At 66.7% G+C, this 50,454-nt stretch carries 47 protein-coding genes; 25 read left to right on the forward strand and 22 right to left on the reverse strand.

The genetic code is table 11. The features are described from left to right. Positions 1-42: 42 nt before the first annotated feature. Complete coding sequence (locus ACNPP0_RS07305) at positions 43-2,334, reverse strand: NADP-dependent malic enzyme (protein WP_448705462.1); 2,292 nt, start codon at positions 2,332-2,334, stop codon at positions 43-45. Between the two features lie 126 nt (positions 2,335-2,460). On the opposite strand from ACNPP0_RS07305, the gene ACNPP0_RS07310 reads away from it, so the two are divergent. From ACNPP0_RS07310 to ACNPP0_RS07330, 5 genes are all read left to right on the forward strand, one after another. Then, positions 2,461-3,429, forward strand: coding sequence for a LysR substrate-binding domain-containing protein (locus tag ACNPP0_RS07310; RefSeq protein ID WP_448705463.1), 969 nt, complete (start codon positions 2,461-2,463; stop codon positions 3,427-3,429). Positions 3,430-3,472: 43 nt separating this feature from the next. Then, positions 3,473-4,150 (forward strand): hypothetical protein, encoded by a 678-nt coding sequence (locus tag ACNPP0_RS07315; protein ID WP_442880341.1) that lies wholly within the window; start codon positions 3,473-3,475, stop codon positions 4,148-4,150. After that, positions 4,147-4,641, forward strand: a complete 495-nt coding sequence (locus ACNPP0_RS07320) for a hypothetical protein (protein ID WP_332611305.1) — start codon at positions 4,147-4,149, stop codon at positions 4,639-4,641. The genes ACNPP0_RS07315 and ACNPP0_RS07320 overlap by 4 nt, the downstream gene beginning before the upstream one ends. Positions 4,642-4,710: 69 nt before the next feature. After that, on the forward strand, positions 4,711-5,535 hold the full coding sequence (locus ACNPP0_RS07325; RefSeq protein ID WP_448705464.1) for an AraC family transcriptional regulator: 825 nt from the start codon (positions 4,711-4,713) through the stop codon (positions 5,533-5,535). A 117-nt stretch (positions 5,536-5,652) separates the two neighbouring features. After that, positions 5,653-6,546 carry a DMT family transporter gene (locus tag ACNPP0_RS07330; protein ID WP_448705465.1) on the forward strand — a complete coding sequence of 298 codons (894 nt, stop codon included), beginning with the start codon at positions 5,653-5,655 and terminating at the stop codon, positions 6,544-6,546. Here the strand turns inward: ACNPP0_RS07330 and ACNPP0_RS07335 are convergent. Continuing rightward, positions 6,533-7,045, reverse strand: coding sequence for a MarR family winged helix-turn-helix transcriptional regulator (locus ACNPP0_RS07335; protein WP_448705466.1), 513 nt, complete (start codon positions 7,043-7,045; stop codon positions 6,533-6,535). The genes ACNPP0_RS07330 and ACNPP0_RS07335 overlap by 14 nt on opposite strands. A 274-nt stretch (positions 7,046-7,319) precedes the next feature. Between ACNPP0_RS07335 and ACNPP0_RS07340 the strand changes: the two genes are divergently transcribed. Further along, on the forward strand, positions 7,320-8,723 hold the full coding sequence (locus ACNPP0_RS07340) for an MATE family efflux transporter (protein WP_448705467.1): 1,404 nt from the start codon (positions 7,320-7,322) through the stop codon (positions 8,721-8,723). Here the strand turns inward: ACNPP0_RS07340 and ACNPP0_RS07345 are convergent. Then, the gene (locus ACNPP0_RS07345) at positions 8,695-9,606 is read right to left on the reverse strand and encodes a LysR substrate-binding domain-containing protein (protein ID WP_448705468.1); all 912 of its coding nucleotides are present in this window, start codon (positions 9,604-9,606) and stop codon (positions 8,695-8,697) included. The genes ACNPP0_RS07340 and ACNPP0_RS07345 overlap by 29 nt on opposite strands. 484 nt (positions 9,607-10,090) lie before the next feature. Between ACNPP0_RS07345 and ACNPP0_RS07350 the strand changes: the two genes are divergently transcribed. After that, entirely contained in the window at positions 10,091-10,861 is a 771-nt protein-coding gene (locus tag ACNPP0_RS07350; protein ID WP_448705469.1) for a sulfite exporter TauE/SafE family protein, read from the forward strand. 55 nt (positions 10,862-10,916) lie between these two features. Here the strand turns inward: ACNPP0_RS07350 and ACNPP0_RS07355 are convergent, their stop codons facing one another. Continuing rightward, on the reverse strand, positions 10,917-11,738 hold the full coding sequence (locus tag ACNPP0_RS07355; RefSeq protein WP_448705470.1) for an SDR family NAD(P)-dependent oxidoreductase: 822 nt from the start codon (positions 11,736-11,738) through the stop codon (positions 10,917-10,919). Between the two features lie 395 nt (positions 11,739-12,133). Between ACNPP0_RS07355 and ACNPP0_RS07360 the strand changes: the two genes are divergently transcribed. Next, entirely contained in the window at positions 12,134-12,466 is a 333-nt protein-coding gene (locus tag ACNPP0_RS07360) for a hypothetical protein (RefSeq protein WP_006221349.1), read from the forward strand. Between the two features lie 306 nt (positions 12,467-12,772). Here the strand turns inward: ACNPP0_RS07360 and ACNPP0_RS07365 are convergent, their stop codons facing one another. Next, complete coding sequence (locus ACNPP0_RS07365; RefSeq protein ID WP_448705530.1) at positions 12,773-13,315, reverse strand: GNAT family N-acetyltransferase; 543 nt, start codon at positions 13,313-13,315, stop codon at positions 12,773-12,775. 52 nt (positions 13,316-13,367) lie between these two features. Then, positions 13,368-13,937, reverse strand: a complete 570-nt coding sequence (locus tag ACNPP0_RS07370; RefSeq protein ID WP_448705471.1) for a helix-turn-helix domain-containing protein — start codon at positions 13,935-13,937, stop codon at positions 13,368-13,370. A 97-nt stretch (positions 13,938-14,034) separates the two neighbouring features. On the opposite strand from ACNPP0_RS07370, the gene ACNPP0_RS07375 reads away from it, so the two are divergent. The 8 genes from ACNPP0_RS07375 (at position 14,035) to ACNPP0_RS07410 (ending at position 21,240) form a co-directional block, all read left to right on the forward strand. Continuing rightward, complete coding sequence (locus tag ACNPP0_RS07375) at positions 14,035-15,555, forward strand: phospholipase D family protein (RefSeq protein WP_442880339.1); 1,521 nt, start codon at positions 14,035-14,037, stop codon at positions 15,553-15,555. Between the two features lie 275 nt (positions 15,556-15,830). Next, the gene (locus ACNPP0_RS07380) at positions 15,831-16,541 is read left to right on the forward strand and encodes a 2OG-Fe(II) oxygenase (protein ID WP_448705472.1); all 711 of its coding nucleotides are present in this window, start codon (positions 15,831-15,833) and stop codon (positions 16,539-16,541) included. Between the two features lie 116 nt (positions 16,542-16,657). After that, positions 16,658-17,311: a DNA oxidative demethylase AlkB gene (gene alkB, locus ACNPP0_RS07385; protein WP_332611292.1), complete on the forward strand. Its 654-nt coding sequence runs from the start codon at positions 16,658-16,660 to the stop codon at positions 17,309-17,311. 243 nt (positions 17,312-17,554) lie between these two features. Beyond that, a complete protein-coding gene (locus ACNPP0_RS07390) occupies positions 17,555-18,607 on the forward strand; it encodes a formylglycine-generating enzyme family protein (RefSeq protein WP_448705473.1) in 1,053 nt (350 codons plus the stop codon). Between the two features lie 62 nt (positions 18,608-18,669). Continuing rightward, positions 18,670-19,056: a VOC family protein gene (locus ACNPP0_RS07395; protein ID WP_104142264.1), complete on the forward strand. Its 387-nt coding sequence runs from the start codon at positions 18,670-18,672 to the stop codon at positions 19,054-19,056. Between the two features lie 54 nt (positions 19,057-19,110). Next, positions 19,111-19,920 carry an AraC family transcriptional regulator gene (locus ACNPP0_RS07400; protein WP_448705474.1) on the forward strand — a complete coding sequence of 270 codons (810 nt, stop codon included), beginning with the start codon at positions 19,111-19,113 and terminating at the stop codon, positions 19,918-19,920. Positions 19,921-20,066: 146 nt separating this feature from the next. After that, positions 20,067-20,450: a cupin domain-containing protein gene (locus tag ACNPP0_RS07405; protein ID WP_332611286.1), complete on the forward strand. Its 384-nt coding sequence runs from the start codon at positions 20,067-20,069 to the stop codon at positions 20,448-20,450. Positions 20,451-20,493: 43 nt separating this feature from the next. Beyond that, entirely contained in the window at positions 20,494-21,240 is a 747-nt protein-coding gene (locus ACNPP0_RS07410) for an SDR family oxidoreductase (protein WP_332611284.1), read from the forward strand. Positions 21,241-21,250: 10 nt separating this feature from the next. Here ACNPP0_RS07410 and ACNPP0_RS07415 read toward each other — a convergent pair whose 3' ends face one another. After that, complete coding sequence (locus tag ACNPP0_RS07415; RefSeq protein WP_332611283.1) at positions 21,251-21,787, reverse strand: MgtC/SapB family protein; 537 nt, start codon at positions 21,785-21,787, stop codon at positions 21,251-21,253. 151 nt (positions 21,788-21,938) lie between these two features. Here ACNPP0_RS07415 and ACNPP0_RS07420 point away from each other — a divergent pair, with 151 nt between their 5' ends. Beyond that, positions 21,939-22,721 (forward strand): SDR family oxidoreductase, encoded by a 783-nt coding sequence (locus ACNPP0_RS07420; RefSeq protein WP_332611281.1) that lies wholly within the window; start codon positions 21,939-21,941, stop codon positions 22,719-22,721. 30 nt (positions 22,722-22,751) lie between these two features. Here ACNPP0_RS07420 and ACNPP0_RS07425 read toward each other — a convergent pair whose 3' ends face one another. Continuing rightward, positions 22,752-23,444, reverse strand: coding sequence for an HAD family hydrolase (locus ACNPP0_RS07425; protein ID WP_332611280.1), 693 nt, complete (start codon positions 23,442-23,444; stop codon positions 22,752-22,754). 120 nt (positions 23,445-23,564) lie between these two features. Between ACNPP0_RS07425 and ACNPP0_RS07430 the strand changes: the two genes are divergently transcribed. Beyond that, entirely contained in the window at positions 23,565-24,314 is a 750-nt protein-coding gene (locus ACNPP0_RS07430; protein WP_332611278.1) for a 2OG-Fe(II) oxygenase, read from the forward strand. Here ACNPP0_RS07430 and ACNPP0_RS07435 read toward each other — a convergent pair. Beyond that, entirely contained in the window at positions 24,311-25,342 is a 1,032-nt protein-coding gene (locus ACNPP0_RS07435) for a Bug family tripartite tricarboxylate transporter substrate binding protein (RefSeq protein ID WP_332611277.1), read from the reverse strand. The two genes, ACNPP0_RS07430 and ACNPP0_RS07435, sit on opposite strands and share 4 nt — an antisense overlap. Positions 25,343-25,461: 119 nt before the next feature. Here ACNPP0_RS07435 and ACNPP0_RS07440 point away from each other — a divergent pair, with 119 nt between their 5' ends. Genes ACNPP0_RS07440 through ACNPP0_RS07450 form a run of 3 tightly spaced genes read left to right on the forward strand, consistent with a single transcriptional unit; the run spans position 25,462 to position 30,103 of the window. Next, entirely contained in the window at positions 25,462-28,089 is a 2,628-nt protein-coding gene (locus ACNPP0_RS07440) for an aconitate hydratase AcnA (protein ID WP_448705476.1), read from the forward strand. Then, on the forward strand, positions 28,086-28,997 hold the full coding sequence (locus ACNPP0_RS07445; RefSeq protein WP_448705478.1) for a GntR family transcriptional regulator: 912 nt from the start codon (positions 28,086-28,088) through the stop codon (positions 28,995-28,997). Before ACNPP0_RS07440 ends, ACNPP0_RS07445 begins: the two co-directional genes overlap by 4 nt. 50 nt (positions 28,998-29,047) lie before the next feature. Then, a complete protein-coding gene (locus ACNPP0_RS07450; RefSeq protein ID WP_448705479.1) occupies positions 29,048-30,103 on the forward strand; it encodes a lactonase family protein in 1,056 nt (351 codons plus the stop codon). Between the two features lie 73 nt (positions 30,104-30,176). On the opposite strand, the gene ACNPP0_RS07455 is transcribed toward ACNPP0_RS07450, so the two are convergent. The 3 genes from ACNPP0_RS07455 to ACNPP0_RS07465 all read right to left on the reverse strand — a co-directional run bounded on the left by ACNPP0_RS07455 (position 30,177) and on the right by ACNPP0_RS07465 (position 34,380). Next, positions 30,177-32,732, reverse strand: coding sequence for a TonB-dependent siderophore receptor (locus ACNPP0_RS07455; RefSeq protein ID WP_448705480.1), 2,556 nt, complete (start codon positions 32,730-32,732; stop codon positions 30,177-30,179). A gap of 98 nt (positions 32,733-32,830) precedes the next feature. Further along, the gene (locus ACNPP0_RS07460; RefSeq protein WP_448705482.1) at positions 32,831-33,862 is read right to left on the reverse strand and encodes a FecR domain-containing protein; all 1,032 of its coding nucleotides are present in this window, start codon (positions 33,860-33,862) and stop codon (positions 32,831-32,833) included. Further along, positions 33,859-34,380: a sigma-70 family RNA polymerase sigma factor gene (locus ACNPP0_RS07465; protein ID WP_448705483.1), complete on the reverse strand. Its 522-nt coding sequence runs from the start codon at positions 34,378-34,380 to the stop codon at positions 33,859-33,861. Before ACNPP0_RS07465 ends, ACNPP0_RS07460 begins: the two co-directional genes overlap by 4 nt. A gap of 181 nt (positions 34,381-34,561) precedes the next feature. Here ACNPP0_RS07465 and ACNPP0_RS07470 point away from each other — a divergent pair, with 181 nt between their 5' ends. Beyond that, positions 34,562-36,211: an ATP-binding protein gene (locus ACNPP0_RS07470; RefSeq protein WP_332611267.1), complete on the forward strand. Its 1,650-nt coding sequence runs from the start codon at positions 34,562-34,564 to the stop codon at positions 36,209-36,211. Between the two features lie 7 nt (positions 36,212-36,218). Here ACNPP0_RS07470 and ACNPP0_RS07475 read toward each other — a convergent pair whose 3' ends face one another. The 9 genes from ACNPP0_RS07475 to ACNPP0_RS07515 form a co-directional block, all read right to left on the reverse strand. After that, entirely contained in the window at positions 36,219-38,702 is a 2,484-nt protein-coding gene (locus ACNPP0_RS07475) for a TonB-dependent siderophore receptor (RefSeq protein ID WP_332611266.1), read from the reverse strand. Between the two features lie 118 nt (positions 38,703-38,820). Next, positions 38,821-39,840 (reverse strand): FecR domain-containing protein, encoded by a 1,020-nt coding sequence (locus ACNPP0_RS07480; protein WP_332611265.1) that lies wholly within the window; start codon positions 39,838-39,840, stop codon positions 38,821-38,823. Further along, a complete protein-coding gene (locus ACNPP0_RS07485) occupies positions 39,837-40,346 on the reverse strand; it encodes a sigma-70 family RNA polymerase sigma factor (RefSeq protein WP_314361872.1) in 510 nt (169 codons plus the stop codon). The genes ACNPP0_RS07480 and ACNPP0_RS07485 overlap by 4 nt, the downstream gene beginning before the upstream one ends. A gap of 108 nt (positions 40,347-40,454) precedes the next feature. Further along, positions 40,455-42,824 (reverse strand): ferric-rhodotorulic acid/ferric-coprogen receptor FhuE, encoded by a 2,370-nt coding sequence (gene fhuE, locus ACNPP0_RS07490; protein WP_448705531.1) that lies wholly within the window; start codon positions 42,822-42,824, stop codon positions 40,455-40,457. A gap of 184 nt (positions 42,825-43,008) precedes the next feature. Continuing rightward, positions 43,009-44,040: a FecR family protein gene (locus ACNPP0_RS07495; protein ID WP_448705485.1), complete on the reverse strand. Its 1,032-nt coding sequence runs from the start codon at positions 44,038-44,040 to the stop codon at positions 43,009-43,011. After that, positions 44,037-44,540, reverse strand: coding sequence for a sigma-70 family RNA polymerase sigma factor (locus ACNPP0_RS07500; RefSeq protein ID WP_332611259.1), 504 nt, complete (start codon positions 44,538-44,540; stop codon positions 44,037-44,039). The genes ACNPP0_RS07495 and ACNPP0_RS07500 overlap by 4 nt, the downstream gene beginning before the upstream one ends. A gap of 106 nt (positions 44,541-44,646) precedes the next feature. After that, positions 44,647-44,889 (reverse strand): hypothetical protein, encoded by a 243-nt coding sequence (locus tag ACNPP0_RS07505; protein WP_332611257.1) that lies wholly within the window; start codon positions 44,887-44,889, stop codon positions 44,647-44,649. A gap of 169 nt (positions 44,890-45,058) precedes the next feature. Beyond that, entirely contained in the window at positions 45,059-45,940 is an 882-nt protein-coding gene (locus ACNPP0_RS07510) for a prohibitin family protein (RefSeq protein WP_332611255.1), read from the reverse strand. Between the two features lie 259 nt (positions 45,941-46,199). Then, complete coding sequence (locus ACNPP0_RS07515; protein ID WP_332611254.1) at positions 46,200-46,850, reverse strand: DMP19 family protein; 651 nt, start codon at positions 46,848-46,850, stop codon at positions 46,200-46,202. 178 nt (positions 46,851-47,028) lie between these two features. Here ACNPP0_RS07515 and ACNPP0_RS07520 point away from each other — a divergent pair, with 178 nt between their 5' ends. Both ACNPP0_RS07520 and ACNPP0_RS07525 read left to right on the forward strand, forming a co-directional pair. Further along, complete coding sequence (locus tag ACNPP0_RS07520; RefSeq protein WP_332611252.1) at positions 47,029-48,093, forward strand: M4 family metallopeptidase; 1,065 nt, start codon at positions 47,029-47,031, stop codon at positions 48,091-48,093. Then, a complete protein-coding gene (locus ACNPP0_RS07525; protein ID WP_332611250.1) occupies positions 48,090-48,422 on the forward strand; it encodes a protealysin inhibitor emfourin in 333 nt (110 codons plus the stop codon). Before ACNPP0_RS07520 ends, ACNPP0_RS07525 begins: the two co-directional genes overlap by 4 nt. A 19-nt stretch (positions 48,423-48,441) precedes the next feature. Here the strand turns inward: ACNPP0_RS07525 and ACNPP0_RS07530 are convergent, their stop codons facing one another. Then, a complete protein-coding gene (locus ACNPP0_RS07530) occupies positions 48,442-49,674 on the reverse strand; it encodes an MFS transporter (RefSeq protein ID WP_448705487.1) in 1,233 nt (410 codons plus the stop codon). A 108-nt stretch (positions 49,675-49,782) separates the two neighbouring features. Between ACNPP0_RS07530 and ACNPP0_RS07535 the strand changes: the two genes are divergently transcribed. After that, a partial coding sequence (locus tag ACNPP0_RS07535) for an AraC family transcriptional regulator (protein WP_448705489.1) occupies positions 49,783-50,454 on the forward strand: 672 nt, incomplete at its 3' end.

Consider the following 50,454-nt stretch of genomic DNA (forward strand, 5'->3'; position numbering starts at 1 on the left):
CCGGGCGGCGTGCGCGGGCACGCCGGACCGGCGGGACTCACTTCAACGTGGCGTGTTGACATCGACCACAGTCATCGCGGTCATGTTCACAATGCGGCGCACGGTCGAGCTTGAGGTCAGGATGTGCACCGGCGCGTTGCAGCCCAGCAGGAACGGGCCAACCGCCACGTTGCCGCCCGCCGCCGTCTTGAGCAGGTTGTAGGCAATGTTGCCGGAATCCACGTTCGGGCACACCAGCAGGTTGGCTTCGCCCTTGAGCGTGGACGACGGCAGGATGCGCATGCGCAGCGCTTCGTCCAAGGCGCAATCGCCGTGCATTTCGCCGTCGATTTCCAGCTCGGGTTCTTTTTCGCGCACGATTTCAAGCGCGCGACGCATCTTGGCGCCCGACGCGGAACTACCCGATCCGAAATTCGACCGCGACAGCAGCGCCACCTTGGGCGCCAGGTACATGCGGCGCATTTCGTTGGCGGCCGCGATGGTGAATTCGGCGATCTGCTCGGCCGTGGGCTCGTCGTTGACGTGCGTGTCCACCAGCACCACCGTACGCTCGTTAAGCAGCAGGATGTTCATGGCCGCGTACACGTTGTGGCCCGGACGGCGGCCGATCACTTCGTCCACAAATCGCAGGTGGTCATGGTACGCGCCCACAGAACCGCAGACCATGCCGTCGGCATCGCCCAGGTGCACCATCATCGCGCCGATCAAGGTCATGCGGCGGCGCATTTCCACGCGCGCCATTTCCTTGGTGATGCCGCGTCGGCACATGCGTTCCCAGTACGTCGTCCAGTACTGATGGAAGCGTTCGTCGTATTCGGGGTTGGTGACTTCAACGTCTTCACCCAGGCGCAGGCGCAGACCCAGCTTTTCGATGCGGGTCAGCAGCACGGACGGGCGTCCCACCAGAATGGGACGCGCCAGGCCTTCGTCCACCACGACCTGCACCGCGCGCAGCACGCGTTCGTCTTCACCTTCAGCGAACACGATGCGCGCCGGGCCGCCTTCGCGCACGATGCGCTTGGCGGCCGAGAACAGCGGCTTCATGAATGCGCCCGAGTGGTACACGAACTGCTGCAACTGTTCTTCGTAGGCTTCCAGGTCGGCCAGCGGACGCGTGGCCACGCCGCCTTCCATGGCCGCCTGGGCCACCGCCGGCGCGATGCGCACGATCAAACGCGGGTCGAACGGCTTGGGGATCAGGTATTCCGGGCCGAAAGAGATATCGAACGTGCCGTAGGCCGCGGCCACGACTTCGTTCTGTTCTTCCTGAGCCAGTTGGGCAATGGCGTAGACCGCCGCCTTTTCCATTTCACGCGTGATGGTGGTGGCGCCCACGTCCAGCGCGCCCCGGAAAATGTACGGGAAGCACAGAACGTTGTTGACCTGGTTCGGGTAGTCGGAACGGCCGGTGGCCATGACGACGTCATCGCGAACGGAATGCGCCAGTTCCGGCAAGATTTCCGGGGTGGGGTTGGCCAGCGCCAGAATCAGCGGGCGCGTGCCCATGGCCGCGACCATCTCGGGCTTGAGCACGCCGCCGGCGGACAGGCCCAGGAACACATCGGCGTCCTGAATCACTTCGGCCAGCTTGCGGGCATCGGTCTTTTGCGCGAAACGCGCCTTGTCCGGGTCCATGAGTTCGACACGGCCTTCGTAGACCACGCCTTCGATGTCGGTGACCCAGATGTTTTCCAGCGGCAGGCCCAGGTCCACCATCAAATCCAGGCACGCCAGGGCGGCGGCGCCCGCGCCCGAGGTCACGACCTTGACCTTCTTGATGTCCTTGCCCACGACCTTCAAGCCGTTGATGAACGCCGCCGATACCGTAATGGCGGTGCCGTGCTGGTCGTCGTGGAAAACGGGGATCTTCATGCGTTCGCGCAGCTTGCGCTCGACGGTGAAGCACTCCGGCGCCTTGATGTCTTCCAGATTGATGCCGCCGAAAGTAGCTTCCAGCCCGGCAATGATCTCGACCAGCTTGTCCGGATCGGTTTCGTTGATTTCGATGTCGAACACATCCAGGCCGGCAAACTTCTTGAACAGCACCGCCTTGCCTTCCATGACGGGCTTGGACGCCAGCGCGCCAATGTTGCCCAGGCCCAGCACGGCCGTGCCGTTGGTGATCACGCCCACCAGGTTACCGCGCGCGGTGTAGCGGTAGACGTTGGCAGGATCGGCCACGATTTCTTCACAGGCCGCCGCCACGCCCGGCGAATACGCCAACGCCAGGTCGCGTTGGTTGACGAGCGGCTTGGACGCCACCACTGAAATCTTTCCCGGGGTGGGAAACTCGTGATAGTCCAGTGCTGCCTGGCGGTCGGAGGGCGAATTCATGCGGCGGTAGCCTCGTGTGGCGAAATAAAGGGGTGACGTGAATATGGGAAAAATTCTAGGCGCGCAGACATAAGGTGTTGATTCGGATTTAATATCGTCCCATTACCTTTACCTTATGACGTGTCTATGACGGCCTTTGACCCGGATGCGGTAATCCGGAAACTGACCTCGCGGCTGAAGATGCGGCACCTGATGCTGCTGTTACAGATCGAGCAGCACGGATCGCTGACGCGCGTGGCCGAACACATGGCCACCAGCCAGCCCGCCGTGACGAACGCGCTGGCTGAACTGGAAAGCATGTTCGACGTGCCGCTGTTCGACCGTTCGGTACGCGGCATGACACCCACGCCGCTGGGCGCCGTGGTGCTGGCGCGGGCGCGCGGGCTGGTTCACGACCTGGGCCATCTGGTGCAGGAAATGGAGGCGGTGGCGGCGGGCCATGCCGCCCATCTGCACATCGGCGTCATTCCGTTTGTGTCCGGCCAGATGCTGTCGGCGGCCATTGGCCGCACCTTGCCGCAAGGCCGGCGCATCACCGCAACCATCCACGAAGGCCAGGGCCCCGCCCTGCTACGACAACTGCGCGACCACACGCTGGATGTGGTGGTGGGCTGGGCCACGCCATCGGTCGACCTGAGCAATATCGATTTTGAAGTGCTGTACCACCAGCAGCCCCGCCTGATCGCCAGCCGGCGCCTGGCGGCGCGGCTGGGGCGGTCGCGGCTGGAATGGGACCGGCTGGCCGACCTGGACTGGATTTTGGGCACGCCAGGCAGCCCCATCCGGGAACAGGTGGCGCAGATTTTCCTGCGTGCCGGGGTGGCGCCGCCGCCGCCGTCGGTGCAAAGCGATTCGTCCAAGCTGATCGGCGAAATGATTGTGGCCAGCGACCGCGCCGTGTCGATCCTGCCGGCCGATATCGCCGACGAACTGGTACGGATCGCGGGCGCGGCCATCGTGCCGTATTCGTTTGACTGGACGCTGCCGCCGATCTCGCTGTTCACACGGGCCGACGGTCTGCGGCGCAACGTGGACGCACTGTTCGCCTCGAAGCTGCGCGAGGTCTATACCAAGGGCGCGCGGCCGGGGAATTGAGCCGGGCGTTGACACGGGCGCTTGTCGACAAAATTGTCAACCAATGCAAACGTTGGGCCGTGCGCGGCCACCCCGATCCTATACTTGCGGCGCCAAGAATCATGCAGGAGGCCGCCGCTTGTTCCCCACCCCGCACTCAGACGCGCCGCGCCGCGCATTCGCCCTTGCCTTGATCGGCCTTGCCGCAACCGCCGCGCTGTCCGGCTGCAATTCGATGCTTAACGAAGGCACCGGCGCGGCAGCCGGTATCGCGGGCACGGCCATCGCCAACAAAGTCACCGACAACGCCACCGTGGCCACCGGCATCGGCCTGGGCGTACAGGCCGGCGCGAAAGCGGCCCTGGCCTACGCGCAGCGCAAGACGCGCGGCGAAGAGCAGGACGCCATCGCCACGGCCGCCGGCGCGCTGGACGTGGGCGCCGTGGGCCCGTGGCGCGTCAAACACCAGATTCCCATCGAAAGCGACGCGCAGGGGCAGGTAGCCGTCAGCCGCTTGATCGGCGGCGTGGGGCTGCAATGCAAGGAAGTCGTGTTTTCCATCGACACGCCTGCCGACAAGTCCGCCAACAAATCCGCCGACAAAACCGCCACCAAGGCCAACAACAAGGCCGAAGACGTACCCACGCGCGAGTTCTACGTCACCACCATTTGCCGCGACGGCGCGCAGTGGCGCTGGGCCAGCGCCGAGCCGGCCACGGCGCGTTGGGGGTCGTTGCAGTGATCCCGCGTGTTTGTGTATTGGCGCTGGCTGCCGGCGCCCTCTTGTCGGGCTGCCAAAGCTCGTCGATCGGCGGGGCCACGGGTGCCGTGGTCGGCACCGTCAGCGGCGCGGCCACGGCCAACCCGGTCGCGGGCTACGCCATCGGCGTGACCGTGCAGGCCGCCGTGGACGCCACGGTGAAATACGTGCTGCGCGAATGGAAGAACGACCAACAGAACGTGATGGCCAACGCGGCGGGCGACCTGCCGATCGGCCAGATCCGCCACTGGCAGATCCGGCATGCGCTGCCCGTGGGTAACGAAAACGGCGGGATCCAGGTCGTGCGCGATATCGACACGCCACTGACCCGCTGCCGCGAGGTGCTGTTCACGGTAGAACAGGAAGACGCGCCTGCCCCCGCCTACACCAGCCTGATCTGCCGCCAGCAAAACGGCCAGTGGAAATGGGCGGCGGCCGAGCCGTCGGTGGCGCGCTGGAACGGCTTGCAATAGGCTTGATCGCGCCGGGATCGGCAAGCGATACTGGGCCACCGCCACGCGCCCAACCCACCCTATCCGACCATGCCTTCCGGCCAATTCCAGATGCAGCGCAGCGTGCTTGCCGGCGTGCAGGCCGTTGCCGCGCGCAGCCTCCATGCGTTCGCGCGGCATACGCATGATCAGTTCGGTATCGGCGTGATGCGCCAGGGCGCGCAGGTGTCCCACAGCGGCCGGGGCCAGGTCACGGCCGGGCCGGGCCACGTCATTACGGTCAACCCCGGCGAAGTGCACGACGGCGCGCCCATCGGAGGCGCGCCGCGCGCCTGGCAGATGGTGTACCTGGATCCGCACGTGGTGATGGACGCCGCCGGCCACCTTGCCGAAGGCGGCAGCACGGCCGCCGCATACGAATTCGTACACCCGGCGCTCGACCAGCCCACGCTGGCCCATGACGTGTTGCGCCTGTACGCGCACGCAATCGGCAACCCCGCCCCGCTGGCTAGCGACGCGTTGCTGCTGCGCATCCTGGTGCAGGCGCAAGGGGACGGCGCGCCCGTTTTATCGGCCGACGCGCGCGTGGGCGTTCCCGCTTCCATCCGCCATGCGCAAGCCTTGATCGATGACGCGCCGGCCGCCGTGCTGTCCCTGGCCGACCTTGCCGCCACCAGCGGCCTCAGCCGTTATCAAGCGCTGCGCGCCTTTACGCGCGCCACCGGCATGACGCCGCACGCCTATCAGATGCAACGTCGGCTGCTGTTGGCGCGGCAGCTGATCCGGCGCGGCATGGCGCTGGCCGACGCCGCCGCCGCCAGCGGCTTTGCGGATCAAAGCCACATGACGCGGCTGTTTGCGCGCGCCTACGGCGTGTCGCCCGGCCATTACGCATCAGCGGCCCGCGCCGCCTGAGGCGGCGGGGAAGTTTCTTCAAGGGCGGCCGCTGCCCGATACCGCCCTGCAATTTCATTCAAGACCTCGCCCTTGCTTCCGCCCCATGCTGCGGTTTTCTTCAGCAAGGACTGCGCAATGAATGCAAGGGGCAAGTTCCAAGGCTATGGGTTTCTGGCGGCGGCGATGGTGCTGGTGGGCAGCACGGTCGTGGCCAGCAAGATCATCGGCGCCGGCATGCCGCCTTTTACCGCCACCGCCTTGCGCTTTGCCCTGGCGTTGCCGTGCTTTGCGGTGTTGATGGCAGCCACCGGCGCCCGCGTGCCGCGCCTTGGCGGGCGCGACTGGTTGCTGCTGGCCGCGCAAGCCATCGCGGGCAGCGTGGGCTACACGACACTGCTGATCGCCGGTCTGCAACACGCGTCGGCGGTGGACGGCGGCATCATCCTGGGCACGCTGCCGCTGGTGTCCGCCGGTATCGCGATGCTGCTGCTGGGCGAACGGCCCGGTAAGGCAACGTTGGGCGCAATCGCCGTGGCCGCCGCGGGCGTTGCGCTGATGGCGCGTGGCGGTGGTGACGCCGACACGCCCACGTCATGGACCGGCAACGCCTTGATTCTGGGCGCGGTGGTGTGCGAAGGGCTGTTCATCCTGCTGAACAAACGCTTGCGCGCGCCCGTGCCACCGCTGGCGCTGTCGACGGTGATGACCGGGTTTGGACTGGCGTTTTCGGCGCTGGCCAGCGTGGCCGAAGCCCCGTGGTCGCTCCCCTTTTCAAGCAGCGCGCTGATGGCGGTGGGCTACTACGCGCTAGTGCCCACGGTGGGCGGCTTTCTGCTTTGGTATGCGGGCGCGGCGCGCGTACGGGGCGCGGAAGCGGCGCTGTTCACCGCGTTGGCGCCGACAAGCGCCGTGTTGCTGGCGGCCATGGTGTTGGGCGAAACGGTGACGGCGGCGCAAGCGTTGGGCATGGGCTGCGTGCTGGCCGGCGTGCTGTGGCAGGCGGCGGCCGCGCGTCCTAGCCCCGGCTGAAGGCCAGGGCAAAATCCTCGGAAAAAATATCGGCCAGGGCATGCCGCAATGCCGCCGCGCGTTCGGTGCCGTAGGCCGCTTCAAAACGGCGCTGCGCGTCCTTCCACAAGCGTTTGGATTCGGCCAGTTTGGCGCGGCCCGCATCGGTCAGCGCGACCCGGCGGCTGCGGCCGTCGCGCTCGTCGCGCGATGTTTCCACATAGCCGTCGCGCTCCAGCGGTTTCAGGTTGTGCGCCAGCGCGGACCGGTCCAGCACCAGCGCGCGGGCCAGGTCCGTCATGGACGGCGCGCCGGCACGGGCGATATGCACCAGGATGGAATGCTGCGACACCTTCAAGCCGCACGGCGCCAGCACCGTGTCATACAACTGCGAGACGCGCCGGGTCGCCTTGCGCAAGGCGGCGCCGTTGCAGACGAGCGGGTCGGGAATCGGGCCGGGGGTTAAGCCGGAGGTCGGGCCGGGAATCGGACCGGACGTGGCGGGTTCAGCGTCGGACATGTGCGTGGCAAACGGTCGGGCAAAGTGAATCGGGCAAGCTCAATACGCTACTGCCGGGAACGGCTGGCGTCCAGCGCATTGTTGACAGATATTGGCATATGCACGTAAATTTTATCCCACCCTTTGACCCGCCGAGGTAGCGCCTTCGCAGTGTCCGTCGTGGTGTCTTTGCCGCGCCTTCCGTAGTGTCTTTGCAGCGCCGCCTTTCGCCCCGCCTTTGCCCCCTTTTGCCCCTACTCCGCCCTAGCCACCGCCCCCTTTCCGGCCGCCAACCATGTCAGCGACTCCCCCACCACGCCCTGCCAACGCGCGCTTGCAAGCGATGCTTCATGCGCCCATTGCCCCCACGCTGGCCCGCCTGGCCTGGCCCAATATCCTGATGATGTCGGCCCAGTCCGCCACCGGCTTGATCGAAACCTGGTTCCTGGCGCGGCTGGGCACATCGGTGCTGGCGGGCGTGGCGCTGGTCGTGCCGGTGCTGTTCCTGATGGGCAATATGTCGCAAGGCGCGATGGGCGGCGGCATCTCGGCCGCCGTGGCGCGAGCGTTGGGCGCAGGGCGCCAGGAAGAGGCCAACCAGTTGGTGCTGCACGCCGTTGTGCTCAATGCGCTGCTGGGCCTGCTGTTCTGTGTACTGCTGTTGGCCTTCGGCCCGCAACTGTATCGCGCACTGGGCGCGCAGGGCGACGCGCTGGACGCGGCGCTGGCGTATTCCAACGTCATCTTCGGCGGCATCATCCTGATGTGGTTGATGAACGCCTTCGCCAGCGTCATACGCGGCACCGGCAACATGCTGGTGCCCGGCGCGGTGATCTGCGGCGGGGCGCTGTTGCTGGTGCCCTTGTCGCCCTGCCTGATCTTCGGTTGGGGGCCGTTTCCCGCGCTGGGCGTGGCCGGCGGCGGCTGGGCGCTGGTCATCTACTACGGCGTGGGCGCGCTGATCCTGGGCCTCTACTGCGCCAGCGGCCGCAACCCGGCGCGGCTGGTCCTCAGCCGACTGCACCTGTCCCTGATGCGCAGCATTCTTAACGTGGGCGCGCTGGCCACGCTGAACCCGTTGCTGACAAACGCCCAGGTAGCGCTGATTGCCGCGTTGGTTGGCGCCTATGCCGGCACGGCGGCGGTGGCCGGCTACGGCATTGCCGTGCGGCTGGAATACCTGTTGATGCCCATCGCGTTCGGGCTGGGCGCGCCCATGGTGGCGATGGTGGCGTCCAACATCGGCGCGGGCCAGCCCGAGCGCGCCGTGCGCATCGCCTTGACCGGCGGCGCGATGGCCTTCGTGCTGGCCGAATCCATCGGCCTGGCAGCAGCGTTTTTTCCGGAAGCCTGGCTGCGATTGTTCGGCGCCGAGGACCACATGCTGCAAGCCGGCGCCCTTTACCTGCAAACGGTCGGGCCGGTGTATGGATTCTTTGCCTTGGGGTTTTCGATGTACTTCGCCTCGCAGGGCGCGGGCCGTTTGAAGTGGCCGCTATTGGCCGGCTGCCTGCGCCTGGTCACCGCCGTGGGCGCGGGCGGCATCGCCCTGCACCTGACCGGATCACTGATGGTTTTCTTTCTGGTGGCGGCCGTGGCAATGTGCCTGTACGGGCTGATCATCCTGGTCGCAATCGCGTCCGGCTCGTGGTTTCAGCGCTGCCATCTGTCTAAGGCCAGGCCGCTGCCGGGGTCTTGACGGGCGCGTCGCGCAACGCGCAGGCCACCAGCGCATCCGCGTATGCGGGCAGCGCGTCGCGCACGCACAGCACCAGATCGCGCGTGGCCCAATCGTCAGTCAGCGCTACGCGCTGCACGCCGGCCGCCCTGCCCAGGCGCACGGCCGCGGCACGCGGCACAATCGCAACGCCCACGCCCTGCCCCACCATTTTGCACACGTCATCAAAGCCGCGCAGGCGCACGCGGTATGACAGCATCTTGCCGCCACGGCGCGCATGATGCGCCAGGTGTTCTTGCAGTGCGCTGCCCTCAATCAGCCCCACGAAATCCTCGTCAGCCGCCTCGGCCAGCGCGACCGATCGCCGACCCGCCAGTGCATGCCCGCGCGGCACCACCAGGGTCAGCGGATCATGGCGAAAGACGCGCGTGTGCAGGCCGTGCAAGTCAGCCGAATCGGCCAGCACGCCCATGTCGCAGGCGCCCGCGCGCAGCGCATCGGCAATTTCCACGCTGGTGCGTTCTTGCAGGTCTACCGACACACGCGGATGGTCGCGCAGAAAATCGCCCAGCACTGGCGGCAGGTGTTCCGTAAGCGCCGTGGTGTTGCACAGCATGCGCACGTGCCCTTTCAGGCCCTGGCCGTAGTGGTCCAGTTCACCGCGCATGCAATCGATTTGCCCCAGCACGAGACGGGCGTGATGCGCCAGCGTGCGCCCGGCGGGCGTGGACTCGACCCCGCGATGCACGCGCAGCAACAGGGCGACGCCCAGCGTATTTTCCATGCCACGAATGCGTTCGCTGGCCGATGCCAGCGTCATATGCGTACGCTGCGCGCCGGCGGTAATGGAGCCGGTTTCGTACACGTTGAGGAATAGACGAAGGTCGGTCAGGTCAAATCGCATCCGGGCAGCGTAGCACGCGCTGGCTATGGCGTGACCATAGGCAAGCTACGCGATTTCCCGATCGCGTAGCGGTGCGTCGCGGCGCAGAATCAAAGTCCTTATATCCCCATTACGCTGCCCTTAAGCTGGCCCTTTCGAGCTCGCCCTTTCAAGCTCGCCCTTTCAAGCTCGCCCTTTCAAGCTGCCCCTTTCAAGCTGCCCCTTTCAAGCTGCCCCTTTCAAGCTGCCCCTTTCAAGCTGCCCCTTTCAAGCCGCCCCTTTCAAGCCGCCCCACTCACGCTGCCCTGACCCCGCCCCGACACTGCTCCGACGTTTCCTTTATGCCACCTTTACTCGGCCCTTATCCCCATGCTGACCGTCGCACCATGACTTTTGCGCCTATCAACCGCCTCGATCAAGCGCCCCTGCGCGCGCGTTTCTTTCTGGCCGATCCGACCCCGCGCGTCAGGGCCAGCCATAGGCTGGACGGCAATGGAGCAACGCCATGACCCCCGCCGACCTGGTGCCCGGAGGCACCCCGGCGATGCTGGCCGCCGTCATCGCGGTGTTCGTGCTGGCGGGCGTGGTGAAGGGCGTGGTGGGCCTGGGCTTGCCCACGATTTCGATGGCGATGCTGGCGTTGGTGATGGCGCCGGCGCAGGCGGCCGCCTTGTTGATCGTGCCCTCGCTGGTCACCAATCTCTGGCAAGCGCGCCCCTGGTCCACACTGCCGCACACCTTGCGCCGCGTTGGCGCCATGCAGGCCGGCATCTGCGTGGGCACGGTGGCCGGCGCGCTGTGGCTGGGCGTGCCCAGCGGGCAGTGGGCCGGCGTCGCCCTGGGACTGGCGCTGATCGCCTATGCGGCGTGGGGCCTGTTCGGCTTGCCCCCCAGCGTGCCACGCCGCCACGAGCACGCGCTGGGCGCGCTGGTCGGCGCGGTTACCGGCGTCATCACCGCCGCCACCGGTGTGTTCGTCATCCCCGCCGTGCCGTTCCTGCAAGCATTGAACCCGGGCAAGGACGGGCTGATCCAGGCCATGGGAATCTCGTTCACGGTGTCCACCGTGGCGCTGGCGCTGGGCCTGTGGATCAACGGCGGCTACAGCCCCCAGGCGGCCGGGTCGTCAGTGATGATGCTGTTGCCCGCGCTGGCGGGCATGGCGCTGGGGCAATGGCTGCGCAACAAGCTGTCGGCTCGGATGTTCAAGCTGTGCTTCATGATCAGCCTTGCCCTGCTGGGCGCCTGGCAGGTTGCGCGCGGCTGGGCGGGATGACGGGTACGCGAACGGGCAGGCACGGGCAATCAAGCCCGCTTTTCAGCCGCGGCCCTCATGCGGCCAGACGCCGTTCGTCGACAAAGCCGATGGACACCGACATTTCGCGCCATCGCGCCAATTCCTGCTGCACTGACTGGATCTTGCCGCGCGCCTGATCGAAGGCGTCGCGGCCCAGAAACAGGTGTAGCGGCGCGTATTGCGCGTGGGCCGCCTGGATCAGCGCCTGCGCGGCCTTGGCCACGTCGCCGCCATCTTGCGCGTGCGCCCCGCGCGCGGCGCGTTCCGGCGAACCGCCGCCGTCTTGCGGCGAACCCGCCCGCATCGCGCCCGGGTACACCAGCGACACGCGCACGCCCCACCCAGCCGCCTCGGCGGCCAGCGCTTCGGTCAGGCCACATACGGCGAACTTCGCCGCGCTGTATGCCCCCCATTCGGCATGCCCACCATCAAAGCCCAGGATCGACGACACGTTGATGATGTGGCCACCCGCCTGCGCCCGCATGCGCGGCAACACGGCGCGTATCACGTTCAGCGTGCCGAAGACGTTGATGTCGAACGCGGCTCGCACCTGCGCGTCGGACAGCTCGGCAAGCGATCCCGGGCAGGCAGCCCGCGCGTTGTTCACCACCACATCAACGCGGCCAAACGCGGCCACCGTCGCGTCCACCGCGCGGCGCACATTGCGATCGTTGGCCAGGTCCACCGTCAACGGCAGGAACTGGCCCTCAAGCTTGGCCCCGACCGCATCCAACAACGCATCGCCATCGCGCGACGTCGCCGCCACCTTGTGACCTTGGGCCAGCAGCATCTTCACCAACACCAGGCCCAAGCCCGTGGATGCGCCCGTCACCAGCCAGATTTTTTCGGAGTTCATGCGATTTTCTTCCCTTGCTTGCGTGCTTGCTTGCGTGCTTGCGGCGCCCGGCAAGATGCCTGGCGGCCGGCTCTGTTCGCCGCGCTTTCCGTAAAAAGCACCGCCGCTGAGCCTGGAAAGAATGTTAGAAATCGAGCGCCTCTGCGTACAGGCTTGTTCTTGCGTGAAACCTGCCTATTTCTACGTTGATGGTCCGTGCGGCTGCGCCGGACGGGGTTGCGCCCTGCGGTGTCGCCCTTCCCCCGCCGCGCCCGACTTGCCGCGCCCGCGATGGCCCTGGGATGGCCCCGTCTGGGCACCCCGACGCGGAATGTCGGATAATTCGGGTGTTTCCCGCCGCTGCATGCGGCGGATTTTTGTGGGCGCGCGTCGCCCGCCAGCATTCGGAGTCAACTATGCATCGCGGTATTCAGGCGATTGAACAATTCATGGAATCCATCGGCCTGACCTGGCGCCCCGGCTCGACCGAAAGCGCCGAGCTGCGCGTCAGCTACCGCATCGGCAACACGCGCCCCCTGGGCATCGACCGCACGCTGGTTGAATTCCATTGCGACGCCAAGCGCCCCAAGGTCTGGGTGCCCGAGTTCTCGCGCACCAGCTTTCACCAGTGGTTTGAAGTGCCGTTTCAGGAATTCGAGTTCACCCCCGGCGGCTCGATGCTGAAGATCAAGGCCCCCGCCCGCGGCAACGCGCCCCCGTACAGCGTGGGTATCAAGCCGCTGGCTTGATGGCATAACGTCCCTGCCTGCGGTAAGCGGCCAGGCTAGCGGGCCAGATTTGACTCGACCGGGTCAAATCTGGCCCGTTTTTATTGTGGACCTTCTTGCGTGTCTACCGCGATTGGGCTGTCAGGTACCGCAGCGACCTTGCCAGCCCAAAAGGGAAGCGGTGGGCGCCATTGTGGGCGCCCGCAAAAATCCTCTGGTTGGTCTTGATAGGGTTCCCAGACAGCCTCGCCGAGTTCATCGAATACAACGTGCCGTACACCTCGTTTCCCAAAGAGATCGACGAGCTCTGCGGCTTTGTCGACCCTGTCAAACCCGCTTGTACATGATCGTTGTCGCGTCCAGCTTGCCCGGATCGTGTGGGTCGCGGCTGAAGCCGGGGATCTGGCCTACCGTGACGTAGCCCAACGATGCGTATAGCGGTTCGGCGCTGTCGCCGCTGCGGGTGTCCAGGGTGAGCAAGGTGCGGCCCAGGTGGATGGCATGGGCTTCGGCGGTACGCATCAGGTCGCGGGCGATACCGCGGCGGCGGAAGTCGGGGTGGACCAGCAGTTTTCGGATCTCGGCGCGATGGGGTTGGTTGGGCGGGGTGTCGGTGTCCAGTTGCACCGACCCGGCGATACGGCCGTTCTGGCGTGCCACCCACAGCGACAGACGGCCGGCTTCTACCGCCGGCAGCACCTTGCTGCGCCAGAATGCCTGTGCGTCGTCGGGGGAATACGGCAGGACGAAGCTGACGCTGGCGCCGCCGTGCACACAGGCATGCAGCACGCTGCCCAGCTCGTTCAGGCAGGCGCGGGCGGCGTCAGCCGTCAACAAGGTTACGTCGGTATTGGCGCGGTGTAGTGTCATGGGTGTCATGGATGTCATGGGTGTCATGGGTGTCATGGACTTCATGGCGGGCTCAGACGATGAACAACAGGTAGCGGGCGCCACATTGCGGCGGGGTCACGAACAGGCTGGCGCCGAACAGCTGGTAGCGCAGGCAGTCGCCCGGCGCCAACGCGTACGTTTGCCCGTCCACGGTGATGGCCAGTTCGCCCTCAAGCATCAACAGGTGATGCTCCAGGCCAGGCCGGGGCGATTGGTCGTAGGCAATGCGGGCGCCGGGCGCCAGTTCGCAGGCCAGCACTTCGCCGGCCAGTTGCTGCGCGGGCGGGGACACCGAGCGCCGGCGAAAGCCCGCGCTGTCGTCTACCCACACGGCTTGAGCGCTTTCTGGGACGAGCGGCGCGAAGTCGTCTTCCACCATCATCATCAGGCGCGACATGGTCATGCCGTGCGCGGCGCACAGCTTGCCCAACACCGAGGCCGTGGGGCTGACCTCGGCGTTTTCCAGGCGGGACAATGTGGCGCGGCTGACGCCCGCCAGACCGGCAAGCTCGTCCAGCGACCAGCCGCGTTCCTGCCTTAGCGCGCGCAGCCGGTGGGCGATGCGGCGGTCCAGATCCAAGTCGTTGATCGCGTTTTCCATATCTGGGAATTTATCTCAGATGCGGAAATCGCACAAGAATCTGGCGGGAAAAGAATTTTCGGCACAATACGGCATGCTTTTGGCCAGAACCCTACTCATGTCCCTCCTTTGCCTTTCGTTTCTGGGTGGTTGCAGCCTGCCCCCGCTGGACAAGCGCCACGAATCACAGGCGCTGACGCCCGACGACGCGGCGGCAACCGCGCTGGGCCGTGGCATCACGCCGCTGGCCGCCGCGCACCCTGGCAAGTCGGGCATCCACCCCTTGGGCGATGCGCATGACGCTTTTGCCGCCCGGATGATGCTGGCCCGCGCCGCCGAGCGCAGCCTGGATGTGCAGTACTACATCTGGCACAACGACATGACGGGCACCATGTTGCTGGAAGCGCTGCACGCCGCCGCCGACCGGGGCGTGCGCGTGCGCCTGCTGCTGGACGACAACGGCACGGCAGGGCTGGACAAAGTGCTGGCCGCGCTGGATGCCCACCCCATGATCGAGGTGCGGCTGTACAACCCGTTTGTGTTGCGGTGGCCCAAGCCACTGGGCTACGTCACGGATTTCAGCCGCCTGAACCGGCGCATGCACAACAAGTCTTTCACCGCCGACAACCAGGCCACCATCATCGGCGGGCGCAACATCGGCGACGAGTACTTTGCCGCCACCAGCGGCGTGCTGTTCACAGACCTGGACGTGTTGGCGATCGGCGCGGCCGTGAACGATGTGTCCACGGATTTTGACCGCTACTGGAGCAGCGATTCGGCTTACCCGGTTGACCGGATACTGAAACCGGCCGGCCCGGGCGAACTGGACGCGCTGGAAGAGCAGGCAGCCAAAGTCGAGGGCTCGCCCGAGGCGGCGGCATACGCGCGCGCCATGAAGCGGCTGCCTTTCATCCGGCAGCTGCTGGCCGGCGAGCTGACGCTGGAATGGGCCGATACGCGCATGGTCAGCGACGACCCGCGCAAGACGCTGGGCACCGCGCCACCCGAGGCCATGCTGCCGCATCAGCTGCACGAAATCATCGGCGCGCCCACGCAGGATCTGTATTTGGTGTCGCCCTATTTTGTGCCCACCGCCCGTGGCACCGAGGCATTTGGAAAGCTGGCGCAAAGCGGGGTCAAGGTCCAGGTGCTGACCAACGCGCTGGAAGCCACCGACGTGGCGGTGGTGCATTCCGGCTATGCCAGGCGCCGCAAGGACTTGCTGGCCAGTGGTGTGGAACTGTTCGAGATGAAGCGGCAGGCGCGCGGCGCGGATCGCAACAAAAGCATGGGACCCTTTGGCAGTTCGGGTTCCAGCTTGCATGCCAAGACCTTTGCCGTGGATGGCCGGCGCGTGTTCGTCGGATCGTTCAACTTCGATCCGCGATCCGCCACCTTGAACACCGAGCTGGGCTTTGTCATCGACAGCCCCACGCTCGCGACCGGCATCGCCAACGCCTTCCAGCAAGAGGTTCCCAAGCTGGCCTACCGTGTATGCCTGGACGAGCAGGGCAACCTGATCTGGGAAGAACAGCGCGATGGCAAGACGGTGCGCCACGATACCGAGCCCGGCACGTCGGCGTGGAAGCGGTTCTCGGTATGGTTCGTTTCCCTGCTGCCGCTGGAATCGCTACTGTGACGGGTGACTTGCGGCGGCGATCCGTGGCTGTAGCCCCCGGCCTTTGCCCGCTGCCTCTGCCCGCTGCCTTAGCCCGCTGCCTTAGCCCGCTGCCTTTGCCCGCCGCCGCCGGCCCGCTGCCGTGGCACGCGGCAGTGGTACGTCTTGAGACGCGCTGCTATAACGTTCGTAATGTTCCATTTGCCGAGCTTATCGCCATCGCAACAAGCGGAGTTCGGCGCGACCCCTGCCGGACGTAGATTCACCGTTTTGTTTCATCGCACTTGCCGATCGCCATGGATGCCCCGCCCCGCCCCGCGTTGCCCGATTTTGACTGGACCGCCATCACGCAATCATTGGACGCGCACGGCAACGCCATCGTCCCCCGCCTGTTGACGCCCGCGCAATGCGACGAATTCGCAGGCGGGTACGACGAGCCCGATCGTTACCGCAGCCGCATTGTGATGGCGCGGCATGGCTTCGGGCGCGGCGAATACAAGTATTTTTCCTACCCATTGCCGCCCTTGCTGCATGACCTGCGCACGGCGCTGTATCCGCGCCTGGCCCCCATTGCCAACCGCTGGAACCGGCAGCTGGGCATTTCAGTGCAATACCCGAACGAGCACGCCGCCTTCCTGCAACGTTGCCACGACGCCGGCCAGTGCCGCCCCACGCCGTTGATCCTGCGATACGGCCCGGGCGACTACAACTGTCTGCATCAGGACTTGTATGGCGAACACGTGTTCCCCCTGCAAGTGGCCATCTTGCTGTCGCGTCCCGGCCATGACTTCACCGGCGGAGAGTTTGTCATGCAGGAAACCAGCAGCCGCGAACAACGCGTCGACGTGCTGCCGTTGCAACAGGGCGATGCGCTGATCTTCACCGTTAACCTGCGCCCCGTGCCAGGCGCGCGCGGCTGGCGCAAGACGGCGATGCGGCACGGCGTCAGTGCGCTGCACACAGGCCTGCGCCACACGCTGGGCGTGATCTTTCATGACGCGCAATAGGCTGCCCGCCGAACGGCCCCCCGCAAAATAGGCTCCCTGCAAAATAGGCTCCCCGCACAATAGGCCGCCGCACGATGGGCCGCCACACAATGGGCCGCCACACATTAGTCCCCGCCATGACCCTGAACCTGTTCGACGACGAAGACATTGCGCAGCACGGCCGTGACCAGATCGGCCCACAGTCCTTTGTGCTGCGCGGCTTTGCGCTGGCGGACACCGACGCGCTGCTGCAAGGCGTGGACACCGTGACCGCGCAATCGCCCTTTCGTCACATGCGCACGCCGGGCGGCTACACCATGTCGGTGGCGCTGACCAATTGCGGCGAATGGGGGTGGACGACGGATGCGCACGGGTACCGCTACACGCGCATCGATCCGCTGTCCGGCCAGCCCTGGCCGGCGCTGCCCGCCGCCTTTCTGCGACTGGCACAAGCCGCCGCCCGGGAAGCCGGCTTTCCCGGTTTCACGCCGGACGCCTGCCTGGTTAACCGCTACGAACCGGGGTCTCGCTTGTCCTTGCACCAGGACAAGAACGAACGCGATTTCGACGCGCCGATCGTGTCGGTGTCGCTGGGCATGCCCGCGCTGTTCCTGTTCGGTGGCGACGACCGCGCCGACAAAGCGGCGCGCGTGCCCTTGTTTCATGGCGACGTGGTGGTCTGGGGCGGCGTGGACCGCCTGCGCCATCACGGCGTGATGCCGATGAAGGAAGCGCCGCATCCCCGGCTGGGCAGCCAACGCATCAACTTCACGCTGCGCAAGGCAGGCTGACATAGGAGCCTGCAATACGAGGCTGCAATAGGAGGCTGCAATAGGAGGCTGAAATCGGGAGCTGAAATCGGGGTCTGACATCAAGCCTGACATCGAGACTGACATCGGGGCCGACACTAGGGTTGACCGCGTCTGGCCGTGCACGAATGGCCGCCCTACACTTTCGCACCCCTGCCCGCGCCCGCGTCGGGCGCACTTCGCCCCCGCCCTATTGCGCCCCTTGCGCTTATGCCGCCGACAATCATGCGTACCCGCCTTCGCCCGCTACTTGCCCGCCTGCTATCACCCCGCCTGCTATCGCCCCGCCTGCCCTTTGCCGGCCTGTGCCTGGCCGGCGCGGCGCTGTCCCTGCCCGCGCCGGCCGCCGAGCCGCCCGCGCTGCTGGTCAATTCGCTGGACATGAGCTTCGTGGCCATACCCGCCGGCACGTTCCAGATGGGCAGCGACGAATCGGCCGAGACGCTGTCCCGCGACTACCCCCAATATCCTGAAGACCGTTTCACTCAACTGTTTGACGAGGCGCCGGTGCACACGGTGCGCATCACCCGGCCCTTCTATCTGGAACGCACCGAGGTCACGGTCGGCCAGTTCAAGCGCTTTATCGAGGCGTCCGGCTACGTGCCCGAGTCCGAGGCGGACGGCACGGGAGGCTATGGCTACAACGCCGCGTATGACCCTGACAAATCCGAACGCGGCGACGCCTTCGAAGGGCGCGACCGCCGCTATTCCTGGCGCAACCCCGGCTTTGCGCAGACCGACGACCACCCGGTTGTGAACATCAGCTGGAACGACGCCACCGCCCTGGCGCGCTGGCTGACCCAGCAGGAAGGCCACGTCTACCGCCTGCCCACCGAAGCCGAATGGGAATATGCCTGCCGCGCCGGCACCCGCACGCGCTATCAGAATGGCGACGACCCGGCTGGCATGGCCGACGCGGGCAACGGTTTTGATGCCGACACCGCGCCCCTGTGGCCAAAATGGCACGCATTTGCCACCCCGCGCCACGACGGCAACACCTTTACCGCGCCGGTGGCCAGCTACGCGCCCAACGCCTTCGGCCTGTACGACATGCACGGCAACGCCTGGGAATGGGTGTCGGACTGGTATGGCGAAGACTATTACGCGCAGTCGCCCACCGACGACCCCACCGGCCCGGCCAGCGGCAACGTACGGGTGCGCCGGGGGGGGTCCTGGCATACCTGGGCGCTGTACACGCGTTCGTCCTATCGCAACTGGAATACGCAGGAAACGCGCTACCCGCTGGTCGGCCTGCGCTTGGTGCGCGAGGCCGATTAAAGGAAAAAGGGGCCTGGGCGGGTTAGCATAGCCGCACGCTTAACCTCAAAGAGAGTCCTGACATGCATTCGCTGGGCCGTCTCGTCCTTCTCGTGAACGACTACGACACCGCCATTTCCTTCTATCAAGACAAGCTGGGCATGGAGGTATTCGCAGATATGCCCGTGGGCCAGCAGCGCTATGTGCACCTGCGCCTGCCCGCCCAACCGGCGGTGGGTGTCTGGCTGCTGCAAGCGCTGACGCAGGCGCAACGCGACCGCGTCGGCGACCAGACCGGGGGCCAGCCGGTGGGCGTGTTCTACACCGACGACGTCATGCGCGACCACGGCAGCTTTGTCGCGCGCGGCGTGCGCTTCACCAAAGAGCCCGTCCATGACGACACCACCGTCTACGCCCACTTCATCGACCTGTACGGCAACGAGTTCGTACTGGTCCAGGTGAAGGCGTAACCCCCCTGACCTAGCCATTACGCTAGCCCAGCCTTAACCCCAAGGCAGGCCGCCATGACCCGCGCCACACCGACTCAGGACTGGATCCTTCGCGCCGCCGACACCGGCCACGTGGAGCGCATCGAAGCCTACTTCGGGGGTCATGGTTACGACATGCACCGCCACGACACCTACGCCATCGGCCGTACGCTGGCGGGCGTGCAGAGCTTTAACTACCGCCGCGCCGTTCGGCACAGCCTGCCCGGCGGCACCATCGTGCTGCACCCCGACGAAGCGCATGACGGCCAGGCGGGCACCGAGGCCGGCTTTCATTACCGCATGCTTTATGTCGAGCCCGCGCTGATCCAGCAGATTCTGGGCGGGCGGCCCTTGCCGTTCATCCCGGGCGGCATCTCGGCCGACGCCCGGCTGTACGGCGCCAGCGGCGCGCTGCTGCAAGACACGCACGCGGCGCTTGACCCCTTGCAGGAAGACGACGCGTTATACGACCTGGCGCATGCACTGTGCGCCGCCGCGGGCAGGCCGCGCGGCCGCCGCTGCGCCGACTACGTCGCCACCGAGCGCGCGCGCCAGTACATCCACGCGTCGCTGGACACCACGATCACGCTGGACGCGCTGGCCCAGGCCGCGGGCAAAGACCGCTGGAGCCTGTCGCGCGATTTTCGGGCCCTGTTCGGCACCAGCCCCTACCGCTATGTCATGCTGCGCCGGCTGGATTTGGCGCGCCGCCTGATCGCGGCCGGTGCGTCGTTGGCCGACGCCTCGGCCGGCGCCGGCTTTACCGACCAAAGCCACCTGACACGCCGCCATGCGCAGACCTACGGCATGACGCCCGACCGTTGGCGCCGCATGCTGCACCGCTAGTGCGCGCGGCGGCCAAAGAAAATTACAACAGCCGGCAACGGCCCCGGAACCCTCCCACCCACCTGCAAAACCTGCAAGAACGTACAAGACGCCAAGCCGGCCCACGCCCTAAGCTTGCGGGGTCATCATTTATCCAGGCTTTCAAAATGCCCCCCATTTCCGCCATCAACATTGCCGGCAAGCTGGCCCTGTTCAACGAACACTGGCGCCCCAAGGTCATCGCGCAGATGAACGACTACCAGTTCAAGGTGGTCAAGGTGCAAGGCGAATTCGTCTGGCACAGCCATGCCGACACCGACGAAACCTTTATCGTGATCAGCGGCCGCCTGCGCATCGACCTGCGCGACGGGCAGACCGACCTGGGCCACATCGACCTGGGGCCGGGCGACATGACCGTCATCCCCAAAGGCGTGGAGCACAAACCCCGCGCCATCCAGGAAACGCACCTGATGCTGGTGGAACCCTGTGGCGTACCCAATACCGGCGACCAGGGCGGCGCGCGCAGCGCGCCCAACGACGTCTGGATCTGACGGCTCCGGTTCTGCTACCGTGAATCGCATCCAGGAGAACACCATGCCTAAAGTCATACTCGTTACCGGCGGCAGCCGGGGTATCGGCGCCGCCATCGCCAAGCTGGCCGCGCGCCGGGGTTACGCGGTGGGCATCAATTACCGCACCCATTCCGACGCCGCCGACGCCGTGGTGGCCGACATCCAGCAAGACGGCGGCACCGCGCTGGCCATCCAGGCCGACGTGTCGCAAGAGGACGATGTGCTGCATATGTTCCGCACGCTGGACGAGCGCCTGGGCCGCATCGATGCGCTGGTCAACAATGCGGGCATTCTGGAAACGCAGATGCGGCTGGACGAAATGGAAGCCGACCGCCTGCTGCGCGTGCTGTCCACCAACGTCATCGGCGCTTTTCTGTGTGCGCGCGAAGCCGTGCGCCGGATGTCGACGCGGCATGGCGGCCAGGGCGGCGCCATCGTCAACGTGTCGTCGGCCGCCGCGCGCCTGGGCTCGCCCAATGAATACGTGGACTACGCGGCATCCAAGGGCGCGCTGGACACGATGACCATCGGCCTGTCCAAGGAAGTGGCGCCCGAAGGCATCCGCGTCAATGGCGTGCGCCCGGGCACCATCTACACCGACATGCACGCCAGCGGCGGCGAACCCGGCCGAGTCGACCGCCTGAAAAGCGTCATCCCGCTACGGCGCGGCGGCTCGGTGGAAGAAGTGGCCGGCGCGGTCATGTGGCTGTGTTCCGAAGAAGCCGGCTACACCAGCGGCTCGTTCATCGACGTGTCCGGCGGCAACTGAACGCCGTTGTTCAGCCGTTGCGCGCCGGCTTGTCGTCGGTGGCGATCAGGCCGTTTTTTTCCTTGCGCTCTGAGATACGGGCCTCGACGCGGCGCAGCACGGCCAGGACGAATAGCGCCAGCAAGGTGCTGACCAGCGCCGTGGCCTCGCGCCCCATGCCCGCCGCCACGCCAATGGCCGCCGTCATCCAGATGCTGGCCGATGTGGTCAGCCCATGGATCTCGCGTTCATCGCTGAGCTTGATGATGGCGCCCGCGCCCAGAAAGCCGATGCCGGCGATCACGCCTTGCAGCACCCGGCTGATGTCGCCCACTTCCATGCCGCCTTGCAAGGGCACCAGCACGAAGATTGCCGCGCCCAGCGCCACCAGCATGTGCGTGCGCAGGCCGGCCGCCTTGCCGCTGCGTTCGCGCTCATAGCCCAGCAGCCCGCCCAGGAACACCGCCATCCCCAGGCGCAGCACAATGCGCGTGGCTTCACCGACGTCGGGAATATCCGCGAATTCGCTGCGTACCGTAGACCAGATTTCCAGCCAGACCTGCGCCATCTTTCGCTTCCTGCAAGACAAGGGTGAAGCAGCATAGCAGGCACGCCGGTGCCCGCGCCATGCTGCGTTTCCTTACTGGTTTGGACCGCGCAACTGGTTTACAACGATGGCGTGCGCCGCATGTGCGGGCGCGAATTCACAGGAGGCAGACATGGACTTGCAGCTGGCCGGAAAACGCGTGCTGATCACGGGCGCATCGAAGGGTATCGGGCTGGCGTGCGCCGTGGCGTTCGCGCGCGAAGGCGCGGACCCGATCCTGGTGGCGCGCGACGATGCCGCGCTGCATGCGGCCACCGCGTCCATCCGCGAACACACGGGCTGCGCGGCCCAGGCCGTGACGCTGGACCTGGCACAGCCCGGCGCGGCGGAACGGCTGGCGCAAGACACCGGCCCCATCGACATCCTGGTGAACAACGCCGGCGCCGTGCCCGGCGGCGCGCTGGATCAGGTGCAGGACGAACGCTGGCGCGCGGGCTGGGAATTGAAGGTGCATGGCTACATCAGCCTGGCGCGCTGCTATTACCCGCACATGCGCGAAGCGGGCGCGGGCGTCATCGCCAACATCATCGGCATGGCGGGCGCCGCGCCGCGCGCCGACTACATCTGCGGCGCGGCGGCCAATGCGTCGCTGATCGCCTTTACCCGCGCGTTGGGCGGTGAAGCGCCACGCCACGGGGTGCGGGTCTTTGGCGTGAACCCGTCGCGCACGCGGACCGACCGCGTGCTGACCCTGGCGCGGCAACGCGCGCAAGCCCGTTGGGGCGACCAGGAACGGTGGCAGGAAACGCTGTCGGATCTGCCGTTCAACCGGCTGATGGAGCCCGCCGAAGTGGCCGACATGATCGTTTTCGGCGCATCACCGCGCGCGGGCTACCTGAGCGGGACCGTCATCGACCTGGACGGCGGCGAGCAATACGCGAATTACGGGAAATAGCCGGCGCGGGCAAGATCGCGGCAAGCCCGATCAGCGCGCCCCGGCCTGCCAGCCGGCCAGCAGCGCGGGCAGCTGGTTCATGTCGGTGAACACGTGGGCCACGCCCACATTGCGTAGCGCCTCGGCGCCGCTGTGGCCGTTGGCGTCGGGGCTGTAGCCGAACACCGTGGCGCCCGCGGCCACGCCGGCGGTGGCGCCGGTGACCGTGTCTTCCACAATGGCGCAGCGCTTGGGGTCTACGCCCAGCGCCTGGGCGGCGGCCAGGTAGACGTCGGGAAACGGCTTGCTGCGCGGCATTTCGTGGCCGCTGAAAACGCGTCCGTCAAAGCAGTCAGCAATGCCCACCTTGACCAGTTGCAGCTCAACCTTGCGGCGGTCGGCGCCGGACGCCACGGCGATGCGGCCGTCCAGCGTGCGGTGCAAGGCGCGCACGGCGTCGGGCGCGCCGGGAATTTCAAGCAGGTCGCGGTCCAGCGCGGCGTTGCGGCGCTGGCGGAAATCGTCGAACCATTCCGGCCCCAGCTTGGCGCCGGTGCGCGCTTCAATCAGCGGCAGCTCGTCCTTGACGGCCTTCCCGGTGAAGATCTGCATGGCTTCTTCGTGGGTGATGTCCCAGCCCAGCTCGTTCAACATCTGGGTCAGCACATGGCTGGTGATGGGTTCGGAATCGACCAGCACGCCGTCACAGTCGAACAACACGGCGTCAAAGGGAAAATCAGTCATTGCGGGCGGGATTGGGGCGGTTCATGAAGCGGGTAAGCATACTGCATGGTCTGCAAAGCAAACTTCGGCAGCAAACGTCGATAGCAAAGTTCGGAGTGACGCCGGCCGGCGCGCAAGCCTATGCTGAGCCACGCACAAAACGCCCGCCACGCCACGATGCCCGACCCGACACCACCAGAACGCTCCACCGACGCCCGGCCCGACATCCGACCTGATAGCCGGCAAGCCTTGCACCGCCCCCTGGACCACACGGACTGGGGCCAGGTATTCCGGGACCTGGACGCGCAAGGCTGGGCGCTGTTGCCTGGCTTGTTTGCGCCGGACGCCGCGCGTCGGCTGGGCGGCGCCACAGTGCCCCCCGCGCTGGCTGCCATGCGGCCGGTGCTGTACCGGCATCTGCTGCCGATTGCGCGCGCGTGGGAAGCCGCCTTGCAGCTGCCCGATGTCGAGCCCAACGTCCCCCCCGACGCTTACCCCGACGACTTCGCGGCCTGGGCGCAGCGCAATCGCGACGCCGGCCAGACCCGCCCGCTGTCCGCCATCCGCACGCTGAGGGAAGGCGACTATCAAGCCTTGATGCATCACGACAACGGGCAAGCCGTGTTCGGGCTGCAACTGGTGGCGCTATTGTCCGAGCCCGATGTGGATTTCACAGGCGGGGAATTCGTCATGACCGAGCAGCGCCCGCGCATGCAGTCGCGCCCCATGGTGCTGCCCCTGGCGTTGGGCGACGCGGCGGTAATCGCGGTGTCGCACCGGCCGGTGCAAGGCGCGCAGGGCATCTACCGCGTAACCGCCCGGCACGCCATCGGCCGGGTGCGGTCGGGGCGACGCGTGGGCTTGGAGCTGCTGCTGCACGACGGGTGCTAGTTGTCCGCCGTGATATTGCCGTCGGCCACCACCTTGGCGAACACCGTCGTCTGCGCCTTGATGAAGGCGCGGAATTCGTCCTGGCTCATGGGCTGGACCTCGCCGCCCAGGTCGCGGATGCTGGCCACGAATTTCTCGTCGCGCAGGCTGCGATCAATGGCGGCGGCCAGCTTCTGCTGCACGTCCGGCGGGGTGCCCGCCGCCACGAAAACGCCGAACCAGTTTTCCAGCGCATAGTCCTTCAACGACGGCGTTTCAGCCACGGCCGGGATGTCCGGCGCGAACGAGGCGCGCTTGGCCGACGTGACGGCCAACGGCTTTACCTTGCCGCTTTTGATGAAAGGCAAGGCGCCCGCCAGGCTGACAAACGTCAGGTCAACGCTGCCCGCCGCCACATCCACCAATTGCGCCGACGCGCCCTTGTACGGCACGTGCACCATCTTGATCCCGGCCAGCTGTTGCAGCAGCTCACCGTTCAAATGCTGCGGGTTGCCCACCCCGCTCGTGGCGTACGTGAGTTTGTCGGGATGCGCGCGGCCATACGCCACCAGCTCTTTTACATTGCCGACCGGCAGCTTGGGGTTAGCCACCAGCACATTGGGCACGCGCGCGATCAGCGCGATCGGCACCAGATCCTTTTCCGGCTGATATTGCATCTTGCTTTTGAACACCAGCGGATTGATGGCGGTTTCGCCCGCCGACCCCAGTAGCAAGGTGGTGCCGTCCGGCGCCGAACGCACCACCGTTTGCGCGCCCAGCATGCCGCTGGCGCCGGGCTTGTTTTCCACCACCACGCCCTGCGGCATTTCGCTGCGCAGGCGCTCGGCCAGCAAGCGGCCCATGCCGTCCACACCGCCCCCCGCGGCAAACGGCACGATCAGGCTGATGGGCCGGCCGGTATCGGCCGCCACGGCCGAGGCGGCGGGGATGAGGGCGGCGCCCAGCCCGAAGGCCAGGGGCAGCATGAGCGTCAGACGCAAAGGCAGAGCGCGCGCTGTCGCGGCGGCAAGCTGTCGGATGGGGGGCATGGCAAGTCTCCTGTTTGGCGTTCAGCCTGCTGGGCATTCGGCCGGTTCGGCCTGTTCGAATGACGGCCGGGTTTTTACTTAATTGCATTTTATATGTGTAATATGCAAAACTTGCAGCTATGGAAAACACTAATGCCTTGCCGCCGCGCCATGTCCGCTTCACGCTGAACGGCGTGGCGCACGCCTGCCTGGACCTGCCCGCAATGGTTGGCGCGGACTACTGGCGCTTGCCCGTGGTGCTACGCCTGCTGCTGGAAAACGCGCTGCGCAATATGCAGGGCGACGAGCGCGACGCCGCCGTGTCTGCCCTGCTGCGTTGGCTGGACCGGGGCACCAGCGACGCCGAGATCGCCTTTCAGCCCGGCCGCGTGCTGATGCACGACACCACCAGCACGCCCGCGCTGGTCGACATCGCCGCCATGCGCGACGCCCTGGCCGAAGCCGGTACCGACCCGGCCGTGCTCAACCCCGTGTTGCCCGTGGACGTGTCGGTGGACCATTCGCTGGCCGTCGAGGCCTATGCGCAGGCGGACGCCGCCGCGCTGAACCTGGATCTGGAACTGCGCCGCAACGGCGAGCGCTACCGCTTTCTGCGTTGGGCGTCCAAGGCCTTGTCCAACGTGCGCATCCACCCGCCGGGCACCGGCATCATGCACACCATCAACCTGGAACAGCTGGCCACCGTTGTCTGCCAGGGCGAAGACGGGCTGCTGTTTCCGGACATGATGATCGGCACCGACAGCCACACGCCCATGATCAACGGCATCGGCGTGCTGGGCTGGGGCGTGGGCGGGCTGGAAGCGCAGACGGTGATGTTCGGCATGCCGACATTGCTGCGCATTCCCGACGTGATCGGGGTGCGCCTGACCGGCGCGCTGGCCCCGGGCGTCACCGCCACCGATCTGGCCCTGACCGTTACGCAGCGGCTGCGCGCCATCGAGGTGTCGGGAGAATTCGTGGAATTCTTCGGCCCGGGCGTCAGCAGCCTGTCGGCGGGCAGCCGCTGCGTGGTCGCCAACATGGCGCCGGAATACGGCGCCACCACCGGCTACTTTCCCATCGACGCCGCCACGCTGGATTACCTGCGCCAAACCGGCCGAACCGAGGCGCACATCGCGCGCGTGGCGGCCTACGCCGAACACGCCGGCATCGCGCTGGACCCGCAAGCCAGCCCACGATACACGCGCGTGATCGAGGTCGCGCTGGGCCAGGTCGGCATGCATGTGGCCGGCCCCAAGCGGCCGCAGGACCTGCACCCCTACGGTCACACCAAGCCCATTCTGGCCGCGTTGAATTTCCAACCGGCGGCGCCCGCGGCGGGCGGCTTGCCGCGCTATCCCGTGGCCATCGCTGCCATCACCAGCTGCACCAACACGTCCGACCCGCGCCTGTTGATGGCGGCCGGTTTGCTGGCCCGCAAGGCGCGCCGGGCCGGCCTGCGCGTGCCCGCCTGGGTGAAGACGTCGTTGGGCCCGGGCTCGCCCGCCGCCGCCGACTATCTGGCGCGCGCCGGCCTGCTGGACGATCTGGCGGCGGTGGGCTTTGACATCGTGGGGTATGGCTGCACCACCTGCATCGGCAATTCCGGTTCGCTGCCCGGCCCCGTGCGCCACGCCATGGCCGCCGGCGCGGTCCACCCCGTGGCCGTGCTGTCGGGCAATCGCAACTTCACCGGCCGCATCCACCCGGATCTGGATCTGGGTTTTCTGATGTCGCCGCCGCTGGTCATTGCCTTTGCGCTGGCCGGCGATGCCGAGCGCGACCTGTCGCAAGAAGCCGTACAGACGGCGCCGGACGGCCGCGCCATCCATCTGCACGATCTGTGGCCTAGCGACGCCGATATCGACGCCGCGCTGGCACAGGGATTGCGGCCGGACGACTACCGCGCCGCCTTCAAGATCGCCAGCGCCAACCCGGCGTGGCAGGCGCTGCAATCGCCGGACACGCCGCGTTTTCCGTGGGACCCCGCGTCCACCGCGCTGCGCCGCCCGCCCTTCGCCTCCACCGAACAGGCCGGGCAGTTGGGCCACTACGTCGCCCACCCGCTGCTGGTGCTGGGCGACGACGTCACCACCGATCACCTGTCGCCCGCCAGCGCCATCCCGCCCGACAGCCTGATTGCCGACTACCTGGTCCAGCGCGGCGACAACCGCAACGATCTGAACGTGTTCGCCTCGCGCCGTGGCAATTGGGAAGTCATGATGCGCGCGGCGTTCTACAGCAAAAGCCTGGTCAACCGGCTGTGCCCGGACGCGCCGGTCGGCCACACGCGCCATGCGCCCACCGGACGCGTGGAACCCATCTGGGTAGCGGCGGAACACTATCGCCAGGACGGGCAAGCCGTGGTGCTATTGGCCGGCGCACGCTTTGGCACGGGCTCATCGCGCGACTGGGCCGCCAAGGGTCAGCGGCTGCTGGGCATCCGCGCTGTGCTGGCCGTGAGTTTTGAACGCATCCACCGGTCCAACCTGATCGGCATGGGCATCCTGCCGCTACGCTTGCCCGACGGCGTTACGCCGGACACGCTGGCCGTACAGTCGGGCGACCAGATCGAAATCGATGCGCCGGCCGCGAAGCTGGCCCCGCGCCTCTCGGTGCCGGTGCGCATCCTGCGGGCCAATGGCGCGGTGGATGCGTTGCACGCGACGGCCGCCGTCGAGACCCAATTGGACGTGCGTTTGTTGCGGATGGGCGGCGTCATTCCCGCTATCCTAGCGGACACCCTCCGACCCGCCACGGCCCCATGAGCGCGCAAACCAATACCGTCACAAAAATTCTTGAACTGATCCGGCAAGACCGCCTGCCGGGCGGCGCGCACCTGACCGCGCAAAAGCTGGCTGACCGGCTGCGCCTGTCGCGTTCGCCCGTCAACGACGCGCTGGGCGTGCTGGAACAACACGGCATCGTGGCGCGCAAACCCAACCGCGGCTACTTCCTGCAGCAGGACTTTGACGCCCTGCCCGACGACCCGGACCACCTGGCCGAACTGGCGCCCCCCTCGGCGGACGACATCGTCACGCAAAGCTATTTCAAGCTGGCCGATGACCTGTTGCGTGGCCAGTTGCCCATGCAATGCAGCGAGGCGCAGCTGCGGATGCGCTATGCGCTGACCAATGCGCAAACGCAGGCGTTGCTGGCGCGCGTGTCGCAAGAAGGGTGGGCACAGCGCCGGCCCGGCTATGGCTGGGAATTCTCGTCCATGATGACCACGCCCGACAGCTTGTTGCAGTCGTACCGCTTGCGGCTTGCGCTGGAACCGGCCGCGTTGCTGGAGCCCACGTTCCGCATCGAAAAAAGTGTCATCGAACGCTGCCGCGCCGCCGAGAAACACCTGCTGGACGGCGGTATCGCCACCGATACGGCCGACCAGCTGCACGAGCGCGGCGTGCGCTTTCATGAATCGCTGGTCGAGGCGTCGGGCAACCCGTTCTTCATCGACACCATCAAGCGCGTGAACCGCGTGCGCCGCTTGCTGTCGTACCGGTCCATGCAGGACCGCAGCCGCTATCAACAACACTGCGATCAGCACCTGGCCATTCTTGATTTGCTGGAACGCGAGCGCAACGACGAAGCCGCCGCCGCGCTGTCCAGCCATCTGCGCAGCACCCTGGACAACCTGTCGCGCATCAGCGGCATCCTGACTTCCCCGGCCTGACGCGCGATGACGTGCGCGGCCGGCTGGTTTTTTGTAAAGAAGGCAAGCCCATGCACGTCTATATCGGCTCGCGCACCACGCGCGAACGCAATGCCCGCGGCGACGGCATCAGCGTCTTTGACTACGCTGCCGGCACCGGCACCCTGACGCCGACGCAAGTCGTCGGGAATTTGCTGAACCCCTCGTACCTGCTGCCGCACCCCACGCTGCCCGTGCTGTACACCGTGCACGGCGACAGCCAGGAAGTCAGCGCGTTGCATCGCGACCCGCATCACGGCGGGCTGACGCCCTGGCACCAGCAGGACTGCCACGGCCGCAACCCGGTGCACCTGGCGCTGGCGCCGTCGGGCCGCTTTCTGATGGTGTCCAACCACCTGAGCGGCACGCTGGCCGTGCTGCCCGTGGCGGATGACGGCGCCCTGGGACCGGTGGCGCAGTGCATCGCCATGCCCGGCCAGCCCGGCCCGCACCGCAAAGAGCAGCCCTTTGCCAAGCCGCATTACAACGTGGTCGATCCGTCGGGACACTTCGTGGCCGTGCCCGACAAGGGGCTGGACCGCGTGTTTGTCTACACGCTGGACCCGCACGGCGTGGGCACAAAACCGCATAGTGTGGCCGACACGCGCGAAGGCGCCGGCCCCCGCCATGCGGCGTTCCACCCCACCGGCCGCTGGCTGTACGTGGTGAACGAGCTGGACAACACCGTGGCGGCCTACACGGTTACGGCCGGCGCCCCGCGGCCCTTCCAAGTGCTGCCGTCCTTGCCGGACACCTATACCGGCAACAGCCGCGCCGCCGGCATCGCCATGGACGCTCACGGCCGCCACCTGTACGTGTCCAACCGGGGCGACGACAGCATTGCGGTGTTTCGGGTGAACGGCGTCAATGGCCGCCTGACGCCCGTGCAGCACGTGCCCTCCGGTGGCAAGACGCCCCGCTTCTTCACGCTGTCGCCGGACGGCCGCTTTCTATTCGTGCTTAACGAAGACAGCGACACGTTGGTGCGCATGCGCGTCAACGCGCAGGACGGCACGCTGGCGCACGACGGCTACGACGTGCGCGTGGGCAGCCCGGTCTGCATGGTGTTCGCAAGCAGCCGGGCTTGAGGTCGGTGCGAAGCGGCACACACGGGCGGGAACGCGCCTGCTCGACACACGGAGCTTCCTGTGTACACGCCGATCAAAAATCCATCGACGCCGACAGCATCAGCGTGCGCGGCACGCCTTGCGAAATCGTGCCGTAGGACGCCACGCCGGACCAGTACGCGCGGTTGGTCACGTTGACCACATTGGCGCGCAACGTCACGTCCTTGCCCTGCACGCGCATCGCGTAGCGCGCGCCCACGTCGAACGTGGTCCACGACGGCACCGACTGCGTGTTGGCCTGGTTGATATATTCGCGCCCGGTATAGACCATGCCGCCCGTCAGCGTCAGCCCGGCGACCCACGGCATGTCCCATTCCGCGCCCAGGTTGGCCGAGAATGTCGGCACGCCCACCGGCCGGTTGCCAACCGTGGCGGCGCTGTTGGTGCGCGTCAGCTCGGCGTCCAGCCAGGTCACGCCGCCCAACAGGCGCAAGCCGCGCAGCGGTTCGCCGGACAACCCCAATTCAAGCCCGCGGTTGCGCTGCTCGCTGTCCGCGCCGTACACGCCGTTGGTCAACTGGCCGCTGGGCTTGGTGATTTCAAACGCGCTCAAGGTCAGCATCGCGTTGCCCAGCTCCACCTTCACGCCCACTTCCTTCTGCTTGGCCTTGTAGGGTTTGAACACCTGGCCGGCGTTGGACGCGGTGGCCGGCGCCACGTCGCCCTTGCTCAAGCCTTCGATGTAGTTGGCATACAGCGACACGTTGCTCCACGGCTTGACGACCAGGCCCGCCAGCGGCGTAGTGGCGCTTTCGTCATAGCTGACGGTGCGCACGCCCGTCGTGGCGTTGAAGTTGCGCGATTCGATGCGCTGCTGCCGCACGCCCACCGTCAACTGCGCGCGCTCGTCCAGAATGCTCATCGTGTCGGCCAGGGCCAGGCCGGTCAGGTCGGACGACGACACCTTGGGCACGTTGCGCGGCGCGGGGATGTTCTGCTCGGGGCGCGTGATGGGGTGATAGATGTTGGACGTCAGCGGTGTCCCGGACACGCTGGCCTGAAGGTTGCGGTCGCTGTACAGGCTGCCCATGAAACTGATGGCGTGGCGCACCGGCCCGGTGTCCAGCTTGGCGCGCAGGCCCGCGTTATAGGTGCTGCGTTCAACCTTGAAACGGAAGTTGTTGGGCGTGACCAGCGTGTCGCCGGCGCTGTTGACGATGGTGGGCGTCTGGTCAGACAGGCGCGACACGTCGGTGTCCGATCCGCCCGCATCGGCGAACACGGTCAGGCGGTCGCTGACGTCGTATTCCACGCGCAGCAGCGCCGATTGGCCGTCGGACTTCCACCAGCCCCAGGGCTGCGTGGCGTTGCGGCGGCCATCGGCCGCATGTGGCACGTCGATGCCGGAAGCCACCAGGAAGGGGCGCGTGGGCGCGTCGACTTTTTCATGTTGGGTCAACAGGTCCAGCGATGCGCGCAGGCGCTCGCCCTGATAGTCCAGCGACAGCGCGCCGATGTCGGTGCGCGACGTCAGGTTGTCCAACGGCGTATCGCCCTGGCGATGCATGCCGTTGACGCGCACGCCCCATTCGCCGTCGTTGCCGAAGCGGCGGCTAAGGTCCACGCGCCCGCCAAACTGCGAATCGCCAACATAGTCGGCCGACAGGCGCGTCAGGTCTTGCGGCAACGAGCGCTTGGGCACCATGTTGATCACGCCGCCCACGCCGCTGTTGGGCGACATGCCGTACAGCAGCGCGGCCGGGCCTTTCAACACTTCGACGCGTTCGATGTAGTCGGTGAAGACGTGATAGTTCGGGGCCACGCCGTACACGCCGTCGAACGCGATTTCGCCCAAGTTGCCTTCGCCGATGGGAAAGCCCCGGATATAAAAGGAATCGGTCACGCCGCCGATCTGGCCGGTAAATCGCACCGAGGGCTCGGCGTTCAACGCATCGGCCAGCGTGACCGATTGGCGGTTGGTCAGCATGTCGGAGGTGTAGCTGGTGACGTTGAAAGGCGTGTCCATGACGTCGCGATTGCCCAGCAGGCCCATGCGCGCGCCGCGTGCCACCTGGCCGCCCGCGAACTCGGGCGGCAGGGCCGACGGTGTCACGCCCGATCCGGCCACGGTGATGCTGGGCAGCAGCGTGGCCGCGCCGCCGTCGCCCGCCGGCAGCTTGCGCAGCGAATAGGCGCCCGCGCCCTGCTCCGCCACGGTATAGCCGGACCCGTCCAGCAAGCGCGCAAAGCCTTCGCGCACGGTGTAGGCGCCCACGATGCCGCTGCTGTGCTGTCCTGCCAGCAAGGTGGAGTCAAACGACAGCGGCACACCCGCCGCCGCCGCGAACTGCGCCAGCACATCGCCCAGCGGACCGGCGCCTATGGCGTAAGACCGGCGCACGGCCGGGGCGGATGCCAACGACGCGCCCGACGCAGCGGCGCCCGACGCAGCGGCGCCCGACGCAACGGCGCCCGACGCAGCGGCGCCCGACGCAACGGTGTTCGTCTCTGCCGCCGTGGCGGCCACCGGCGCGCCCGCGACGGCCAGCAGCATCAAGCCCGAGCCGGTGGTTTGCCTTATCGTCGCCCACGGCGACAGGGTGGCGATGCCACGGGGCAGGCGCGGCGAACGGGTATCTCGGAAAACCATGAAACGATCCTTCGTAAGGGACGGGGTGGCGCTCGCGTGTCGCGACGATTCACCCGGTACACCGGACGAAGCGAAAAAAAGGCTCAGCCAAAAAGCAATTAATTTGTAACGCCGGGGCGGCCGGCCACCGTTATCCAGAAGGGCGTGACGCGGCTGATGCGCACCGGCAGGGTCTTTTCCAACAGGCGCAGGCTGCCGTCGATATCAGCCAGGGGAAAGGCGCCCGATACCCGCAGCCCCGCCACGGCCGGATCGCAACGCAGCACGCCGCGCCGGTATCGGGCCAGTTGGTCCACCAGATCGGCCAGGCGCCAGTCGCGCACGGTCAACATGCCCTGCTCCCAGGACGTAGACGCGGTGTCGGCGGGCGCCACGGGCGCGATGTCGTCGGCGGTGAAGACGGTTTGCTGCCCCGCATGCAGAAGCATCGAAGCCGGCTCCGGATTCGCGCCGCGACCCTGCGGCTGTATCCGGACCGTGCCGTCAAACACCGCCACGCGTATGCCGGCGCCGTCATCGCGCACCATGAAGCGCGTGCCCAGCGCCCGTATCGTTCCTTGCGTCGTGCGCACGATAAAGGGGCGGTACACGGGTGAGGGGTCGCGCCCGGTGGTCAGCAGGATTTCGCCTGCGCGCAACCACAGGACGCGCTCATCGGCCGTGTACTGGATGTCGACGGCCGTGGCGGTGTTCAACACCAGCTGTGTCCCGTCGGCCAGGTCCAGCCGGCGCCGTTCGCCCGTGGCCGTGCGCGCATCCGCCGCCCATTCGCGCCAGGGCAAACCGCGCCAACCTGCCACGGCGGCCGGACCCAGTATCAGCAGCGCGCCCAGCGCGCGTATCGCCTGGCGGCGGCCGGGCCGGTCCAGTCCGCGCAGGGTGTGGCTGCCAATAGCGGAAGGCACCTGGCCGAAGCCGCGCAACATGTCTTCCACCCGCGCCCATGCCGCGCGATGTGAGTCGCTGCGGTCACGCCACCGGTCAAAGGCGGCGCGGTCGGCGGCGGACAGCGTTTCGGACTGAAAGCGCACCAGCCAGCCGGCGGCCTCTTGCAGGATGGCGGAATCGATGACGCCGCCCATGTTGCCGCCCGTGTTGCCGCCCGTGTTGCCCCCCACGGCGCCGCTCATGGCGCGTGCCCGGCAAAGGCGATCAGGCAGGCGGTCAGCGCGCGCTGCATGTGGCGCTTGACGGTGGCCAGCGACACCCGTTCACGCGTGGCGATGTCGGCATACGTCATGCCGTCGAATTGCGACAGCAGAAAGATCTCGCGCGTCTTGGGCGGCAAGGTACGTAGCGTGGTGTCGATGGCGTGCAACGTTTCAAGAATCTGCGCGCGCTGTTCGGGCGATGGCGCCTCGCGCGGGGGCAGTTGCGCCACCACGGCCAGGTAGGCGTCCTCGACCGCGCGGCGGCGCCAGTGGTCCACGATCAGGCCCTTGGCGATGTGCGTCAACAGCGCGCGCGGCTCGCCGCCCGCGCCGTCATGGCGGCGCCCCGACATCAAGCGCACAAAGGTGTCGTGCGCCAGATCGGCCGCGTCAAAGGAGTTGCCCAGCTTTTTGCGCAGCCAAATCGACAGCCAGCCGTGATGATCACGATAGAGCTTCGTGACGTTGTCAGAGGCGGATAAGTGGGAAGCAGGCAAGGCGCACCTGATGCGATATCGCAAATGGGAACGATTTTTATTTTATATCAATCGCCCTTTCATCGCGCGCGCGGGTATGGCAAACGGGGTGCAAGTCCTTTGATATTCCGCAAGCCGCATAGCTTAACTTCGCCAAGGGCGTCAGATAGAATCAAGCACCCGTTCTCTCGCAGATACCACCATGCAGAACCTTCCGACGTTCCCCTCTTTTCTTGCCGGCGGCGGCGAGATGGGCAGGAAGGTGGCTGACTTCGATTGGGGTGCCACGCCGCTGGGCCCCGTCAGCGAATGGCCCACGGCGCTGCGTGTGGCGGCGGGCATGGTGCTGTCGTCCCGCTTTCCGTCTTGCCTGGTCTGGGGCCGGGAACTCATCACGATCTACAACGACGCGTTCCGGCCCATCCTGGGCGCCAAGCCCGAAGCGCTGGGCCGCCCGTTCAGCGATGTCTGGAGCGAAGCCTGGGCCATGATCGGCCCCATCGCCGACCGCGCCTTCGCCGGCGAAGCCACCTTCATCGAAGATTACCCGCTGGTCATCGAACGATTTGGCGAGGCCGAGGAAGCCGCTTTCACCTTCTGCTACAGCCCCGTTCGCGACGAAACCGGCGCGGTGGTCGGCATGATCGACACCGTGATCGAAACCACGTCGCGGGTGCAGGCGGAACGCGCGCAGGCCGAAGCCCTGCGGCAGGCGGAAGACACCTTGCGCCAAAGCCAGAAGATGGAAGCCGTGGGCCAGTTGGCCGGCGGATTGGCGCACGATTTCAATAATTTGCTGATGGGCATCGCGGGCAGCCTGGAGCTGATCAGCCTGCGTCTGGCGCAGCAACGGCTGGGCGAGCTTGAACGCCACATTGAAGTGGCGCAGCGTGGCACCGAACGGGCCGCCGCGCTGACGCACCGGCTGCTGGTGTTTTCGCGCAACCAGCCCCTGTCGCCACAAGCGGTGGATGTGAACCACCTGGTGCGCGGCATGGAAGACCTGATCCGCCGCAGCGTGGGCCCCGGCATCGCGCTGGACCTGGCGTGCGAACCCAGGCTGTGGGCCGCCTGGGTTGACCCGCACCAGTTTGAAAACGCGCTGCTGAACCTGTGCCTGAACGCGCGCGACGCCATGGAAGGGCAAGGCCGGCTGGGCATCGAAACGGCCAAGGTCACGCTGACCGAGCAGACCTCGCGCGAACGCGGCCTGCCCATGGGCGATTACCTGCGCCTGACGGTCACGGACACCGGCTGCGGCATGACGCCACAAACCATGCAGCGCATTTTTGAACCGTTCTACACCACCAAGTCGCCCGGCCAGGGCACGGGGCTGGGCCTGTCGATGCTGTATGGCTTTGTGCGGCAGTCCGGCGGGCAGGTGCAGGTCAATTCGCGGCCCGGCCAGGGCACGGCCATGAGCCTGTACTTCCCGCGTTTTGACGGGGCGCTGGCGCCCGTCGAAATGTCCGCGCGCCTGGAACCGCCGCGCGCCTCCACCGGCGCGACGGTGCTGGTCGCCGAGGACGACGTCTCGGTGCGCGCCGTGGTTGTCGAAACGTTGTCCGAACTGGGCTACGCCGTGATTCAGGCCACCGACGGTTCCAGTGCATTGCGCGCGCTGTCGGCGCCGGGCCAGATCGATCTGCTGATTTGCGACCTGGGCCTGCCCGGCCGCATGGACGGGCGCCAGGTGGTGGACGCCGGGCGCATGTTGCGGCCCGGCCTGAAGGTGCTTTTCATCACCGGTTCGGGTTCACAGACCCTGGCCGAATCGGGCGCCCCCACCCTGCCGAAACCTTTTGCGCTGGATGAGCTGGCGCGCAAGGTGCACGCGCTGATGGGGGCCTAGCCGGGCCTTACAGCTTCGGCGCGTAGCGGAACGTCAGCATGAAGTTGCGTGGCTGGCCGTAGTAGTTGTTGCTGTTCAACGTGTTGTAGGACGGCACGTAGTACTTCTTGTCGAACACGTTGTTGACGTTCAGGCCGATGCTCAGTTCCGGCGTGGCCTGATAACCCACGCGCGCATTCCAGATGGTGAAGCCCGCCAGCTTGAAGGCGCGGTCCGAACTGACCGTGTCGGTCTGCGTGTTGACGCCCGCGCCCACGCTCAGGCGGTTCATCATGCCCGGCAGCTTGTAGTTGGCCCACAGGCGCAACATGTGCTTGGGCGTCCAGGTGTTGAAGACCTGGCCCTTGTTGTCGGGGTCTTCCAGATACTTGGTGGTGTTGTAGGTGTAGCCTGCGTACAGCTCCAGCCCGCGCAGCACTTCACCCGACACTTCCGCTTCCACCCCTTGGCTGCGCACCTTGCCCGACGCGCGCGAGCAATACCAGCCGTCGCACGCGAAGCCGGCAGCGTAATCGTTGACGGCACGGTTCTTGTGGTCGTAGCGGAACAGCGCCAGCAGCGTGTTGATGCGCCCGTCCGCCAGTTCGCCCTTGATGCCCACTTCGTAGTTGTTGCCTTCGATGGGCTTGAGCAGGCTGCCTTCCTGCGTGCGCTGCGTCTGCGGTTCGAACACCGTGGTGTAGCTGGTGTAGGCGGACCAGTTTTCGGTCAGCGAATAGACGATGCCGGCGTACGGAATGAATTTGCCGGATGTGCTGGACGTGGTGGTGCCGCCGCCGCCGCTGTAGGAATAGTCGAACCAGCCGACGCGGCCGCCGCCGATCAGCGCCAGCGACTCGGTGGGCTTGACGCGCCACGTGCCGTAGATGCCCTTTTGGCGGATGTCGTAGCTGCTGCGCGAGTCATAGCCGCTGGCCGCCGCGATGGATTCGATGTCCTGCCACGGGCGATGGTGGTCCAGGTCGAAGATATTGCCGTTTTCTTCCCACACCCGCGTAAAGCGGTCGTTCGTGGTCAGCTTGGAATAGTTGGCGCCCAGCACCACTTCCTGGTCCATGCCCAGCGCATTGAAGCTGCCGCTGACGGACATGTCCGCCCCGCGCTGCTTGCTGTTGAAGTCCACGCCGAAATCGCCATACGACAAGCCGCTGCCGTCGCGCTGCACGGCGTCGGCCACGCGTTGATGCACCGTGGTGTTCTTCTCGTTCATGGCGACGCCGGCAAGCTTGAAACGCCAGGCGTCGTTGAAGCGATGCGTGAGGTCGGCGTTGAAGATCGTCTGGTCGTTCTTGGCGCGGTTCCAGGTGGACCCGGTAAACGTCGAGCGCGGCAGATCGATGGCGCCGCCGTCCTGGTAGCGCGGGTAGCCCACGATCATCGGGCGCGATCGGCTGTAGCGGTTGCTGATGCCGATGCCCACCGTGGTGTCCTCGGTCACGTCGAAGTCCAGCGCGGCGTACAGGTTGCGCGTCTTGTCCCACACGTAGTCGATATACGAATGGCTTTGGTCTTCGTCCACCACCACGCGCCCACGCAGCGTGCCGGCGGCGTTCAGTGGTCCGCCCGCATCCAGCGTCAGGCCGTAGTGGTCCCAAGAGCCGGCCTTGCCGGACAGCACCACCGACGGTTCGGCGCCGCCGCGCTTGCGCACCAGGTTGATCGCCCCGCCCGGGCTGCCCGCGCCTTGCAGCAGGCCGGCCGCGCCACGCAGAATTTCCACGCGGTCGTAGAACACCAGCGAGTCCTGCTCCCAGTTGCCCAGGCTGTAGCTGTTGCGCAGCAGGGACACGCCGTCGTATTGCAGCAGGTCTACGGGAAAGCCCCGCGAATTGATCGCCACGCCCGACCCCACGCCTTGCACGCCGACCATGCCGGCCGTGTTGTTGATGGCGTCCGGCAGGCTGGTCATCACCTGGTCATCCATGCGCTGGCGCGTCAGCACGGTGATGGACTGCGGAATGTCCTTGAGCGCCTGCGTAGTTTTGCCGATGGTGACGGCGGGAGTGGTGTAGGACCCCGTGCCGTCTGTCGTGGGGTTGTAGCTGCCCGTCACCGTCACGGGGGCCAGCGTTGCCGCCTGCCCGGCCGCCGGCGCGGCTTGCAAACGGTACCCGCCACCGGCGCGGCCCACGGCCTGCAAACCGGTGCCCGCCAGCAGTTCGGACAACGCCGTGTCCACCGACTGCGTGCCCGATACGCCACGGGTGCGGGCGTTGGCTGTCAGTGCCGGGTCCGAGGCCACCATCACGCCCGCCTGCACGCCAAACGCGCCCAACGCCGTGCTGAGCGGCCCGGCCGGAATGTCGAACGTCACCGCGCGCGGGTCCGCGGAGGCCGCTTGCGCATGCACGGCGGACGGCCACGGGGCCGCCAGGGCGATGGCGGGCAAGGCCAGATGCAGGGCAACGCTGAGACGGGTGCGTGGCAAGAGTTGGCGGCGCGGCGAGGATAGGCGGGCGGCGGGCGCCACGCGGGCAGGACGAGAAGACATGAAGGGCGATTCCTGGCTCATGAAGGATGGGCGCAGCGCCGCGCGGGTGGATGCGATCGGGCTGCTTTCCTTACATGACGCGCAAGCGGGCGCGTTACGCCGTTCCGGTTACAACTTTCTAGGCAAGCCCCACCGACACCCAGTAACGGGTGTAGCGGCGCACGCGCACGGGCAGCACGTCTTGCAGCATGTCCAGCACGCGCTCGGTATCGGCCAGCGGAAACGCGCCGACCACGCGCAGCGCGGCCGCCTCGCCGGAACAGGCCAGCCGGCCCGGTCGATAGCGGCCCAACTCTTGCAGGAACTGCGCCAGCGGCATTTCGTCGGCGATCAGCATGCCGTTGGTCCAGGCCGACGCCGCCGCCTCAAGCGGGCGCTGCGCATAGCCGCCCGCCTTGGAAAATTCTGCCTGCTTGCCCGCGTGCACACGGCGCGGCGCATCGGCCGGGTCCAGCCCGCGCACGTCCACCGCGCCTTCCAGCACGGCCACGCGCAGCGCCCGGCCATCGTCCAGATCGCGCACCACAAAGCGCGTGCCCACCGGCGTGAGGATGCCGCTGCGCGTGCGGACGTGGAACGGCCGGCCCGTGGCGTCTTGCGCCGTCGTCACCAGGATTTCACCTTCGCGCAGCACCACCTCGCGCAAGGTGGCGGTGTAGCGCAGGTCCACCGCGCTGGCCGTGTTCAGTTCCAGCCGCGTGCCGTCGGGCAAGGTCAGCGCCCGGCGTACGCCGGTGCCGGTGGAAAGGTCGGCCGCCAAGCGGCGCACGCCGCCGGCTTCGCCCACCGCCCACGCGCCGAAGCCCAGGCCCGCCGCCGTCACCATCCACCGGATGGCGTTGCGGCGCGATTGGATCAAGGGCGCCTGGCGCAACGTGTGGGCAGCCACGTCAAAGCCGGCCTGCGCCACACCCGTCGCCACATCGCGCGTTAACGCGGTCAAGCGTTGCCAGGCCAGTTCATGAGCGGGCTGCGCGCGCCGCCATTGTTCGAATCGCGCGCGGTCGGCATCGCTGGCGTCTTCGCGCAAGCGCGTCCACCAGTCAGCCGCCTGTCGCAACACCTTGGGATCGACGCGCCCGGCCTCGGGCGCGTGCGGGCGCAGCAGCTTGGCGCCGTCCATCAAGCCCCGGCTCATCCGTAGACCGCCGTGTAGCAATGCACCAATGCGCGGGCCAGGGACTTTTGCACCGCGTTGGGCGTCAGGCCCAGCTGTTGCGCGATCTCGGCATACGACATGCCATCCACCTGCGCCATCAGGAAGATGCGGCGGCTGTTCATGGGCAGCGTGTCCAGCAGTTCGCAGATCTGTTCCAGCGCTTCCAGGATCAGCGCACGATGCTCCACCGACGGTTCGACCGCCACGGGTTGCAGCGCCAGGGACTCGGCATAGGCGGCTTCCAGTGCGGCGCGGCGGGCCCGGCCAATGACCAGGCGCGTGGCGATGGTACGCAGATAGGCGCGCGGCTCGGCCAAGGGTTCGCGCACGTTGGCGCGGATCAGCCGTTCGAACGTATCGTGCGCCACGTCGGCCGCATCGCAGGCATTGCCCAGCTTGCGCTGGAGCACATTGCGCAGCCACTGGTGGTGAGCCTGGTAAACCGATTGCACCTCGGCATGGGCCGCGAAGGAAGAGGATGGCATGGCGGAGCGCCCCGGCGTCGCCGCCAGATCCCTAAACAAAATGAAAATGATTCGCAATTATAAATATCTTTGAATCGTTTTCAAGACGGGATTTGCCGGGGTGCCCGATCAGAACTTGGCGGTCAGGTTGACGAACACGCTGCGGGGTTCGCCGTAATACACCTGGCTGGCGACGCCGCCCATATAGTATTTTTTGTCGAACAGGTTGTTCACGTTCAGCTGGGCCGACAAGGCCGAGCTGAAGTCGTAGCGCGCCATCAGGTTGTAGATGGCGTAGGCCTTCTGCTTGGCCGTCACGGTAGCGTCGCCCGCGCTGACCTGGCTATAGGTAGAGATCTGCCAATTGACGCCGCCGCCCACGGTCAGCCGGCTCCAGTCGCCCGGCAAGCGGTAGGTGGTGAACAGCTTGGCCATGGCGCGCGGCCGTTCGGTGTTGACGGACACGCCTTCGGCGTCGCGGCTGGTGTAGTACGTGCCGCCCGCGTAGGCGTTCCAGCCCGGCGCCAACTGGCCGCTGACTTCCAGTTCGATCCCCTTGGTCGTCACGCCGTCGGCCGTGGTGTAGGCCTGGTCCATCGAGCCGGGCACCAAGGCGTCGCCATCCAGCACCGCCAACTTGCTTTGCTTGACCTTGAACAGCGCAATCGACGTGTTCAGGCGCCCGTCCAGGTATTCGCCCTTGACGCCCACTTCGTAGTTCTTGCCTTGCACCGGGTCCAGGTAATTGCCGTTGCGGTCGCGGTTATCCTGCGGCTGGAAAATGTCGGTGTAGCTGACGTAGGTGGAATACGTGTCGTTGATGTCGTAGACCACGCCCGCGTAGGGAATGAACTGCGAGTCCTTCTGATCACGCGTGTTCGACTTGGATTCCCACGTGGCGTAGCGGCCGCCGGTGATGGCCGTCAGGCGGTCGGTCAGCGACCAGCGGGCCGCGGCGTACGCGCCCTGCTGATGCGTGACGGTGTCGCGCAAGGTGGCGTCCGTCCAGGTCGGCTGCGCGAAGGAACCATCCCATTGATAGAAGTTGCCGGTGCCGGCCAGCGACGCGCTTTCAAATCCATAGCGATAGAAGTCTTCGCCATAGCGGCTGCGCATGGCGCCCACCACCACTTCGTGCTTGCGGCCCAGCAAGGTGAACGGCCCCTTGGCCTGCACATCCAGCGAGGTCTGGTCGGCGTACGAATTCCAGTAGCCCGGCAACGCCCGCAGGCCCGTGCCGGTTTGGCGGTCCAGGTCGCCATACAGGTACAGCAGCTTGGCGTCGTACTTGCTCTTGCGATGCGACCAGTCGGCGCGCACTTCCCAGTCGCTTTCGAAGCGGTGCGACAACGTGGCGAATACGGTTTCGTTGGTGGTGTGCCAATACGTCCAGTCGGCCGCCGTGGTCTTGGAGCGCCGCCAGTTCGTGTCCGTGCCGTCGCTGAACACCACGGGCAAGCTGCCCCAGGTGGATGCGCGCGGGCGCTTGTCCTGATAGTCGGCGCCGATGCTCAAGGTGGTGTTGGGCGTGAGGTCGGCGTCGATCACGCCGTAGAACACCTTCTTGTTGGCTTGGTACAGGTCGATATAGGAATCGCGGCCCTGGTACACGGCGACCATGCGGGCGCGCACCGTGCCGGCTTCGTTCAAGGGCGTGGACATGTCCAGCGTGCCGCGATACTGGTTCCACGAGCCGAAGCCCGCGCTGACCGAACCGGTGAAGGTCTTGCTGTTGGCGTGCTTGCGCACCAGGTTGATCGATGCGCCGGGGTTGCCCGCGCCCGTCATCAAGCCGGTGGCGCCGCGCACGACTTCGATGCGGTCATAGATGAAGGAATCGTTGTCGGATTCGCCATACATGGACAAGCCGATGGTGGTGGGCACGCCGTCGTATTGCAGGCTGTCGATGTAGAAGCCGCGCGACCAGAAATCGGTGCGGTCGGAATCCTCGCTGACCACCTGCACGCCCACCACGTTGCCCATCACTTCATCCAGCGACCGCAGGTTCTGGTCGTCGATGCGCTGGCGCGTCACCACGCTGACGGACTGCGGCGTTTCGCGCAGCGACAGCGTCAGCCCGGTAGCGGCCGCGGATGCGGGGGTGGTGTAGGAACCCGTGCCTTCGGTCACGGCCGGGTCTGAATTACCCAGCACGGTCACGGGCGCCAGGCTGGCCACGCCGCCATCGCGCGTAAGGATGATGCTGTCGCCCTGCCAGCGGTACACCACGCCCGTGCCTTGCAACAAACCGCGCAGCGCGTCTTCAGGCGTCATGCTGCCGGACAAACCCCGGCTGGACAGGCCCGCCACCACGTCGGGCGCATAAAACACGCGCACCTTGGTCTGCGCCGCCCATTGCAGCAGGGCATCGCCCAGCGGCTGCGCGCCGATGTTGATCGACACGCCGGCGTTCTGGGCGCGCACCGCGCCGGGCGCGACGGCCAGACTTAAGGCCACACACAGTCCCAGGCCCGTGGCCAGCGTCAGGGAAGAAAGCATGAAGCGCGGGGTGGCGCGGGCACGGCGCGATGCCGGCAATGAATTTCGGTGTGCGAAGAAGGTCACGACTACCTGCTGTTTCGGTTCGACGAGGGGGGTGGCAAGGGTCGGGCCAAGCGGCCCGGCCCGATGCCTTCCTTCGTAGAACGATTCAAACGCAGATAAACCTGAATCTCATTCCCATTTATTTTGTAACGGCCCCGGGGTCGTCCGAACGCGTGTGGATGTCGACGGGGCCACCCGGGCGCGGCGCAAGGCGCACGGGCGCAATGGCGGGCAAGGCGTCGATCAAGGCTTCCGGGCGGTCCAGCGGGAACGAGGCCGACACGCGCAAGCGCCCCGCCTTGTCGTCAGCCAGCCGCAGCGGCGTGGCCAGATAGCGGTTCATGTCGCGCACGACATCTGTCAGCGGCGCGTTCTTGAACACCACGCGCCCTTCACGCCAGGCGGTGGCGGCCGACACGTCGGCGGGCGCGGGCACGCCGATGGCGCCGCTGCCCGGCACGCGGATCCCCTGGCCCGCGCGCAGCACGGCGTGGCCCAGGTTCCACCAATGCCCGCCCGACACCTGCACCGTGCCAGACTCCACCAGCACCGTCACCTGATCGGCATCGCGGCGTACGTCGAACACCGTGCCCGTTACGCGCACCACGCCGCCGCCGGCGTCCACGGTGAACGGGCGCGTGGCATCCGCCGCCACGGTAAAGGTGATTTCGCCGCTGCCCAACGCCACGTCGCGGCGGTCAGGGTATAGCTTGACCGTGGCGCGCGTGCCGCCGTTGATCTCAAGCACCGAACCGTCCGGCAGGCTTAGCTGGCGGCGTTCACCGCGTTCGGTGCTGACCGTGGTGGTGAAGGACGGCGCGGGCACCGGCAGGTTCGTCCACACGCCCAGCGCGACGACAAGCACGGCCGCACAGGCCAGCGCCACGCGCAGGATCAAGAAACGGGCAGGCCGCTGGACATTTTGGGGCCGCGCCGGCACCGGGCCGCCCAGCAGGGCATGCACGTGGTCGCGCGGCAAGCCCGCCGCCGCCGCGCCCAACTGCTGCATGCGGTCGAATTCCCGGGCGCGCTCGGGGTGCTCGCGCCGCCACCGCGCAAACGCGCGCCGATCACGCCGCGTCAGTTCACCCGAATGCCAGCGCGCGAACCACCACGCAGCGGTGGCGGCGTCGCGCGGATCATCGTGATCGTGGGTAGAAGGCATCGTCATGGAGTGTATTCGCGCAGGCGGTCGCGGGCATGCTCGATGGCGCGCATGACATAGCGTTCGATCATATTCTTGGACAGGCCCATGTGCTGGGCGACTTCCGCCTGGGTCCAGCCTTCGATGCGGTTCAGCACGAATGCCTGGCGGCACTTGGGCGGCAATTCCGCCAGCACTTTGGCCAGGTCGTCGGCCAGGCGCGCGGCCCGCAACGGCGCATCGGGATCTTGCACGATCAACTGATCGGCGTCGTTCAATTCGTCCAGCGGCACATGTTCGGCGCGATCCTGCCGACGCCAACGGTCGATCAAGCGATGGCCCGCCGCCTGGAACAGATACCCGCGCGCTTTCAGCGCCACGCTGGCGTCCGCCTTCAGCAAGCGTTCGACGGCGTCATGCGCCGCGTCCTCGGCGTCGTGCCGGTTGCCGGTGCGGCGGCTCCATACGCCCACCAGCTCGTCGTAATACGCGAGCCAGCCGGTGCGGGTCGGAGGTGAGCGGGACATGGGCCGAACGGATTACGCAGGAAAACAGGGTGGCGAATTTTACAAATAATTCTCATTATCGCAACTGCTGTTTTTGGCGCCCGGCCAGATGCGGCGCTTGTTGCCGCTAGTAATCCATGGGGATGTGCGCCTGCGCCGCGCGCAGTTCCTGGATGTGGCGTTCGGCCTCTTGCCGTTCAGCCGCCGGCGGCAATGGCCGCCAGCCCACCATGTTGCCCGGTGTTTTCAGGGGCATCCAACCCAGCACGCTGTATAGCGAAATGGCGGTATCGCCCGTGTCCAGGCGCGTTTCGTAATAGCCCTGTCGGTCCGGCGCGGTGTCGCCGGACGTCCAATCCAACTGCGACATCCATGTCTCCTGGTGCAAGCGTCTTGGGCAAGCGCCCCGCCCCGCGCGGGCCGGCACTTGCCTGATCGTGAAGCGGGCGTTGTACGCCGATGCGCCGGTGCGCCTACCTTGCGCCCGCTTTGCAATTCTTGACAGAGGGGAATCCCTAGGATGCCGGCCGCGTTCCGAGTTACTTGATGCCGATGAACGGCAACGCGGCGCCCGGCACCTGCGTGGCCGGCAGCACGCCGTCCCATTTCTCAACGGCGTTCAGGCTGACCAGGTTGGTGTTGGCGGCCAGCGCTTCCGCCTTGGCGCGGATGGACGCGGCTTCGGCGTCGCCGCGCATGCGGATGCCGTCGGCCTCAGCGGTGAATTGCTGGCGGCGCGCATCGGCTTCGGCCTTGGCCTTCACCACCTGGATTTCGGCGTTGATCATCGCCGTTTCCTTTTGCTGGCGCGTCGTCTCGATCTGCACCTGCGCCAACATGCGCTGTTCAATCGAATGCTCATAGGCTTGCGAGAAACCCACCTCTTCGATCTGCACGCCCACCACTTGCACCGGCGCGCCTTCCATCGTCTTGAGCACCGCGTTGTTCACATCCAGGCCCAGCTTCTGGCGTTCCTGAATGGCGCGCACGGCGGTGTACTGGCCGAACACGTTCTTCACGGCGTCGGGCGTCTTGCGTTCCAGCACGCGCATCTGCAAATTGTTGATGGTGCCGTATTCCGAATACAGCTCGGCCACGTGCTCGGGCGGCACGCGGTACGTGACCGACACGCGCAGGTGCGCGGGCTGTTGGTCGTACGAATAGGCTTCCAGCTTTTCAAACACGAACGTGTGGTCGCGCACCGACACGGTCATCACGTTGTCGATGAAAGGCGTCTTGAAATCCAGGCCCGGTTCCGACACGCGCACCAGCTTGCCGTTGCGCAGCACCACGCCGCGCTCGCCCTGGTCCACCTGAAACCACGAACCGAACGCCAGGAACAGGATCAGGAAAAACAGAATCACGGCCCCTGCGGCGACCTTCACATTGCGCGGCTTGACCGCGCCGATCGTCTTGACCATCTGGATATCCGTCGGCTTCACTTTGAGTCCCTGTCTGATTTTGTACGTTTACGGTCCGAGAACACGGCCGCGATGCCACGAGCGAGCAAATAGGCGACCACGGCCGCCCCCACCAAGATCAGGAAATAACGCATCGCGAGCCCCCCCGGGAAAGAAGCACCGGATTCTATCCCGTGATCAGACCCCCGTCCGCACTCAACACCCCGCCATTGTTGCCAGACATTTCCGAACGTTGCCAGGCATGCAAACGGGGCGATTTTCAGGCGCCGTAATGCCGTAAGCCCAGCCGCGACAAGGCGTCGGGATAGTCCCAGAACGCGTGGTCCAGGCGTTCCATTTCCTGCTGCTCGGCCTGGGTCATTGCGCCATAGATGTCGTTCAATTCGATGACTTCCGGCGACGCCTCAAAGCGGTCGATCAGCCCGCGCATGCGCGACAGCACGGCCAGCATGTGCGTGGCGCCCAGCTTCTTCAATGCCTGCAATGCCAGCTGGCAGGTCGGGTCTCCCCAGTTGCACAGAAACTGCATGAAGCCGCCGTTGTTGATGTCGGCTTCCATGCGCCACAGCGCCACCAGTTCCTGTTCGACCAAGGGCAAGCGATCAAGCTTCCAGTCGGCCGCCTGCAACGCGGCCAGCGCTTTTTCATAGCGCTGGTCCCATAGGATGTCGTGCACGTTCAGCATGCCGCGGGGCGCGGGTTCCCACAGCTGCGGCCACACCACGCCGTGGCCGTCGTCAACCAATTGCCATTGCAAGCGTTCGCCGGGCGTCGCCTTCTCAAGACGGATGTAGCGCGTGATGGGTTCAGACAGCGTCTGGCCATTGGCAAGCGTCAATTGCAAATGCGTGGATGTGAAGGCAAGCGCCGTGATGCGGTAGTGGGTTGAAGCGGAATCAGAGGTCGGCATGGCGGCAGGTGGCGGGGAAAACGACAGGCAAGGTACCGGAACGCCGTGGCGGTGTCGAGGCGCGCGCTTTCCCGTCGCATCACGCGGCAGACTGTTACGCCATCGGTCATCCTGCATCTGCTACCGTGGCAACTCGCCCCGCCGGCATTGCGCCCGGCGCTGAAAGACGGAGACCCGAATGCCACGTCCTTCCGAGTCCACCCCCTTGATCGGCGTGATCCCCCCGTATGTGCTGGACCGCCTGGCGCAGCATACCGACGCCCGCGTCAGCATGCCCGCCGTCAAGACGCTGATCATCGACCAGCAGCAGCGCAGCCTGCGCGACATGGCCACGCAACCGCCGCGCGCCACGCTTGCGCCAAACGCCCCGCCCGCTCGCCCAGGCACGCCCCAGCGCGCCGTCCATGACGCGCACAACGACACCACGCTACCCGGCACGCTGGTGCGCGCCGAGGGCCGGCCCGCCAGCGGCGACGTGGCGGTGGACGAAGCCTATGCGCATCTGGGCGCTACCTACAAGCTGTTCTGGGACGTCTACAAACGCCACTCCATCGACGGCCACGGCCTGCCGCTGGTGGGCACCGTGCATTACGGCGAAGACTACGACAACGCCTTCTGGAACGGCGCGCAGATGGTGTTTGGCGACGGCGACGGCGAAGTCTTCAACCGCTTCACCGTGGCGGTCGACATCATCGGGCACGAGCTCACGCATGGCGTTATCGATTCCGAAGCGGCCCTGCTCTATCAAGGCCAATCGGGCGCGCTGAACGAATCGCTGTGCGATGTCTTCGGCGCGCTGGTCAAGCAATACGCGCTGGGCCAATCGGCGCGGCAGGCCGACTGGCTGGTGGGCGCCGGGCTGTTCACCGAAAAGATCAACGCCCGCGCCCTGCGTTCAATGTCGGAACCGGGCAGCGCGTATGACGACCCGGCGCTGGGCCGCGACCCGCAACCCGCGCACATGCGTGACTACGTCGATACGCCGCGCGACAACGGCGGCGTCCACATCAATTCCGGCATACCCAACCGCGCGTTCTTCCTGGCGGCCACCGCGCTGGATGGCCCCGCGTGGAAAGGCGCGGGCCGCGTCTGGTACGACACCTTGTGCGACAAGCGGCTGCGCCACGACGCCGACTTCAAAACCTTCGCCGCGTTGACCGTGACGGTGGCGGCCGAACGCTTTGACGCCGCCGTGCAACGCGCCGTGGCGCAGGCCTGGGCGACCGTAGGAGTGCTGACATGATCGAACTGCCTTCTTTGGATCTGGCGCTGCTGGTGCGGCTGACGCGCGAAGGCGGCGTGGCCTACCTGCCCGCGCTGACGCAGCCGCGCAGCATCAATCTGGCCACCTGCCCGGCCGGCGTGCGCCAGGAAGTCTGCGACGCGCTGGAACGCGCGGCCCCGCTGGCCGTGCCCGAATATGGGCAGGCGGGCGGCGACCAGCGCTACTTTCATATCGAAATCGTGATGGACCGCGACGAAGACACGGCGGTGACGTTCGATGTGCCGGAAGCCCAGGCGCCCGACACGCTGGTGCAATTGTGGAAGACGCACGCCCAGCCGCTTGACTGACGCGCCACGCCATCACCCATCACGGCGCCGGCTGCGACCGGGGCATGGCGGCGCGGTAGCCACCGATCTGAATGGCGCGGCCCGCATATGTGCCGATGATGGCCATGGCCACGCACAGCGCCGCGCAAACGCCCAGCGCCACGCCCCACCCGCCCAGGCGGTCATGCGTGGCGCCGACCAGCGCGGGGCCGGTTGCGGCGAACAGATAGCCCACGCATTGCGCCATGCCCGACAAGGCCGCCGCCTGCTGTGCATGGCTGGCGCGCAGGCCCACGAAGGCCAGGCCCAGGATGATGCCGCCGCCCGTGCCCAGGCCCTGCAATACGATCCATAACGTGGCCCAGCCCGGCGCGGCGATCAGTCCGGCAAACGCAACGAACGACGCGGCCGCCGAGCAGAACGCGGCCGCGCGCTGATCCTTCATGCGGCGCACGACGGGCGCCAGGAACAAGGCTGGGCCCGCCGACATCAGTTGCAGCAGCCCGTGCAGGGACCCTGCGCGCTCGGCGGAATAGCCGGCATCGCGCAAGATGGCGGGCAGCCAGCTTACGCCCACATAGAAGACGAAAGAATTGATGCCCAGATACAGCGTGACCTGCCACGCCAGCGGCGAATGCCACAGACGGCCACCGTGCGGGGCGTGCGCGGTGGTGGACGCGGGCGCGGTATGCCCGCCCAATTGCGGCAACCACAACAGCAAGCCCAACAGCGGCACCCCCAACAGGCACAGCGTTGAAAAGCGCCAGCCATCGGCCGACAGATTGGCCAGGGGAATCGCGGCGGCCGACGCCGCGCCGGCCGCGATGCTCATCGTCAACACATAGGCCGAGGTCAGGCCCGCCACGCGTTGCGGGAAGTCGCGCTTGACCAGGCTGGGCAGCAGTACATTGCCGATGGCGATGCCCGCGCCGATGACGGCCGTGCCCGCATACAGGCCCCAGGCCGCGCCATACGGACGCACCAGGATGCCGGCGCAAATCAGCAACAGCGCGCCGAACAGCGTGCGTTCCAGTCCAAAGCGGCGGGCCAGCGCCGCCGAGAACAGCGACACCACCGCGAAGGCAAGCAGCGGCAAGGTGATCAACATGCCGGCGGCTGTGGATGACAGGCCCAGCTGTTCGCGGATCATGCCGATCAGCGGCGGCACACCGGTAATAGGCGCGCGCAGCGCCATGGCAATGCAGAGGATGCCCAGGATGAGCCACGCTGCGCGACTGCCGGCGGGGGGGAATGCAGAGGGAATTTTCGTCATGCCGACAGCTTATCCACACGCAAGCCTGCCGAATTTCGAGACAATGACAAGCTATCCTTTATTTCTGCCAAACCGGTCCGGGCAGTCCGGCGCCTGGGGCGGCCTGCCATGCGACTGAACCTGCCCGCCCCCTTCGACGTCGATTCCCCCACCCAACGCGTGTTCGCCATGCCGGTGGACGCGGCGGACCAGGACAACGAATCCCCGACCCATCGCCACCCCATGGGCCAGTTGGTGCTGGCGCTGCGAGGCGGCGTCACCTGCTCGGTACCGCAGGGGCTGTGGATGGTGCCGCCACAGTGCGGCGTGTGGATCCCGGGCGGCATGTCGCACAGCAATCGCGTTACGGCCAACGGGCTTGTGTACTTTCTGTTTGTGCCGGCAGACGTGGCCGGCCTGCCGACAAACTGCTGCACCCTGACGATCACGCCGCTGGTGCGCGAGCTGATCGTGCACCTGTCGGCGCAGCCCGCCGCCGATCTGGACGCGCCCGTCAACCGCCAGCTGTCGGACGTGCTGATCGAGCAATTGCGGCGCATGCCGGCCGAGCATCTGCACCTGCCGCTATCCGACCACCCCCGCCTGCGCGACATCGCCAGCGCGCTGAACGCCGACCCGGCTGACCGCAGTACCGTCGCGCAGTGGGGCAAGCGCGTCGCCATGAGCGAACGCACGCTGGCGCGGCTGGTGCAGCAGGAAGTCGGCATGAGCTTTGGGCGCTGGCGTCGGCAGCTGCACATCATCCTGGCGCTGCAACGCCTGTCGGCGGGCGTGGGGGGG

Source organism: Achromobacter semiaridum (assembly GCF_053543755.1).

Excerpts from the sequence above, each read along its gene's own strand:
- ACNPP0_RS07305 (WP_448705462.1), bottom strand. The coding sequence starts at position 2,334 with ATGAATTCGCCCTCCGACCGCCAGGCAGCACTGGACTATCACGAGTTT.
- ACNPP0_RS07310 (WP_448705463.1), top strand. The coding sequence starts at position 2,461 with ATGACGGCCTTTGACCCGGATGCGGTAATCCGGAAACTGACCTCGCGG.
- ACNPP0_RS07315 (WP_442880341.1), top strand. The coding sequence starts at position 3,473 with ATGCAAACGTTGGGCCGTGCGCGGCCACCCCGATCCTATACTTGCGGC.
- ACNPP0_RS07325 (WP_448705464.1), top strand. The coding sequence starts at position 4,711 with ATGCCTTCCGGCCAATTCCAGATGCAGCGCAGCGTGCTTGCCGGCGTG.
- ACNPP0_RS07330 (WP_448705465.1), top strand. The coding sequence starts at position 5,653 with ATGAATGCAAGGGGCAAGTTCCAAGGCTATGGGTTTCTGGCGGCGGCG.
- ACNPP0_RS07335 (WP_448705466.1), bottom strand. The coding sequence starts at position 7,045 with ATGTCCGACGCTGAACCCGCCACGTCCGGTCCGATTCCCGGCCCGACC.
- ACNPP0_RS07340 (WP_448705467.1), top strand. The coding sequence starts at position 7,320 with ATGTCAGCGACTCCCCCACCACGCCCTGCCAACGCGCGCTTGCAAGCG.
- ACNPP0_RS07345 (WP_448705468.1), bottom strand. The coding sequence starts at position 9,606 with ATGCGATTTGACCTGACCGACCTTCGTCTATTCCTCAACGTGTACGAA.
- ACNPP0_RS07350 (WP_448705469.1), top strand. The coding sequence starts at position 10,091 with ATGACCCCCGCCGACCTGGTGCCCGGAGGCACCCCGGCGATGCTGGCC.
- ACNPP0_RS07355 (WP_448705470.1), bottom strand. The coding sequence starts at position 11,738 with ATGAACTCCGAAAAAATCTGGCTGGTGACGGGCGCATCCACGGGCTTG.
- ACNPP0_RS07360 (WP_006221349.1), top strand. The coding sequence starts at position 12,134 with ATGCATCGCGGTATTCAGGCGATTGAACAATTCATGGAATCCATCGGC.
- ACNPP0_RS07365 (WP_448705530.1), bottom strand. The coding sequence starts at position 13,315 with ATGACACTACACCGCGCCAATACCGACGTAACCTTGTTGACGGCTGAC.
- ACNPP0_RS07370 (WP_448705471.1), bottom strand. The coding sequence starts at position 13,937 with ATGGAAAACGCGATCAACGACTTGGATCTGGACCGCCGCATCGCCCAC.
- ACNPP0_RS07375 (WP_442880339.1), top strand. The coding sequence starts at position 14,035 with ATGTCCCTCCTTTGCCTTTCGTTTCTGGGTGGTTGCAGCCTGCCCCCG.
- ACNPP0_RS07380 (WP_448705472.1), top strand. The coding sequence starts at position 15,831 with ATGGATGCCCCGCCCCGCCCCGCGTTGCCCGATTTTGACTGGACCGCC.
- alkB (WP_332611292.1), top strand. The coding sequence starts at position 16,658 with ATGACCCTGAACCTGTTCGACGACGAAGACATTGCGCAGCACGGCCGT.
- ACNPP0_RS07390 (WP_448705473.1), top strand. The coding sequence starts at position 17,555 with ATGCGTACCCGCCTTCGCCCGCTACTTGCCCGCCTGCTATCACCCCGC.
- ACNPP0_RS07395 (WP_104142264.1), top strand. The coding sequence starts at position 18,670 with ATGCATTCGCTGGGCCGTCTCGTCCTTCTCGTGAACGACTACGACACC.
- ACNPP0_RS07400 (WP_448705474.1), top strand. The coding sequence starts at position 19,111 with ATGACCCGCGCCACACCGACTCAGGACTGGATCCTTCGCGCCGCCGAC.
- ACNPP0_RS07405 (WP_332611286.1), top strand. The coding sequence starts at position 20,067 with ATGCCCCCCATTTCCGCCATCAACATTGCCGGCAAGCTGGCCCTGTTC.
- ACNPP0_RS07410 (WP_332611284.1), top strand. The coding sequence starts at position 20,494 with ATGCCTAAAGTCATACTCGTTACCGGCGGCAGCCGGGGTATCGGCGCC.
- ACNPP0_RS07415 (WP_332611283.1), bottom strand. The coding sequence starts at position 21,787 with ATGGCGCAGGTCTGGCTGGAAATCTGGTCTACGGTACGCAGCGAATTC.
- ACNPP0_RS07420 (WP_332611281.1), top strand. The coding sequence starts at position 21,939 with ATGGACTTGCAGCTGGCCGGAAAACGCGTGCTGATCACGGGCGCATCG.
- ACNPP0_RS07425 (WP_332611280.1), bottom strand. The coding sequence starts at position 23,444 with ATGACTGATTTTCCCTTTGACGCCGTGTTGTTCGACTGTGACGGCGTG.
- ACNPP0_RS07430 (WP_332611278.1), top strand. The coding sequence starts at position 23,565 with ATGCTGAGCCACGCACAAAACGCCCGCCACGCCACGATGCCCGACCCG.
- ACNPP0_RS07435 (WP_332611277.1), bottom strand. The coding sequence starts at position 25,342 with ATGCCCCCCATCCGACAGCTTGCCGCCGCGACAGCGCGCGCTCTGCCT.
- ACNPP0_RS07440 (WP_448705476.1), top strand. The coding sequence starts at position 25,462 with ATGGAAAACACTAATGCCTTGCCGCCGCGCCATGTCCGCTTCACGCTG.
- ACNPP0_RS07445 (WP_448705478.1), top strand. The coding sequence starts at position 28,086 with ATGAGCGCGCAAACCAATACCGTCACAAAAATTCTTGAACTGATCCGG.
- ACNPP0_RS07450 (WP_448705479.1), top strand. The coding sequence starts at position 29,048 with ATGCACGTCTATATCGGCTCGCGCACCACGCGCGAACGCAATGCCCGC.
- ACNPP0_RS07455 (WP_448705480.1), bottom strand. The coding sequence starts at position 32,732 with ATGGTTTTCCGAGATACCCGTTCGCCGCGCCTGCCCCGTGGCATCGCC.
- ACNPP0_RS07460 (WP_448705482.1), bottom strand. The coding sequence starts at position 33,862 with ATGAGCGGCGCCGTGGGGGGCAACACGGGCGGCAACACGGGCGGCAAC.
- ACNPP0_RS07470 (WP_332611267.1), top strand. The coding sequence starts at position 34,562 with ATGCAGAACCTTCCGACGTTCCCCTCTTTTCTTGCCGGCGGCGGCGAG.
- ACNPP0_RS07475 (WP_332611266.1), bottom strand. The coding sequence starts at position 38,702 with ATGTCTTCTCGTCCTGCCCGCGTGGCGCCCGCCGCCCGCCTATCCTCG.
- ACNPP0_RS07480 (WP_332611265.1), bottom strand. The coding sequence starts at position 39,840 with ATGAGCCGGGGCTTGATGGACGGCGCCAAGCTGCTGCGCCCGCACGCG.
- ACNPP0_RS07485 (WP_314361872.1), bottom strand. The coding sequence starts at position 40,346 with ATGCCATCCTCTTCCTTCGCGGCCCATGCCGAGGTGCAATCGGTTTAC.
- fhuE (WP_448705531.1), bottom strand. The coding sequence starts at position 42,824 with ATGCTTTCTTCCCTGACGCTGGCCACGGGCCTGGGACTGTGTGTGGCC.
- ACNPP0_RS07495 (WP_448705485.1), bottom strand. The coding sequence starts at position 44,040 with ATGACGATGCCTTCTACCCACGATCACGATGATCCGCGCGACGCCGCC.
- ACNPP0_RS07500 (WP_332611259.1), bottom strand. The coding sequence starts at position 44,540 with ATGTCCCGCTCACCTCCGACCCGCACCGGCTGGCTCGCGTATTACGAC.
- ACNPP0_RS07505 (WP_332611257.1), bottom strand. The coding sequence starts at position 44,889 with ATGTCGCAGTTGGATTGGACGTCCGGCGACACCGCGCCGGACCGACAG.
- ACNPP0_RS07510 (WP_332611255.1), bottom strand. The coding sequence starts at position 45,940 with ATGGTCAAGACGATCGGCGCGGTCAAGCCGCGCAATGTGAAGGTCGCC.
- ACNPP0_RS07515 (WP_332611254.1), bottom strand. The coding sequence starts at position 46,850 with ATGCCGACCTCTGATTCCGCTTCAACCCACTACCGCATCACGGCGCTT.
- ACNPP0_RS07520 (WP_332611252.1), top strand. The coding sequence starts at position 47,029 with ATGCCACGTCCTTCCGAGTCCACCCCCTTGATCGGCGTGATCCCCCCG.
- ACNPP0_RS07525 (WP_332611250.1), top strand. The coding sequence starts at position 48,090 with ATGATCGAACTGCCTTCTTTGGATCTGGCGCTGCTGGTGCGGCTGACG.
- ACNPP0_RS07530 (WP_448705487.1), bottom strand. The coding sequence starts at position 49,674 with ATGACGAAAATTCCCTCTGCATTCCCCCCCGCCGGCAGTCGCGCAGCG.